Origin of the sequence: Streptomyces sp. (assembly GCF_019510245.1) — a bacterium.
Lineage (GTDB): Bacteria > Actinomycetota > Actinomycetes > Streptomycetales > Streptomycetaceae > Streptomyces.
The window spans coordinates 1-48,440 of the sequence record NZ_JAEKKT010000243.1 but is presented as its reverse complement, the minus strand read 5'-3'; the positions used below and the strand labels follow the sequence as shown (position 1 = coordinate 48,440).

The 48,440-nt window shown below is 70.9% G+C and carries 36 protein-coding genes, 2 tRNA genes and 4 pseudogenes; 12 read left to right on the top strand and 30 right to left on the bottom strand.

Features of this window, described 5'->3' with window-relative positions; translation table 11 throughout:
* Positions 1-248: 248 nt before the first annotated feature.
* A tRNA-Lys gene (locus JF597_RS47180) sits at positions 249-322 on the top strand.
* Here the strand turns inward: JF597_RS47180 and JF597_RS47175 are convergent.
* The 5 genes and pseudogenes from JF597_RS47175 to JF597_RS47155 form a co-directional block, all read right to left on the bottom strand.
* On the bottom strand, positions 288-1,943 hold the full coding sequence (locus tag JF597_RS47175; protein WP_294011525.1) for a long-chain-fatty-acid--CoA ligase: 1,656 nt from the start codon (positions 1,941-1,943) through the stop codon (positions 288-290). The genes JF597_RS47180 and JF597_RS47175 overlap by 35 nt on opposite strands.
* Positions 1,944-2,063: 120 nt before the next feature.
* Positions 2,064-2,531, bottom strand: a complete 468-nt coding sequence (locus JF597_RS47170) for a DUF3592 domain-containing protein (RefSeq protein WP_294011523.1) — start codon at positions 2,529-2,531, stop codon at positions 2,064-2,066.
* A 138-nt stretch (positions 2,532-2,669) separates the two neighbouring features.
* A pseudogene (locus JF597_RS47165) lies at positions 2,670-3,273 on the bottom strand (lytic polysaccharide monooxygenase).
* 114 nt (positions 3,274-3,387) lie between these two features.
* A complete protein-coding gene (locus JF597_RS47160; RefSeq protein WP_294011521.1) occupies positions 3,388-4,518 on the bottom strand; it encodes an SPFH domain-containing protein in 1,131 nt (376 codons plus the stop codon).
* Positions 4,519-4,581: 63 nt separating this feature from the next.
* Complete coding sequence (locus JF597_RS47155) at positions 4,582-5,883, bottom strand: peptidoglycan-binding protein (protein ID WP_294011519.1); 1,302 nt, start codon at positions 5,881-5,883, stop codon at positions 4,582-4,584.
* 186 nt (positions 5,884-6,069) lie between these two features.
* Between JF597_RS47155 and JF597_RS47150 the strand changes: the two genes are divergently transcribed.
* The 3 genes from JF597_RS47150 (at position 6,070) to JF597_RS47140 (ending at position 10,528) form a co-directional block, all read left to right on the top strand.
* A tRNA-Lys gene (locus JF597_RS47150) sits at positions 6,070-6,143 on the top strand.
* Positions 6,144-6,614: 471 nt separating this feature from the next.
* Complete coding sequence (locus JF597_RS47145; protein WP_294011517.1) at positions 6,615-8,597, top strand: cellulose synthase catalytic subunit; 1,983 nt, start codon at positions 6,615-6,617, stop codon at positions 8,595-8,597.
* Positions 8,594-10,528, top strand: coding sequence for a kelch motif-containing protein (locus tag JF597_RS47140; RefSeq protein WP_294011515.1), 1,935 nt, complete (start codon positions 8,594-8,596; stop codon positions 10,526-10,528). Before JF597_RS47145 ends, JF597_RS47140 begins: the two co-directional genes overlap by 4 nt.
* 252 nt (positions 10,529-10,780) lie before the next feature.
* On the opposite strand, the gene JF597_RS47135 is transcribed toward JF597_RS47140, so the two are convergent.
* The 9 genes and pseudogenes from JF597_RS47135 to JF597_RS47095 form a co-directional block, all read right to left on the bottom strand.
* Positions 10,781-11,809, bottom strand: a complete 1,029-nt coding sequence (locus tag JF597_RS47135) for a glycoside hydrolase family 6 protein (protein WP_294011513.1) — start codon at positions 11,807-11,809, stop codon at positions 10,781-10,783.
* 329 nt (positions 11,810-12,138) lie between these two features.
* On the bottom strand, positions 12,139-13,704 hold the full coding sequence (locus tag JF597_RS47130; RefSeq protein ID WP_294011511.1) for an LPXTG cell wall anchor domain-containing protein: 1,566 nt from the start codon (positions 13,702-13,704) through the stop codon (positions 12,139-12,141).
* A gap of 84 nt (positions 13,705-13,788) precedes the next feature.
* Positions 13,789-14,475 carry a class F sortase gene (locus JF597_RS47125; RefSeq protein ID WP_294011509.1) on the bottom strand — a complete coding sequence of 229 codons (687 nt, stop codon included), beginning with the start codon at positions 14,473-14,475 and terminating at the stop codon, positions 13,789-13,791.
* An 11-nt stretch (positions 14,476-14,486) separates the two neighbouring features.
* Positions 14,487-15,029 (bottom strand): hypothetical protein, encoded by a 543-nt coding sequence (locus JF597_RS47120; protein WP_294011507.1) that lies wholly within the window; start codon positions 15,027-15,029, stop codon positions 14,487-14,489.
* A gap of 148 nt (positions 15,030-15,177) precedes the next feature.
* The gene (locus JF597_RS47115) at positions 15,178-15,957 is read right to left on the bottom strand and encodes an HAD-IIA family hydrolase (protein WP_294011505.1); all 780 of its coding nucleotides are present in this window, start codon (positions 15,955-15,957) and stop codon (positions 15,178-15,180) included.
* A gap of 87 nt (positions 15,958-16,044) precedes the next feature.
* Complete coding sequence (locus JF597_RS47110; protein WP_294011503.1) at positions 16,045-16,230, bottom strand: hypothetical protein; 186 nt, start codon at positions 16,228-16,230, stop codon at positions 16,045-16,047.
* A pseudogene (locus tag JF597_RS47105) lies at positions 16,229-16,324 on the bottom strand (GntR family transcriptional regulator); the annotation flags it as partial. The pseudogene JF597_RS47105 and the gene JF597_RS47110, both read right to left, overlap by 2 nt.
* 90 nt (positions 16,325-16,414) lie before the next feature.
* Positions 16,415-17,485: a hypothetical protein gene (locus JF597_RS55865; protein WP_366916553.1), complete on the bottom strand. Its 1,071-nt coding sequence runs from the start codon at positions 17,483-17,485 to the stop codon at positions 16,415-16,417.
* A gap of 253 nt (positions 17,486-17,738) precedes the next feature.
* Positions 17,739-18,839 carry an ROK family transcriptional regulator gene (locus JF597_RS47095; protein ID WP_294011529.1) on the bottom strand — a complete coding sequence of 367 codons (1,101 nt, stop codon included), beginning with the start codon at positions 18,837-18,839 and terminating at the stop codon, positions 17,739-17,741.
* A 126-nt stretch (positions 18,840-18,965) separates the two neighbouring features.
* On the opposite strand from JF597_RS47095, the gene JF597_RS47090 reads away from it, so the two are divergent.
* Positions 18,966-20,045, top strand: coding sequence for a Gfo/Idh/MocA family oxidoreductase (locus JF597_RS47090; RefSeq protein WP_294011501.1), 1,080 nt, complete (start codon positions 18,966-18,968; stop codon positions 20,043-20,045).
* Positions 20,045-20,545, top strand: coding sequence for a heme-degrading domain-containing protein (locus tag JF597_RS47085; protein ID WP_294011499.1), 501 nt, complete (start codon positions 20,045-20,047; stop codon positions 20,543-20,545). The genes JF597_RS47090 and JF597_RS47085 overlap by 1 nt, the downstream gene beginning before the upstream one ends.
* A 7-nt stretch (positions 20,546-20,552) precedes the next feature.
* Here JF597_RS47085 and JF597_RS47080 read toward each other — a convergent pair whose 3' ends face one another.
* From JF597_RS47080 to JF597_RS47030, 11 genes and pseudogenes are all read right to left on the bottom strand, one after another.
* Positions 20,553-21,896, bottom strand: coding sequence for a phosphomannomutase/phosphoglucomutase (locus JF597_RS47080; protein ID WP_294011527.1), 1,344 nt, complete (start codon positions 21,894-21,896; stop codon positions 20,553-20,555).
* Between the two features lie 105 nt (positions 21,897-22,001).
* A pseudogene (locus tag JF597_RS47075) lies at positions 22,002-22,583 on the bottom strand (nucleotidyltransferase family protein); the annotation flags it as partial.
* 27 nt (positions 22,584-22,610) lie between these two features.
* Complete coding sequence (locus JF597_RS47070; RefSeq protein ID WP_294011497.1) at positions 22,611-23,489, bottom strand: polysaccharide lyase; 879 nt, start codon at positions 23,487-23,489, stop codon at positions 22,611-22,613.
* Between the two features lie 66 nt (positions 23,490-23,555).
* The gene (locus JF597_RS47065; protein ID WP_294011495.1) at positions 23,556-25,595 is read right to left on the bottom strand and encodes a right-handed parallel beta-helix repeat-containing protein; all 2,040 of its coding nucleotides are present in this window, start codon (positions 25,593-25,595) and stop codon (positions 23,556-23,558) included.
* A 298-nt stretch (positions 25,596-25,893) separates the two neighbouring features.
* Positions 25,894-27,702: a right-handed parallel beta-helix repeat-containing protein gene (locus JF597_RS47060; protein WP_294011493.1), complete on the bottom strand. Its 1,809-nt coding sequence runs from the start codon at positions 27,700-27,702 to the stop codon at positions 25,894-25,896.
* Complete coding sequence (locus JF597_RS47055) at positions 27,699-28,928, bottom strand: glycosyltransferase (protein ID WP_294011491.1); 1,230 nt, start codon at positions 28,926-28,928, stop codon at positions 27,699-27,701. Before JF597_RS47055 ends, JF597_RS47060 begins: the two co-directional genes overlap by 4 nt.
* A gap of 167 nt (positions 28,929-29,095) precedes the next feature.
* A complete protein-coding gene (locus JF597_RS47050; RefSeq protein WP_294011489.1) occupies positions 29,096-29,983 on the bottom strand; it encodes a 2-dehydropantoate 2-reductase N-terminal domain-containing protein in 888 nt (295 codons plus the stop codon).
* Positions 29,984-30,963: 980 nt separating this feature from the next.
* Positions 30,964-31,727 (bottom strand): annotated as a pseudogene (locus tag JF597_RS47045) (fumarylacetoacetate hydrolase family protein).
* A gap of 133 nt (positions 31,728-31,860) precedes the next feature.
* Complete coding sequence (yidC, locus tag JF597_RS47040) at positions 31,861-32,580, bottom strand: membrane protein insertase YidC (RefSeq protein WP_294011486.1); 720 nt, start codon at positions 32,578-32,580, stop codon at positions 31,861-31,863.
* 127 nt (positions 32,581-32,707) lie between these two features.
* A complete protein-coding gene (locus JF597_RS47035) occupies positions 32,708-33,025 on the bottom strand; it encodes a DUF6412 domain-containing protein (RefSeq protein WP_294011484.1) in 318 nt (105 codons plus the stop codon).
* Between the two features lie 41 nt (positions 33,026-33,066).
* A complete protein-coding gene (locus JF597_RS47030; protein WP_294011481.1) occupies positions 33,067-33,594 on the bottom strand; it encodes a helix-turn-helix domain-containing protein in 528 nt (175 codons plus the stop codon).
* A 92-nt stretch (positions 33,595-33,686) separates the two neighbouring features.
* On the opposite strand from JF597_RS47030, the gene JF597_RS47025 reads away from it, so the two are divergent.
* Positions 33,687-35,084 (top strand): MFS transporter, encoded by a 1,398-nt coding sequence (locus JF597_RS47025; protein ID WP_294011479.1) that lies wholly within the window; start codon positions 33,687-33,689, stop codon positions 35,082-35,084.
* 8 nt (positions 35,085-35,092) lie between these two features.
* Here the strand turns inward: JF597_RS47025 and JF597_RS47020 are convergent, their stop codons facing one another.
* Both JF597_RS47020 and JF597_RS47015 read right to left on the bottom strand, forming a co-directional pair.
* Positions 35,093-35,377, bottom strand: a complete 285-nt coding sequence (locus JF597_RS47020) for a hypothetical protein (RefSeq protein ID WP_294011477.1) — start codon at positions 35,375-35,377, stop codon at positions 35,093-35,095.
* Between the two features lie 187 nt (positions 35,378-35,564).
* Positions 35,565-36,338: a class E sortase gene (locus JF597_RS47015; protein WP_294011474.1), complete on the bottom strand. Its 774-nt coding sequence runs from the start codon at positions 36,336-36,338 to the stop codon at positions 35,565-35,567.
* A gap of 271 nt (positions 36,339-36,609) precedes the next feature.
* On the opposite strand from JF597_RS47015, the gene JF597_RS47010 reads away from it, so the two are divergent.
* Positions 36,610-38,082, top strand: coding sequence for a beta-1,6-galactanase (locus JF597_RS47010; RefSeq protein WP_294011472.1), 1,473 nt, complete (start codon positions 36,610-36,612; stop codon positions 38,080-38,082).
* A 127-nt stretch (positions 38,083-38,209) separates the two neighbouring features.
* Here JF597_RS47010 and JF597_RS47005 read toward each other — a convergent pair whose 3' ends face one another.
* Entirely contained in the window at positions 38,210-38,500 is a 291-nt protein-coding gene (locus JF597_RS47005) for a DUF1905 domain-containing protein (protein ID WP_294011471.1), read from the bottom strand.
* 86 nt (positions 38,501-38,586) lie between these two features.
* Between JF597_RS47005 and JF597_RS47000 the strand changes: the two genes are divergently transcribed.
* Positions 38,587-39,597 (top strand): hypothetical protein, encoded by a 1,011-nt coding sequence (locus JF597_RS47000; protein ID WP_294011469.1) that lies wholly within the window; start codon positions 38,587-38,589, stop codon positions 39,595-39,597.
* A 66-nt stretch (positions 39,598-39,663) separates the two neighbouring features.
* Here the strand turns inward: JF597_RS47000 and JF597_RS46995 are convergent, their stop codons facing one another.
* Complete coding sequence (locus JF597_RS46995; RefSeq protein ID WP_294011467.1) at positions 39,664-40,179, bottom strand: hypothetical protein; 516 nt, start codon at positions 40,177-40,179, stop codon at positions 39,664-39,666.
* The gene (locus JF597_RS46990) at positions 40,176-43,961 is read right to left on the bottom strand and encodes a polymorphic toxin-type HINT domain-containing protein (RefSeq protein WP_294011465.1); all 3,786 of its coding nucleotides are present in this window, start codon (positions 43,959-43,961) and stop codon (positions 40,176-40,178) included. Before JF597_RS46990 ends, JF597_RS46995 begins: the two co-directional genes overlap by 4 nt.
* 451 nt (positions 43,962-44,412) lie before the next feature.
* Here JF597_RS46990 and JF597_RS46985 point away from each other — a divergent pair, with 451 nt between their 5' ends.
* The 3 genes from JF597_RS46985 to JF597_RS46975 form a co-directional block, all read left to right on the top strand.
* Complete coding sequence (locus JF597_RS46985; RefSeq protein WP_294011463.1) at positions 44,413-44,931, top strand: hypothetical protein; 519 nt, start codon at positions 44,413-44,415, stop codon at positions 44,929-44,931.
* A gap of 150 nt (positions 44,932-45,081) precedes the next feature.
* Positions 45,082-46,737 (top strand): S1 family peptidase, encoded by a 1,656-nt coding sequence (locus JF597_RS46980; protein ID WP_294011461.1) that lies wholly within the window; start codon positions 45,082-45,084, stop codon positions 46,735-46,737.
* A gap of 477 nt (positions 46,738-47,214) precedes the next feature.
* Positions 47,215-48,440: DEAD/DEAH box helicase family protein (locus tag JF597_RS46975; RefSeq protein ID WP_294011459.1), on the top strand; the 1,226-nt coding region annotated here is incomplete at its 3' end.

Below are 48,440 nucleotides of genomic sequence, written 5' to 3'. Positions count from 1 at the left end.
CCAGCCGGTGCACGAGCCGTTCCTCGTTCTCGTCACGGCTCGGCCGTGCCCGTAACACCACCGTCCAGCACCCGCCCCGAACAACCGAACCGCCCCGTCACCAGGACATATACCCAGCGAAAGAGGAATTCAGCACTAGGTCACCCCCGGCGGCGGTCTGAAGCACCCCGCCGGACCAGGTACTATTTCGTTCGTCGCCAGCCGGACGAACCAGTCGAGAGACGGTTCGAACGGTCGGCGTGGGTCATGCGCCGCTAGCTCAGTTGGTTAGAGCAGCTGACTCTTAATCAGCGGGTCCGGGGTTCGAGTCCCTGGCGGCGCACAGATGAGGGGCCTCTCGTGGAGACGAGGGGCCCTTCGGCTTCCTCCGGGGTCAGCCTGCGGTACGTCCGCTCCCCCGGCGGCCGCCACCACACGGGGTCGGCACACCGCACCCCTGCCCTCCGCAGCGCGGCCCGCTGGATCTTGTTGGTCGCCGTCACCGGCATCCGCTCCACCACCCGCACGAACCGGGGCGCCATCTTCGTCCCCAGGTCGGGCTGGGCCAGCAGGAACTCGGCGAAGTCGAGGGGGTCGAACCGCCCGGCGACGGTCGCCATCACCTGGTCCCCGGTCACCGGGTCCGGCACCCCGTACACGGCGACGGCCTCCGCGCCCTCGTACCGGGCCAGGATGTTCTCGATCACCGCGGCGGCCAGGTTCTCCCCGTCGACCCGGATCCGGTCGTCGGTACGCCCCGCGAAGTACAGGTACCCCTCCGCGTCCCGGTAGAAGAGGTCCCCGGTCCAGTACCAGCCTCCTCTGCGCCGCTCCGCCTCCGCCGCCGCGTTCCGCCAGTACCCCTCGAACGGATTCGGTGCCCGGTTCACCAGCTCCCCTATCGCCGCCTCCCCGTTCAGCAGCCTTCCTCCGGAGTCGAAGACGGCGGGCGGACACTCCGCGCCCGACTCCTGGTCGAGTACGACGAGCCCCGGCGTCGCCCGCCCCACCGCCCCGGCCGGCGTCCCCGGCGACCACTGGATCGCCGCCCCGCCCTCCGAGGAGCCGTACCCCTCGACCAGCCGCACCCCGAACCGCTCCTCGAAGGCCGCCGCGTCCACGGCCCCGGCCTCCGTCCCGAACCCGATCCGCAGCGGGTTGTCCCGGTCGTCGGCGCGCGGCTCGGTGGCGAGGAGGTACTGCACCGCGCGGCCGACATAGGTGAAGTAGGTGGCCCGGTACCGCCGCACGTCGGCCAGGAAGCCCGACGCCGAGAACCGCCGCCGCAACGCCACCCCGGCGCCCGCCACCAGCGCGGGGGCCCAGTCGGCGATCACGGCGTTGCCGTGGAACATCGGCATGCAGACGTAGTGCACGTCGTCGGGCCGGACCCCGAACTGCCCCGCGAGCGACCGCCCGGCCGCCGCGAGCCGCCCCTGCGAACAGAGGGCGGCCTTCGGAGCGCCGGTGGAACCGGACGTGAAGTAGAGCAGGATCCGGTCCGCGGGGGCGGCCCGGGAGGCGTCGGGGAAGGCACCGAGGTAGGGGGCGAGGAGAGCCCCGTACTCCGGCTCGTCGGTGACGAGGACGCGGACACCGGGCAGGTCGAGCCCGGCGAGCAGCGGCAGCTGTGCCCGCTCGGTGACGAGCACCGGGCACTCGGTGTGCAGGATGTCCCGCGCCAGCTCGGGTCCCCGGCGGGTCGGATTGACCCCGGCGACGGCGGCCCCGGCGAGCGCGGCGGCCCCCAGCCAGAGCGGGAACTCGGGGGTGTTGTCGAGCAGGACCCCGACGTGGGGCACGGCACCCGCAGGCAGCAAATCCCCGAGCAGAGCCGCCCGGGCGGCAGCCCCGGCGGCCACTTCGTGGTTCGTCAGCACCGACTCCTCGAACCACAGCCCCGCCCGGTGATCCCCCCACCGAGCGGCAACGGCTTCAGCAACGGTGCGTCCATCGGACTCCATGGAGAGGCAGAGTAATTGACACACCGTCAGATGTGCAGCGCCCCGTCAGGGGCGCTGGGGGCAGGAACTGCGCGACCAGCCCCCGCCGGCCCGCAGAGCCCCACGGCCCTCAGCCGCCACTCACGGCGCAAAAGTCCCGTCCGCCGCCGAGAACATGAAATGCGCCACCCCCATGAAGACCAGCGCGAACCCGATGAACACCGCGAAGAACGCCACCGCGCACCCGGTCCCCACCGCCAGCTTCCCCTGCGCGGGCGGCCGCGACGTCGCCCCCTCCGGCCGCTCCGGCAGGTAGTACACGGTCACGAAGTCACCCTCGACCACGGTGGACCGCCCGCTCGCCTCGTCGAAGCGGACGACGCGCCCCTCGGCCGTCGTGAACTCGTAGACATGGTGCAGCGTGGTCGTCACGGACGTGTCCCCGCCACCGCCGCTGGTCCTCGTGTACGACCGCAGACAGCGCGCCTCGGCGGTACGCCCGTGACGCCACGTCCGGCTGATCTCGCTCGACCGCCGCAGCGTCTTGACCAACCCGAGTACCCCGACGACGACGAAGATGCCGGGAAGGATGTAGAAGAACGCTTCCATCAGGCCCATGAGAGTCCCCCGCCTCCGAACACCGGTCCGACCGACCGGTGTGGCGGGAACGTACCCCCGCGGCCCGCGGCGGGTCCTCAAGCGAAGCTCAGATCGGCCGGGTGTTACCCGGTTGTCGAACGACGCAGGTCAGAACGTGACGTCCGAGCAGGCGTAGAACGCGTTGCCCGTGTCGGCGATCGTCCAGACCGCCAGGATCATGGTGACCGCTCAACCCCGACGGCAGGGTGCCGCTGTGGCTGAGGGTGGCCGGCGGGCGCTGGCCGTTGTAGGGGACGGTGAGGAACGGGGTGGTGTTGAGGTCCGAACGGGCGAGGGCGTGGTTCTGGTTCCAGCCCTGCTTGGTCACGTAGTACTTGAAGTCGGTCGTGGCGTGCATCGCGGTGAACTGCCAGCGGAACGTGTAGGTCTGGCCGCCGGTCACCTTCGTCGTCGGCCAGGCACCGCCCGACGGCGTGGTCGGCGAGCTGAGCTGGGCGAACCTGCTCAGCCCGCCGTTGCAGAGCCGGCCGTCGGCGGGACCGGCCGCCGGGAAGCCCTTCGGGCCCTCGACGCTCTGCGGCTCGTACTGGATGTCGCCGCAGTTCGGCACCGTGCCGTTGGCACAGAGCTTCTGCCGGCTGATGGGGAGGTCGGTGTAGCCGTGCCCGCTGGCGCCGCCGGTGGAGAGCACGAACGCTCCGGCGGTCGCCACGCCGAGCACGACGGCCGACACCTTGGTCCGTTTACGCATGCTGCCGCTCCTGGAGAACGTGGGGGAGGTTCAGTGAGCCGTGCAGGTCTAGACCAAGTCCCAGATTATTGCCGACTATTGACCGTGTCCATATCAAAGACACGTCCATACCCGTCACGGCACCGGGTCGGTCCGCCCCGAGCAGAACGCCACCGTCAGGTCACGCACCAGCACCTTGCGCTCGTAGTCGTCGAGTTCGACGAGTCCGCGCATGGTCAGCCGGGTCACCGTGTCCTCGACCGAGTCCACGACCGAGGTGAGCATGGTGGCCCGCTGCCGGGCGTCGAGCGCGGCGATCCGGCGGCGCTGCATGGCCCCGGCGACCTCCGGGGCGTACTCCACCCGGACGGGCTGCACGGAGAACACCTCCAGGCCGATGCCCGCCGCGTCCGCCGTGACCAGCCGGGTCAGCGCGTCCGTGGCCATCTCCACCGAACCCCGGGCGGTGCCCGGCGGCTCCACCGGCACCCTGGCCAGCGCGGCCTCCACGCACTCGCGCAGATACGTCTCGTGGTCCTCGACGCCGAGCACCGCGCGCGCGGTGTCCCGCACCCGCCACACCACCAGGACGACGACCCGGAGCGCGACCCCGTTGCCGTCCGCCGCCGGCATCTCCTCGCTGCGCCAGTGCCGCAGCCGGACGTCGACCCGGCGGCGCAGCAGCAGCGGGTTGACCCAGAGCAGGCCGGTGCGCCGTACCGTCCCCCGGTAGCGGCCGAACAGGCCGAGCACCCAGGCCCGGCCGGTCGTCCCGCGCGAGAGCCCCGCGAAGCCGGCCAGCCCGAGCGCACCGGCCCCGGCGTACGCCGCCCACTGCACCGGGCCCAGCCCCGCGCCCTCGTACGCCGGCAGGCGCAGCGCGTGCGCCGCGAGCGGCGGCAGCGCCCCCGCCCACCAGGAGGTGGCGAGCCCCCCGGCCACTCCGCCGAGCCCGGCGCACACGCCGGCCGCGCCGGGCAGCACCCGGGCCGGACGCTCCACCAGGTCGGGGTCGACGGCGGCGACCGGCCGGGGCTTGGCCGGGAACGGGCGGCGCAGCCGGGGCTGTTCGCCGGTGCCCTGACGGCGGCCGACCACGGCCGGCCGCAGCGGCACCGACACCGGGTCGGGGTCGTCGCGGAACAGCAGGTGGACGGGGATCTCGGTGGTGATCTCGTTCTGGATCAGCCGGGGAGTCGGGCGGGTGGGCGGCCCGCCGTCCGGGGGGCCGTCCGAATCGGGGGTGTGTGCGGTGGTCGTACTCATGCCTGCCTCCAGCCTCCGCGCCAGATGCTTCGGGGGGTCCTCAAGGGGTCGCAGTCGGGGTCGTCACAGGAACAGGCGGCGCCAGGTCTCCGGCCCCGGGTAGCCGTCGGCCGCGCCGCCGCGCCAGCCCTGGGCGCGCTGGAACGCCTCGACGGCCCTGCGGTCCGCCTCGCCCCAGGCGGGATGCGGGCCGCCGGGGTAGAACCGCCCGTAGCCCTTCTCGACCAGCTGCCTGCCGAGCCGGGTGATGTAGTCGTTGGCGGCGCCCGGGCGGAAGAAGTTCTTGCCGGGGTAGCCCGGGACCCCGTGCGAGGCGGGGGCGGACGGGGTCGTGGTGGCGGACTTGATGTTCCTGCCCCTGCCGGTGGCGAGGAGTTCCCAGGTGCGCGGGCCGGGCAGGCCGTCGGCGGCGGCGCCGGTCCAGCCCTGGGCCCGCTGGAAGGCCTGGGTGGCCCGCTGGTCCGACGGCCCCCAGGCGGCCCCCGGGCCCTTGGCGTAGTAGCCGCCGGCGCCCCGGGCGACCAGCAGCTGTCCGAGGAGGGTGACGTACTTGTTGTGGGCACCGGGCCCGAAGTAGGCCGCCCCCGGGTACGCCACCGACGTCCTCGCGGCCTGGGCACCGGGCGTGGCCGGGTCCGCGATCAGGCCCTTGTAGCGGTAGGGGACGTACTTGGCGGAGTTGCTCCAGTAGGCGTAGGGCGTGGCCTGGCTGCGGGCGTGCGGGGGTGTCTGCTCGTACACCGTGTAGTAGGTGTGCGTGTAGTCCGTCCAGCCGCCGAAGAGCACGACGTGGGAGCCCTTCTCGGGGTCGTCCGGGTTGTGGAAGAGCAGCATGTCGCCGGGCTGGAGCTCGTCCTTGGTGATCTTCGTGCCGAACTGGTCGAGGCTCCCGGTCCACTCGTTGCCGGTCAGCCCCCAGGCCATGGAGACGTAGCCGGAGCAGTCCTGCCGGTACCCGTCCGTCCAGTAGAGGGACATGCTGTACGGCACCTTGGCGGTGACCCAGGTCTTGGCCCGGTTGATGATCTGCGTACGGGTGATGGGGGGTGTCGTGACCGGGCCCTGGACGGGCTTGCCGTTCGGACCGTGCAGGGGGGACTTCACGCCCTGTGGGGTCTCGGGCTCGGGGTCCACCGGGGCGGCGGACCGGTGCGGGGCGGGCGGGGTGCCGTGGGCGGCGGCGGTCGGGGCGCCCGCGGCGAGGGCGGCGGACGTGGCGGCGGCCACGACCAGGAGGCCGCGGGCTGCCGGGTGCCCGCCGAAGCGGCCGGGCAGCGGGGAGGGGCTCACCCGCCGCCAGTGGACGCAGCCGGGGCATTCGCAGGTGGTCGCGGGGTCGAATTCCTCGAAGACCGGGGCCGCCATGCGATTCCCCTCACACTTCATGTTGATATGTCCGGGACTGTGCACGTTGATCAGTTTCCCAACTGAGGTCCCGGTGCGCATGCTGACGGACCGAATGATGTACGGCAGAGGGCGGACGGGGGTCGCCCCGGTGGCCGATGGTCGGGAGCACGGCTGCCCGTCGGGTAGAGTTCTCGATGTCAGCAGGCGCCGCTAGCTCAGTTGGTTAGAGCAGCTGACTCTTAATCAGCGGGTCCGGGGTTCGAGTCCCTGGCGGCGCACCGACACCCAGAAGGCCCTCCGCAGCAGCGGGGGGCCTTCTGGCGTACACCCCATCGGTCACGCAGGGCCACGTCGCCGACCATTGCTACCCCTTGCCCCTTTATGTCAACAACCGACACGACCGATCCGCACAATCCCCACACGCTCCACAATGGACGCGTATGCCCGGTAAACACGGTGTTTCGCCCTTGCGATCATGCTGAGCACCGTAGAACCCTGGTTGTCCAAAGTGCCGGTGTTTCGCGGCACTTGGGGGGTAGATAGCCGGTTGCCAGATCTGCGGGGTTGAGGGGCCCCGTCATGAATCGGTGCCGAGGGGGGCACCCTGCAACCGGACGGTCACGGTCCGTGTCCATTGTCTGTGGGACGACTGTGCCCCGTCATTGACGCGCCCGGCAGGGTCGAGGGGGATCCGAGCGGGCTCCGGGATCGATGAAACACGCGCTGATCTGCGTGTGGGGGGATGACTCATGACGTCGACGCCGATGGGCGCCCGGCAGGAACAGGAACACGACCCGTCACAGACCGCGCAGCTCCGGGTGCCCGCGCACCGCACCGCCGCCGCCCTGGGCCGCATAAAGAAGACCCTGCCCAGATACGACTACGAGCACTACAGCCGGCTCGCGGGCCCCCTCACCCAGCCCGACCCGGCCCGGCCGTACACCGTGCAGTACCGCTCGCTGCTCTCCCAGGAACCGCACCGCGTCCGCGCCGCGCTGATGCTGGGCGCGGCCCCGCTGCTCTCGCTGGTCCTGCTGGCCTGGCTGCTGCAGCCCGAGCACTGGACCCAGCGGGACTACCCGGCGTACGACTTCCTGCCGGACCTCGACATCGTGATGCTGGTGTCGATCGGCCTGATCGAGTTCTTCCGCTGCATGAACGTGCTGTCCAACGCGCACGCCACCCTGGTCGCCCGCGACCCGGTCCCGGTGGTCCCGGAGACCGGCACCCGCGTCGCCTTCATCACCACGTTCGTGCCCGGCAAGGAACCCCTCGACATGGTCACCCGGACCCTGGAGGCGGCCGTCCGGCTGCGCCACCGGGGCCTGCTGCACGTCTGGCTGCTCGACGAGGGCGACGACCCGGAGGTGAAGGAGGTCTGCGCGCGCCTGGGCGTGCACCACTTCACCCGCAAGGGCGTCGAGCGGTGGAACCGCCCGCAGGGCCCGCACCGCGCCAAGACCAAGCACGGCAACTACAACGCCTGGCTGGAGGCGCACGGCGACGAGTACGACTTCTTCGCCTCCGTCGACACCGACCACGTCCCGCTCCCCAACTACCTGGAGCGGATGCTGGGCTACTTCCGCGACCCGGACGTCGGCTTCGTCATCGGCCCGCAGGTCTACGGCAACTACGACACGTTCGTCACCAAGGCCGCCGAGTCCCAGCAGTTCCTCTTCCACGCCCTGATCCAGCGCGCCGGCAACCGCTACGGCGCCCCCATGTTCGTCGGCACCTCCAACGCCGTACGGATCACGGCGCTCCGGCAGATCGGCGGGCTGTACGACTCCATCACCGAGGACATGGCCACCGGCTTCGAGATGCACTGCGCGAAGAACCCGGCGACCGGCCGCAAGTGGCGCTCGGTCTACACCCCGGACGTGCTCGCGGTCGGCGAGGGCCCGAACGCCTGGACCGACTTCTTCACCCAGCAGCTCCGCTGGTCCCGGGGCACGTACGAGACGATCCTCAAGCAGTACTGGAAGGGCCTGTTCAGCCTGGGTCCCGGCAAGCTCTTCAACTACACCATGATGATCATCTTCTACCCGATGTCGGCCCTCAACTGGATCCTGGCGGCGCTGAGCTGCGCGCTGTTCCTGGGCCTGGGCGCCTCGGGCGTGAACATCGACCCCGCCGTGTGGCTGATGCTCTACGGCAACGCCTCCGCGCTCCAGATCGGCCTCTACGTCTGGAACCGCCGGCACAACGTCTCCCCGCACGAGCCGGAGGGCTCCGGCGGCGTCGCCGGCATGGTGATGTCGGCTCTCTCCGCACCCGTCTACGCCCGTTCGCTCATGGACGCCGTGCTGCGCCGCAAGAGCCGGTTCGTGGTCACCCCGAAGGGCGAGTCGGCGAGCCCCGACACCCTCTTCGGGACCTTCCGCATCCACTGGTTCTTCATCCTGGTCTTCGGCGGCTCGCTCGCCGCCGGCTTCGTCGAGGGCCACGCACAGCCCGCGATGCTCACCTGGGCCACGCTGGCGCTGCTGATCACGGCCGCGCCGATCTTCGCCTGGCGGTACACCCTGCGCAAGGAACGCAGGGCACCCGGGGCGGTGGCCGAACCGGAGGACGCGGTGCCGGCCGGATACCTGCCCGCGGGACACGCGCCGCAGCAGCGGCCGACCTGGACGCCGCCCACCGGCACCCCCGTGGAACAGACCCTGCGGATCGCGCTCGGCGGACCGGGCGCGCTGGGAGGCCGCGGCGGACTCGGAGGTCGTGAGGAATGAACGAGAGCGCCGGCCGTCGCCGGGCCCGCCGGCTCGCGATCAGTACCGTGGTCGTTCTCGCCCTGGCCGGGATGAACGGGCCGTGGCTGTACCGCTTCGGGACCGAGCGGTACCACCAGTACAAGATCAACAGACCGGAGTACAAGGCCGTGAACGGCCACTGGGACATCATCGAGTTCCCGAAGGAGTACCGCCAGGACACCATCCACGCGGTGCTCCTGCACACCGGGAAGGTGCTGCTCGTCGCGGGCTCGGGCAACAACCAGGACAACTTCGACGCGAAGATCTACGACAGCCGGGTCTGGGACCCGGTCAAGGGCACGATCAAGAAGGTGCCCACCCCGGCCGACCTGTTCTGCACCGGCCACACCCAGCTCGCCGACGGCAACATCCTGATCGCCGGCGGCACCAAGCGGTACGAGAAGCTCAAGGGCGACGTCAAGAAGGCCGGCGGCGTCATGATCCTCTACAACGAGAACCCGGACAAACCGATGACCCTGCCCAAGGGCACCCGGTTCACCGGCAAGCAGAACGGCAGGACGTTCGTCTCCGACGACTCGGCGCTGATCCCGCGCGCGACGAAGATCTTCGACAAGGCCGGCAGGTACCTGCGCAACAACCCCGGTTACGCCCGCGTCGTCGTGGAGGCGTCCGAGCAGGGCACCAGGTACGAGACCGGCACCCAGGACAACTACCGCATCCAGGGACTGACCGGCGCCGACGCCCGCAACACCTACGGCATCGCCAACAAACTCGGAATGGACAAACGGGACTTCGAGGGCATCAAGAACGCCTACGAATTCGATCCGGTCGCCGAGAAGTACATCAAGGTCGACCCGATGAACGAGGCACGCTGGTACCCGACGCTCACGACGCTGTCGGACGGCAAGGTGCTGAGCGTCTCGGGGCTCGACGACATCGGGCAGCTGGTGCCCGGCAAGAACGAGGTCTTCGACCCGGCGACGAGGACCTGGACGTACACGAAGTACAAGCGCCAGTTCCCGACCTATCCCGCGCTGTTCCTGCTGCAGAACGGCAAGCTCTTCTACTCGGGCTCCAACGCGGGATACGGGCCGGACGACGTCGGGCGTGACCCCGGGATCTGGGACGTCGGCACCAACCGGTTCACGAAACTGTCCGGGCTCAGCGACCCGAACATGCTGGAGACCTCCGGGACGGTGCTGCTGCCTCCGGCGCAGGACGAGAAGTACATGGTGGTCGGGGGCGGCGGGGTCGGCGAGTCCGCGCTGTCCACGAGGAAGACGCGGCTGATCGACCTGAAGGACCCGAACCCGAAGTTCGTCGACGGCCCCGCGCTGGAGAAGGGGACGCGGTACCCGCAGGTCTCGGTCCTGCCGGACGACAGCGTGCTGGTCTCGGGCGGCTCCGAGGACTACCGGGGGCGCGGCGCCTCCGACATCAAACAGGCGCGGATCTACGACACCGCCACGAACTCCTTCCGGAGGGTGGCCGACCCGCTCGTGGGCCGTGACTACCACTCCGGGTCGATCCTGCTGCCCGACGGCCGGGTCATGTTCTTCGGCTCCAACCCGTTGTTCGCGGACAAGGCGAACACCAAGCCGGGGGTCTTCGAGCAGCGGATCGAGATCTACACGCCGCCGTACCTGTACCGGGACTCACGGCCGTCGCTGAGCGGGGGGCCGCAGACGATCGCGCGGGGTGGGTCGGGGACGTTCACGTCGCGGCAGGCGTCGGCCATCAGGAAGGTGCGGCTTGTCCGGCCGAGTGCGACCACCCATGTGACGGATGTGGACCAGCGGTCGGTCGCCCTGGACTTCACGACGTCGGGGAATCGGATCACTGTGACGGTGCCGGGGAACCGGAACCTGGTTCCTTCGGGGTGGTACATGCTTTTCGTGGACGACGATCAGGGGACGCCGAGCAAGGCGCAGTGGGTGAAGGTGCCGTAGCGCTCCCGCGGGACGGGACTTCGGGCGCGGGAGCGCTGCGGCTGGTCGCGCCCGCGCGGCGGAGCCGCACATCGGCTCCGCCCCGCGCCCGTGGGTCGGCTGCTCGCCCCCGTATTCCTCCCGCCGCGACGGCGCTCAGCCGCAGCGGCGGCATCCGGCGGTGCCGAACCGGGCAGTGGTCACCCGCGGGCCGGTTCGGGCTCGTCGCGCGGTTCCTCCCCCAGCCTTCGGCCGGGGGTACCCCCAGCGCCCCTAGGTCTGTGATCCCTGTGCCAGTTTCAAGGCGTAGGCCGGCCACCAATTACCCGCCTGCGGGCCCCCCTTGCACGTGCCGTCCGACTCCCCCGGGCGTTTGACCCACAGGTAGGCGTCGACCAGCGGGTCGGCCGTCTTCGTCGTCGGGGTCTCCCCAAGGGCCCGGCCCGGCGGGTTGCACCACCGCTCCTCCGGATCGCCGCCCGCGTACGGGCCGTTGCCGTTTCTGCTGGTGTCGATGACGAAGTGTTTGTTGCCGACCTTCGCCGACAGCTGCTTGCCGTAGGTGATGGAGTCCTGGGTGGAGTAGAAGTTGGAGACGTTGACGGCGAAGCCGTCCGCCTGGGCGACGCCCGCCTGCTGGAGGGGCTGGTAGATCTGGTCGGGGCGGCCCCAGCCGGCGTTGCCCGCGTCCAGGTAGACCTTGGTGTTCTTCAGGGACTTGAGTTTCGTGATCGCGCCGCGCAGTAGGTCGTAGCGTTCCTCGGCGAATCGGGCCGGGGTGCAGCCGTCCACGAGGTGCAGTACCGCGTCCGGTTCCAGGACGATCGTGGCGGGACGGTCCTGGATCCCCCGGGCGACCCCGTCGATCCACGCCCGGTACGCGTCGCCGTCGGCCGCGCCGCCCTGGCTGTACTGGCCGCAGTCGCGGTGCGGGATGTCGTAGAGGACCAGGAGGGCCGTGCGGTCGGACTTCTGGGCGGCCTCGGTGAAGCCGCGCGCCTCCTGCTCCGGGTTCTCCGGGCCGATCCACTCGCCGGTCGGCTGTGCCGCTATCTTGCGGATCTGCTCGGCGTCGCCGTCCTTGCCGGCCCGCGCGTAGGCCTTCACCTGGCGGGCCGCGTTGGAGTCGGGGTTCACCCAGAACGGGTCGGCCTCCTTGGGCTGTTGGGTGATCACCGCCTGCGGACTCGCGGCCGGCCCGTCCCCGCCCGAGCCGCCGCCCGAGGAGCAGCCGGCGAGCAGCAGCGCCGCCCCCACCGCCCCGGCCCGGGCCGCCGAGCGGGCCCCCCTGCTGTCGTACATCCAATTCCCCCCTGGGTGCACCTGGCCAGAGCCCAATCGTGACATACCCACCGCACTCGCCACGAGATCGCCCAACCTTGTCGGTGAGCTGTTACAGCCGCTGTCAACGGACTTGGCGAGCGCGAACCTGGGCCGGGGCGCCCGTTGCCCTCTAGAGTCGCTTGCGGGCGGCCCGGACACCGGCCCGCCCTTCCCAGCCTCCCGCGCCAGCCGCCGGGTCACTTCCGCAGCCCGAGCGCGCGCGGTCGAGGACCGGCCCGGTCGGCGGTCTCAGGGGAGCGGGCCGTCGACCGGGCGACAGGTGGGGCGAGTTGCGGCCGAGCCGGCGGTCAGGCCTTGCGGCGCCTGACGACGAACACCAGACCGCCACCGAGCAGCAGCGCGCCCGCGCCCACCGCGGCGGCGACGGGCAGCACGCTGCTGCTGCCCGTGTTGGCGAGGGAGCCGTCCCCGGCCGTGTCGGCGACCGTCTGGGGGGTGACGTCGTTGCCGCCGGCCTTGCCGCCGGTGCCCGGGGTGGTGGCGGACGCGGAGGGCGAGGTGGTGGCACCGTTGTCGTCGCCCTCGACCTTGACGGTGACGGGCGCGGTGTTGTTGGCGGGGTTGTGGTCGAACTCCAGGGGGGTGTCGTACGTCGTCGTCGCCCGGACCTCGCCGGTGGTGGTCTTCGCGTCCTTGCGGATCTCCAGGCCGAAGTGGAAGGTACGGGTGTCCCCGACCTCGAAATAGTTCGGCTGCGGGAAGCAGACGTACTGCGGGGCGCCAGGCGTCCGCTCCCCCGTGCTGGACTGGGCCTCGGGGTCCCACACCCGGCACCGGTCGGGGATCTCCACGGCCTTGGCGCCGGTGGGGACGGTGAACACCAGCGCGGGCTGGTCGTCGCCGACGTCGTTGGCCATCCGGGCGGGGCCCTCGTTGCTCAGCGTGAGGTCCACGTGCACCAGGTCGCCCGGCGCGCCCGAGGCGGTGTCGCCGCCCGCGGCCATGTCCGCCGTGTTGTCGACCATGACGTACTGCCTGCCGAGCTCCACGCCACCGGTGTCCGCGGCTCCGGCGGCCACCAGGGAGAGCTTCGGGCCGCTTCCGGACGGCGCCTTGGCGTCCTTCACGGGCAGGGCCTCACGGCGGATGTACTCGTACAGCGCCTGCTTGCTCACGTCCAGCTTGAGCGGCTGGTCCAGCCGGTAGCTCTTGCCCGGCTCGACGGTCGTGTCGAAGGTGCACAACGCCTGCTGGGTGGTGCCGTACAAGTCACCGGAGGCCGTGGAGTAGGAGCAGTTGGAGAACCTGTCCGCGTAGGAGAGGCCGGGGGTGGTGAGCACCTGCAGCTGGACGCCGTGGGCGGGCAGGGAGCCGGTGTTGCTGATGGTGAGCGGGGACTCGATGGTGGAACCGGGCTTGTCTCCCTTGCGGTCGGCGAGCTTGTTGACCTTCAGCTCCACGTCGCCCGCGGTCACTTCGACGGTCTTGGAGACCACGGTGCCGTTCGACGAGGTGCCGCTGAGGGTCACCGTGCCCTTGGTGCCCAGCGGGGTGCCGTCCTTCGCCCGCAGGTCCACGAAGCCGCCTCCGTTGTCGCCCTCGTGGAGGTCGCCGAGCGCGGGCGCCGTGTAGGTGTCGACCGTCTTCCCGTTGACGGTGACCCAGTCCTTGACCTGGCTGAAGTCGAGCTTGATCGTGACGCCCTTCGCGGCGCCCGGCCCGTCGTTGTCCAGGCCCCAGCTGATCTGCGGCGGATCCTGGGTCGGTACCGGCACCCCGATGTCGTCGTTCACCACGAAGATGTGCACCACCGGCCCGTCCGCGGCCTGTGCGGACGTGGTGGGCAGCCATGCGGCGACGGCGGCCGCGAAGGCGGCCAGCACCGCCCCCACCTTGCGCTGACGGTTGGTCATTCCGTGCCCCTCCCCACGGGACGCCTCTCGCCCCGCCACCCTTCAGACACCCCGGGGACGCCAAGGGTTGTCCGGGAGTTCGCGTCACCGCCGCGCGTTCTGCGGACCGGTGCCCGTCAGGTACGCCGAGACCACCACGTTCGCCGTGTAGCTGTGCGTCGTCCGGTCGAAGGTGCCGCCGCAGGTGATCAGGCGGAGTTCGGCGCGTCCCGACTCGCGCGGGCCGTAGGCCTGTTGGGCGTCGAAGTGGTCGCGGGGCAGGACCCGGACGTCGTCGACGGTGAACTCGGCGACCGTGTTGTCGGCGCGGACCACGCGGATCGTCTCGCCGGGGCGCATCGCGCTGATCTTGTAGAAGACGGCGGGCCGGGTCTCGGTGTCGACGTGCCCGACCAGGACCGCGGTGCCGGCCGCGCCGGGGTCGGTCCCGGAGCCGTACCAGCCGACCACGTCGGGCTGGTCGAAGGGGGGCGGGTCGACCCCGCCGTCCCCGTCGAGGCCGCGGGCGACCACGGGGGCCTGCACGCCCAGGTCCGGTATGTCGACGCGCTCGGGCGCGGACGAGGTCAACGGTTTGGCTGCGGGCGGGAGTTCGGGGTCCGAAGGAGGACGGCCGACGGCGGCCACGTCACCCGTGGTGGGCCCTGCCATGCCGTCGGGTATCTCGGTCACCCCCCGGCCCCACAGCCAGAGCCCGAGCAGCAGGACCGCCCAGGCCACCCCGGTCAGCAGCCGTCCGGTGCCGGGGGAACGTTCGGTGTCGTCGGACATCGCTCCCGTCCTCAGTGCGAGCCGTGCCGGCGGCGGGCGCTCAGCAGTCCGACGGCGACCGCGGCGACCGCGGCGAGGAGCAGGCCGGTGACCGCCTGCGCGGCGTCCGGACCGGCCGAGCGGGCATCCACCGAGGCGAGCGGGGCGGTGCCGCCGCCGCCCGCGTGCACGGGCGCGAACGGCGAGGCGGGCACCACGCCGGGCGCGTCCGGCTGGGACTGCCGTACGACGGTGACGCTGCCGGTGACGGCGGAGCCGCCGCAGGTGACCTGCACGGTGTAGTCACCGGCGCCGGCCGTGGAGCGGACCTCGGCCTGGCCGGTCAGGTCGCCGCCGGTGCCGGCCAGGTGGACGTCCGTGACGAACGCCGTCGAGGCGGCGGTGCCGGTCGTACCGGAGCAGCCGCTCGCCCGCAGCGCCACCACGGCTCCGGCGGGCGGGGAAGCAGGGATCACGGTGACGCCCTGGCCGTCCGCCGCGAGGGCCGCCGCCGGGGCGAGCCCTGCGGCGCAGACCACGAGTCCGGTACAGAGAGTGAGGGGAATTGAGCCCATCGTGAACCTCCAGATATCTGGAGGCTCCCCCGCACGGGGCGCCCCCGCATCCTCTGGGGGCGCCTTGTTGCTCCGTACGGGTGGTCTCAGGTTTGGTGCCCGCCGGTCGCAGCCGGTCCGGAGCCGATCCGGAGGGATCCGGAGGCGGTCAGATCCGGTCGACGAGGTCCGCGATCGAGTCCACGACCTCGGAGGGCCGGAAGGGGTAGCGGTCGACGTCGTCCGGCTGGGTGACGCCGGACAGCACCAGGAAGGTGCGCATCCCGGCCTCCAGGCCGGCGAGGACGTCGGTGTCCATGCGGTCGCCGATCATCGCGGAGGTCTCCGAGTGGGCGCCGATCGCGTTGAGGCCGGCCCGCATCATCAGCGGGTTGGGCTTGCCGACGAAGTACGGCTTCTTGCCGGTCGCGGCGGTGATCAGCGCGGCGACCGAGCCGGTGGCGGGCAGGTCGCCCTCCACGGACGGGCCGACGTTGTCGGGGTTGGTGGCGATGAACCGGGCGCCGTCGTTGATCAGCCGCACGGCCTTGGTCAGCGCCTCGAAGGAGTAGGTGCGGGTCTCGCCGAGGATCACGAAGTCGGGCTCGTGGTCGGTGAGGATGTACCCGATGTCGTGCAGGGCGGTGGTCAGGCCGGCCTCGCCGATGACGTAGGCGCTGCCGCCGGGCCGCTGGTCGTCGAGGAACTGGGCGGTGGCCAGCGCCGAGGTCCAGATGTTCTCCACCGGCACGTCCAGCCCCATCCGGCGCAGCCGTGCGTGCAGGTCGCGAGCGGTGTAGATGGAGTTGTTGGTGAGCACCAGGAAGGGCCGTCCGGACTCCCGCAGCTTCTTCAGGAAGGCGTCCGCTCCGGGGATCGGAACCCCCTCGTGGATGAGGACCCCGTCCATGTCGGTGAGCCACGACTCGATGGGCTTGCGCTCTGCCATGCTGTGCGTCTCCTGGCGTGCGGATGGCGTACGTGCGGACTGCGTTGAGCAGGGGCGCCGGAACCACGGCGTACCGACGCCCCCAGCCTAGACACACACCGGATCACCCGGGAATGCCCTGCTCACCTGCCGGTCGGCCTGCGGGTTGCTCTTCTCCTGCAGCGCGCGCTGCACCACCTCGCCGGAACCGCTGTCGCCCTGCTCGGCCCTGATGCCGGTCTGCTGGGTGAAGTCGGCGAAGACCTTGTCGTACCGGCCGTCGTCTGATCCCACTGGGGATGACGCCGCCCTCCCCCAGCCCGCCGACGAGCTGATCGATCCGCGCCTTCACCGCGTAGTACTTCGGGATGCGGCCGTGCTCCGGGATGCCGGAGCGGACGGGGGCGCCGGGGCCTGGTCGGTGGCCGGGGCCGGGGCCGTCACCATGACCGTGGCCGTGGCCGTCGCCCGCCGGGGGTCACCGCCGTCGGCGTGCCAGCAGGAAGGCGCTCGCTCCCACGGCGAGCAGGGCGACGCACGCGGTGAACAGCCCGTGGGCCAGGCCGAGGCCGGTGCGGGCCAGTTCGCGGGCGCGTTCCCCGGCCTCCCAGGGTCCATCGGCGCCGTCCCAGGCGCCTCGGTTGTCCCAGGCTTCCCGGCGGCGGTCCCAGACCTCCCTGCGGCGGTCCCAGGTTTCCCGGCCGTCCCGGCCGTCACGGCGGCCGTCCCGCTCTCCGCCGGCCTCGTCGGTGAAGGGCGGGGCGCTGTCGCCCGGGGTGGCTCCGGGGGTGGCCCCCGGGGTGGCGCCAGGGCTGGCCCCCGGGCTGGTGTCGGGACTGGCGGAGCCGGTCCCCTCAGGTGTCCCTTCGGGTGTCCCCTCAGGTGTCTGCGCGGGCGTCTCCGGGCCGACCTGCGAGGAGCCGCTGGAAGGGACGGCGGGGACGGCGGGGGCGACGCTCGCGGGCGGCAGCGGCGGCGCCTCGCCGCCGATGCCGAAGCGGTAGGCGTTCGACTCCCCCACCCACTCGCCGTCCGACCCCTGCCGCTGTACGACGGCCGCGTTGACCGTGACCCCGTTCCGTACGGCGTCGGAGGTGACGGCCAGCCGCACCTTGACCGAGACGGTCGCCCCGGGCGCCACGGTGAGCCCCGGGAAACCGGTCCCGTCGAAGACGCCGACCAGTTCGGACTCGTCGGTCTCCGTCAGCGGGACCGGGCGGGTGCGCGGGCCGTCGTAGAACTCCAGCTCGGCCTGGGACGGCTTGAGGGCCTTCTTGTCGTCGACGAGGACGACGACCGGGTGGATGGCGGCGCAGGTGTGGCCGGTGGTGTTGGTGAGGTCGAGGTACCAGGTGCCGAAGCCGCCGCCGGGCTCGTAGGACGAGGGGCCGTCGTGGAGGCGGGTGGTGAGGGGGAAGCCCTGCTGTTCGGCGCCCGCGCAGGACGCGTCGGCGACGGCGGGGGCGGCCGTCGCCTGGGACGCGGGGGCGAGTACGGCGGTCGCGGCGGCCAGGCAGAGGGACAGGAAGGTGCTCAGTCGCATGCGCATGGACAGGTGACTCTGCCGGGCGGGAGCCGGGGACGCCGGACGCCACTCCGCGGACGGACCGGTAGTCCCCCCGATCAGCCGTCCCCCGTACCCCGTTCACCGCCGCCTCTTCGCCGACCCCGTCACCCTTCCTCACCCCGTCGCCCTTCCTCACCCCGCCGCGACGGCGATCAACCACAACGGCGGATTTCGGCGGTGCCGAACGGCCGGTGGGCACCTGCGGGCCAGTGGGGGCCGTCCGCCCGAGCGGTGATCAGCCGTCCGCGCGGCCGAACAGCGGGGCGAGGAGCAGCTGAGCCGCCCCCTCCGCGACGCCCCGGTCCCCGCCGGGGGCGAGGCGGACGGGGACGGTCGTACCGAGGCCGCCCTCGCGCCGAGCGTGTTCGTCGAGGACGGCGGCGACCCCCCGGACGAACGGCTCCGGCGCGGCGGCGATCGTCCGGCCGCCGAGCAACACGACGTCGATGTCGAGCAGGCCGGCCAGGTTCGCGGCGCCGACGCCGAGGACCCGCGCCGCCTCGGCCACGTCGCCGCGGGCCACCGCCGCCAGGCACAGCGCCTCGATGCAGCCGCGGTTGCCGCAGGGGCAGGGCGGTCCGTCGAGCTGGACGACCTGGTGCCCGAACTCCCCGGCCGCGGTCCGCGCCCCCCGGTGCACGGTGTCGCCGATCACGAGGCCGGCGCCCAGCCCCGTACCGAGGAGCAGGCAGGCGAAGGAGCCGCCCTCGCCGCCGACGGCGAGTCCGAGGGCCGCCGCGTTGCTGTCCTTGTCGACGACGACCGGCACCCCGAGCCGCGCGGCGAGCTCGTCCCGCAGCGGGAAGCCGTCCCACTCGGGGAACCCGGTGACGCGGTGCAGCACCCCGTGGCTGTGGTCGAGCGGGCCGGGCGCCCCCACCCCGACCCCGAGCAGGGTGTCGCCGCCGCGCTCGACCAGTTCCCCGGCCAGCTCCACGACCGCGCCGAGGACGGCCTCCGCCCCGGCCCCCAGGTCCACCTCCGCCTGCCGCTCCGCGACCACCGTGCCGTCGAGGTCGACGAGCACCGCGCGCAGCTCGTCCCGGTCCAGCTGGATCCCCACCGCGTGCCCTGCGTCCGGCACCAGCCGCAGCACGGTGGCGGGCTTGCCGCCCGTCGACGCGCGCCGCCCGGCCTCCGCGGCGAGGCCGTCCTCCCGCAGCCGCGCGGTGATCTTGCTGACCGCCTGCGGGGTGAGCCCGGTCCGCTCGGCCAGTTCGAGCCGGCTGATGCCGCCCTCCCCGGCCGTGCGCAGCAGGTCCAGCACCAGCGCGGTGTTGTGACTGCGCAGAGCCGGCAGATTGACCCCGGCCGCACCCGGCCGCCCGCCGCCCACGCCGGCTCGCCCGCCCGCACCCGCTCGCCCGCCGCCCACACCCGGCCGCCCGCTCCTCGTCCTGTCCACGCCACTCATTCTCCCTCCCACTTGCACTTTGGCAACAGCGTTGCGAAAGTAGGACGCATGACAGCTGCTGCCACCCCCCTTCGCGTCGGCCTCATCGGCTACGGCCTCGCCGGGTCCGTCTTCCACGCCCCCCTGATCGCCGCCGCCGAGGGCCTCGCCCTGGACACGGTGGTCACCTCGAACCCCGAGCGGCAGGCGCAGGCGAAGGCCGAGTTCCCCGACGTCCGGACGGTCGCCGCCCCCGACGAGCTGTTCGACCGGGCCGCCGAACTCGACCTGGTCGTCATCGCGTCCCCGAACAGGACGCACGTCCCGCTGGCGACGACCGCCCTCGAGGCGGGCCTCCCGGTCGTGGTCGACAAGCCGGTCGCCGGCACCGCCGCGGAGGCGCGCGGGCTGGCCGCCCTCGCCGAGGAGCGCGGTCTGCTGCTCTCGGTCTTCCAGAACCGCCGCTGGGACAACGACTTCCTGACGCTCCGCAGGCTGCTGGCGGACGGCGAACTCGGCGACGCCTGGCGCTTCGAGTCCCGCTTCGAACGCTGGCGCCCGCAGCCCAAGGGCGGCTGGCGCGAGTCCGGCGATCCGGCAGAGATCGGAGGTCTCCTCTACGACCTCGGCAGCCACGTCGTCGACCAGGCCCTGGTCCTCTTCGGCCCCGCCACCGAGGTGTACGCCGAGTCGGTGATCCGCCGGGCCGGCGCCGAGACGGACGACGACACCTTCATCGCCGTCACGCACGCGAACGGCGTCCGCTCGCACCTCTACGCCTCGGCGACGGCGGCCCAGCTCGGCCCGCGCTTCCGGGTGCTGGGCTCGAAGGCCGGTTACGTCAAGTACGGCCTGGACCCCCAGGAAGACGCCCTGCGCAAGGGCGAGCGCCCGCACACCTCGGCCGCCTGGGGCCAGGAACCGGAGTCGCTGTACGGCCGTCTCGGCGCCGGAGAGTCCCCGGTCACCGGCGGCGGCCGCGCCGTCCCCACCCTCCCCGGCGACTACCCCGCGTACTACGCGGCCGTGGCCCGGGCCCTGCGGGGCGAGGGCCCCAACCCGGTGACCGCGCTGGAGGCGGCGGCCGCCCTGGACGTACTGGAAGCAGCCCGCCGCTCGGCACGAGACAAGGTGACGGTGACCCTCTGATGCACCGCCCGCAGCTCACCCCGAAGACCGCTCCCGAACTCACCCCGTCCGTGGAGGAGCTGGAGAGGCAGGAACGCCGCCTGGTGTTCCGCCAGTTCACGTACGACGACGCGTGGGCCCTCGGCTCCCTGCTGGTGGAGATGGCCCGGGAGCGCCAGGCCCCGGTCGCCGTCGACATCCACCGCGGGGGCCAGCAGCTCTTCCACGCGGCCCTGCCCGGCTCCACCCCCGACAACGACGCGTGGATCATCCGCAAGCGCCGCGTGGTCGAGCGCTACGGCTCGGCCTCCTACCTGGTCGGCGCCCGCTTCCGCGCCAAGGGCACGACCTTCGAGGAGTCCTCCCGCCTGAACCCGGACGAGTACGCGGCCCACGGCGGCTCCTTCCCGATCACCGTCGAGAACGCGGGCGTGATCGGCTCCGTGACGGTCTCGGGCCTCCCCCAACTCCAGGACCACCGCTTCGTGGTGGAGGCCCTGGAGAAGTTCCTGAAGCCGTAACGCCCCTTCAGGAGCGCCGTACGAGGGCGAGCACCTCGTCGCGCAGGGCGTCGACAGCCGCCGGGACGGGTGCCTCGACGTTCAGCCGCAGCAGGGGCTCGGTGTTCGACGGCCGCAGGTTGAACCAGCGGCCGTCGCTCAGGTCCACTGTCAGCCCGTCCAGCCGGTCGGTGGTGACCCCTTCCCCGCGGCAGGCGGCTTCGACCCGGTCGAGGGTGCCGGGCACGTCGGCGACCACGGAGTTGATCTCACCGGAGGCCGCGTAGCGGGAGTAGCCGGCGGCGAGCTCGGACAGCGGACGGTCCTGCTCGCCGAGGGCGGCCAGCACGTGCAGGGCGGTGAGCATCCCGGTGTCGGCACGCCAGAAGTCCCGGAAGTAGTAGTGGCCGGAGTGCTCGCCGCCGAAGACCGCGTCGTGCTCGGCCATCGCGGCCTTCATGAACGAGTGGCCGACCCGGGAGCGGACCGGCGTGCCGCCGAGCTCACGGATGATCTCGACGGCGGCCGCGGAGGTGATCACGTTGTGCACGACGGCCGAGCCGGGGTGACGGGCCAGCTCGCGGGCGGCGACCAGGCCGACGACGGCCGAGGGGGACACCGCCTCGCCGCGCTCGTCGACGAAGAAGCACCGGTCGGCGTCGCCGTCGAAGGCGAGGCCGATGTCGGCGCCGACGGCGCGGACCCGGGCCTGCAGGTCGACGAGGTTCTTCGGGTCCAGGGGATTGGCCTCGTGGTGGGGGAAGCTGCCGTCGAGTTCGAAGTACAGGGCGTCGACATCGACGGGCAGGCCGTCGAGGACGGCCGGGACGGTGTGGCCGGCCATGCCGTTGCCGGCGTCCACGACCGCGGTCAGGCGGCGGTTGCCCTTGAGGGGGACGAGGGCGTTGAGGTGGGCGGCGTAGTCGCCGAGCAGGTTCCGGGAGGTGGTGGTGCCGGGGCGGGCCGCAGGCGCCGGAATGTCGCCGGACTCCAGCCAGGACCGGATCCGCCCCAGCCCGGAGCTCTCGCCGATGGGCGCCGCTCCGGCACGGCACAGCTTGATGCCGTTGTCCTTGGCCGGGTTGTGGCTGGCGGTGATCATCGCACCGGGCAGGTCGAGGCTGCCGGAGGCGTAGTACAGGTAGTCGGTCGAGCCGAGCCCGGCGTCGACGACGTCCGCCCCCGCCGTGTTCGCGCCCGCGGCGAACGCGGCGGCCAGCTCCGGGCTGCTGTCGCGCATGTCGCGGGCGACCACGATCCGCGGTGCGCCGGTGAGCCGGACGAAGAGGGCGCCGGTCCTGCAGGCGAGGTCGGAGTTCAGCTGTGCGGGGACCTCGCCACGGATGTCGTAGGCCTTGACCGCGTTGTCCACGCCGCGCCAGTACCCGTTGATCCGGTACGCCGACAGCCGGTCCTCCCGCGCCAGCTCGGGGAACGTGGTGTCCTCGTGGTCGCCCAGGTCCGGCAGGAGCGCGGTGACCTCAGGCTCGAACAGATACACCCCCGCGTTGATCCAGTGCGGCAGCACCGGTGCCTCGGTGAAGCTCGTCACCCGGTCGGAGTGGCTCATCTCCACGATCCCGTACGGCGACTTGAGCGGCGTCACCGCCAGCGTGGCGAGCGCGTTCCGCTCGACGTGGGCCCGCGCCAGGTCGCGCAGCGAGAAGCGGGTGAGGATGTCGCCGTTGAGGCCGGCCCACCGCTCCGCGGGGAACGGGAGGTGGGTGGCGGCGTACTTCAGGCCGCCGCCACGGCCGAGCGGCTCGTCCTCGACGACGACCCGTACGTTCAGCGGAAGTCGGTTGGCGGCCACGTAGTCGCGCAGCACGTCGGCCTTGTAGCCGCAGGAGATGACCACCTCCTCGATGCCCTCGGCCGCCAGCCAGTGCGCCTGGTGCTCGAAAATGGGCCGTCCGGCCACCTCCACCAGGGCCTTGGGGATGTGGTCGGTGTAGGGGCGCAGCCTGCTGGCCTGCCCTCCGGCGAGGATGACGGCCTGTCGGACGTGCGCTCCGCCCCAGCCGGTGATGGCGAGAGCCGTGTCATGGGTGATGGTCATGGGTGGGTCCCTCCTAGGACGGGATGTTCAGACGCCTGGCAGCGGGTCGACCGGCCGGTCGGACACGGCGAACGCCGCGAAGTCGGCGTACTGGGAACGCGGCGTCGCCCATGTCGGGTCGCTGCCGCCGAAAAAGGTTGAGAAGAGCACTCCGTCGATGCCGAGCCGATCGGTGGTACGGAATTCCAGCCCGCCCCGGCTCAGCACCTGCCGCCCGTCGACGTGGACGGTCACGTTTCCGTCGAAGTGGCCCGGCTTGTTGAGGCGTATGGCCTGTTCGACGCAGACCCAGCGGCCGAGCGGCCAGTCCCAGGAGCCACGACCGAGCGAGGTGCCGTGGGCGACCGACGTCGGCAGATACGCGTAGACCTCGGCGGCGCCGTGTGTGCGCCACATGTAGCGGGTGGACAGCCCGTTCGCCCCGTCGGGGATACGACGGCCGCTCGTCACCGTCCCGCCGTACAGGCCGGGCAGCTTGCCGCCCTTGACGAAGTCGAAGTACTTCGGGAACCGCACGTAGTAACGAAGGTGGAGGAGGTCCACGGGGCCGCCCGCCAGTTCCAGGTAGATCTGGGCTCCGCCCTCGGGCAGGCCGTACTGTCGCGCCACGGTCGGGCTGGCCGAGCGTGCCGGGTAGTGGACCCGCAGCAACCGGCCCAGCACGGGGTGGTGTCCCGGCAGCAGCCCGGCGCGGGAGAGGCCGAACGAGCCGGCCTGGCGTGCCGTGAGCCGGGGGCCGAAGAACCCGGCCACGGCGGACGGGTCCGCGCTCAGCGGGGTGGCCGAGCCGGTGGAGCGGCCCGGGGATCCGGACGTGCCGCCCCCCTGGCCGCCGAAGGAGCAGGCGGCGACCCCCGTACCGATCACGGTGGCCCCCAAGGCCGTGATGAACTGCCGTCTGCGCACTGCCGCCGCTCCCGTCTGCCGGTGTGCCGAACCGTCGATCCGTGCGTCGGGCCGTCTCAAGGCCCGCTAACTCGTGCTGACGAACCGGTAGTCCACCTCCTGTGCCGTGCTCGGCACCGTGTGCAGGGTGAGGGTGCCGTCGGCGGCGGCCGTGCCGCTCGCGAGTGTGGTGCCGCCCACGGTCAGCGCGTACCTGGCGCCCGGCGTCAGGCCGACGGCGGTGAAGGCGAGGTCGGTGCCGGCGGTGCCGGGTGCGACCAGCACCTCGTACGCCCCCGCGCCGGTGGGCACGCGGCCCGTGGCGGTGCCGCTCGCGGGGATCACCGCGACGGACTGCGGGGTGACGGTCACCTGGGAGGTGCCGACCGTCGCCGCGGTCAGTGTCGCCGTGCCGCCGGCTCCGGCGGAGCCGAGCGCGGTGGTGACGGCCGGGAAGCCGCTCGCCTTGTGGACGGTGCCGGCCGAGCCGGTGAACGACGCAGAACTCACGGAGTCCACCGCCACCTTCGTGGCCTGCTTGATGTCCTTGAAGGTGATGCTGCCCGGTGTGGTCGAGTCGCCCTTCACCGAGTACGTCAGCGAGGTGGGGACGGTGTTGCCGGAGAACACGGTCCCCGTGCTCCACTGCGTGAGCACACCGGAGGAGAACGTGCCGCTGAAGGTGTTGCCGGAGAAGACCGTCCCGTCGGTCTGGTTCAGCTTCACCGCGTTGCTGGCGGTCGTGTCGAAGGTGTTGCCTGTGAAGACCAGGTCGTTCGGCCGCCCGGTGCTGTTGGTGTAGGCCGGGATGTCGGAGCCCTGGTAGGTGAAGACGGCGTACTGGCTGCTGTTGCTCACCGTGTTGCCGGTGGTGGTGATGTTCGACGAGCCGACGCTGTAGCGCAGGCCGTACTCGGCGCCGGTGACCGTGTTGTCGCGGATGGTGTCGCCGCTGCTGTCGAAGACCGCGATGCCGGCGCCGTTGGGCTGGTCGTGGACGTAGTTGTGCTCGATGACGCTGTCGGTGACCCCGCGGTGGATCATGATGCCGTGGACCTGGTTGTCCGACGGGTCGTCGTCACCGACCGGGACGTACGGCGGAATGCCGTTGTGGTCGACCTCGTTGTACGCGATCTCCAGGTGGTCGCACCGCTGCGAGCAGATGATCCCGTGGTCGCCGTTGTCGTGCGAATGGTTGTGCGTGATGGTCAGGTAGTCGGAGTCGTCGTGCGGGTCGAGCCCGTACATGACGTTGTGGTCGTACTCGTTGCCGGTGAAGGTCATGCCGTACGCGTCGAACGTGTACGTGCCCATGAAGTTGTTGTGGAACCGGCTGCCCGTCTCCGAGCCGTAGACGTTCAGCGCCGCGCACACGGCGAGGTGGGTGGAGTCGCAGCCGCGGCCCTTGTACGACACGCCGTAGCTCTCGGCGTCGTGGGAGCCGAGGTAGCCGATGTCGCTGTCCTTGATGTCCATCCGCGACTCGCGTGGCGTGCCGTCGGTGTCCAGGTAGGAGATGGCCCTGATGAAGGCGCGCGCCCGGGAACCGGACGGGGCGTTCGCGGGCAGGTACGGGTCCGTGTCCGGGGCGCCGGTGGCGTCGTCCCACGAGGTGATGTGGACGGTGTCGATGTCGATGTCGCCGTACTGCGCGGTGATGGCGCTGACGTGGGTGGCGACGTTGTCGGACAGGCTGCGCAGCCGCAGGGTGTCGACGTCGCCGCCGGCCGATGTGCCGTGCAGTTCGAGGGTGGCGCCGTTCTGGACGACGAGGTCCGCGCTCAGTTCCCAGGTGTTGGTGGACGGGTCCGTCTCCACCAGGGGTGCGGACGGGCAGAGCGCGTCGATGTCGGACAGGCTCGCGGTGCCGGAGGTCAGGTAGATCGTGTTGGTGCTGCCGGCATAGCGGACCTGACCCGAGCACGAGACGGCCTCGGCCGGTGCTGCGAACAGCACCACGGGGCCGGTCAGCAGTCCGAGGACGGTGAGGGCGACGCCGAGGCGGCGGGCGGAGCGGCCCGCGGGGGCGACGCTCCTGGCCGACCGGGAGAGAGGGGCGGGCGCAAGGCCCGTGCGAGGCGGGTCGGCCGGGGCGGTCGCGCCCGGTCTGAGTGGTTGGTCGTTCATACGAGACTCCTGACATGTCCTCCGCCGTTCGGCACTGAACCGCGGAGGCGCTGTTTGCGATGAGGACGGGCGGGGCGGGGCTCGTTCCGGGGAGTCCTCCGGCCGTCCGGTGGTGCGCGCCGTATCCGATTGGGTGGTGCGATTGCCGGCCGGGAGCGGGCCGGTACCTCAGCTGCCCGCCGAGGAAGAGCCGGGCGGGTCTGCGTCGGCGGGCACGGCAGGAGCTTCGGCGGTCCGGGGGCGGGCGGACGGCCCGGTGACCGGTGCCTCCCCGTCCCCGGGGCCGCCCGCCCCCGGGTCACGCGGTGTTGCGCACGTGGGCCGCGACCCGGGGCCGCGGTGTCCTGCGGTGGCGGACCTGGTGGACGGTCTGGAGCAGAACGGCGAGGGTGAGGGCGACCAGCGCCGCGAACCCGAGCCAGGGGAACGGCGGCAGGGTCACCTCCGTGTGCCCGAGCCGCTTGATCGTGCCCTTCCCGGACAGGGCGGTGGGGGCCCTCACCCGCGAGTCCGTGATGCTGATCCACGCACCCGCGTCCGCCTCGATTCCCTTGCGCTCGGCGAGAATGTCCAGGCCGTCGGCGGCGGCGTGCACGCCGGAGGCCAGGTGCATCCCCCGCCGGGCATCGCTGACGGTCAGCTTCTCCAGCCGGGCGGAGGCGCCGAGGTCGACGGCCGTGAGGGCGCCGCTGACCGACCCCCCGCTGACCGTCAGCCCCGTGGACGCCGAGGCCAGGCCCTTGCCGGAAACGCCGCTGATCCGGACGCCGGTCAGGACGACGCCTCTGGTGGCGTCGGAGGCGGTGACTCCGGCCCGGCCGCCGTGGACGACGACGGAGTTCAGCGCGGCATCGCTCGCGTGCCCGTAGATCTTGACGCCGGTACCGGCGCCGCTGACGGTGGTGCCGTCGACCCGGACGTCGGGACCGCCGATCGCTATGCCCCGGTCGAAGCCGCTGATCGTGCCACCGGTGACGGTGGCACCGGCGATGTCCGCGGCGAGCGTCACCCCGGCGCCGTCCGCGCCGCCGGTGAGCCGGGCATCGCGTACGGTCACCCGGGCGCCCTGGCCGGAGACGCTGATCGCGGAGGACGCGCCGTCCACCACGGTTTTGTCGAGGGCGCAGGAGACGCAGGAGATCAGCCGGACACCGCCGCCGGCGTCGTGGTGCGATGCGGTTGCCGTGAGCGTCAGGCCGTGCTGGGCGGTGGCTTTGATGCCGGTGCCGTGGCTGTCACTGGTGGTGACGCCGGACAGACTGCGGCGGTCGGTGCCGCCGACCGTCACACCGTTGCCGCCGCTGCCCTCGACGGTCAGCCCGCGCACGGTGGTGCCCCGGTCGCCGTCCAGTACGACGCCGTCCTGGACGGCATCCTTGACGGTGACCTTGTCGAGTTCCACGCCGGTCGACCCGGTCAGTCGCAGGCCGGTGCGGTCGCCCTGGAACGTGGAGCCGGTGGCGGATCCGGTGGCGGCCCGCCCCCAGGTGATCCCGGACTCCCGGGCCGGGGCGTCGGCGCCGCGGCCGAGGCCGGTCACTTGCGCGTCGTCGATCGTCATGCGGCCCCCCGCACCCATGGCGAGGTAGGGGCGTCCGGCCAGGTCCGCGGGGGCCGGGGTGGAGCCGTCCGCGGCCGCGGAGGCCAGGGTGACCCCGTCGATGTCGAGGGTGGCCCGGCTGCCGCGGATCCAGGTGCCGGACGCGGGGGTCTTCCCGGCGGTCATCAGCACGGTGGGCGTGCGGCGGCCCATCTGCAGGGTGGTGCCGGGAGTGAGCAGCACGGCCGTGTTGATCCGCACGGTCTTGGACCGGCCCGTCTTCGCCGGTGCGTGACCGATCCACTCCCCGCCCGCGTTGGCGGCCAGCCAGCTCAGCGGGAGCGGTCCGTACTGCGGGTACAGGCGTTTCACCACAGAGCCGTGACTGACCAGGGCGACGGTGCCGGGCCTGATCACCATGAGCCGGTCCGGGCGTCCGCTGCGCTGCCAGGCGGCGACGTCCGGGTCGCCCCCGGTGCCGCCTGCGGCGTGGGCGGCGGGTGCGACGGCGGCCAGCAGGGCGGCCGCGACGAGGGCGGCGCGTGCGACGCGGGTGGCGTGTCTCATGCCGTGGCCTCCGCTCCGGCGGGCTGGGCGGTCCTGACGACGACGCCGTTCTCCACCGAGACCTGCCTGGTCAGCCAGCGCTGCTTGCGGATGGTGGCGAGCGCGCAGAGCTTGACGACCGCCATCATGAACGAGATCAGGACGAAGCCGGGCACCAGGAAGAACGACGAGGGCTTGCGCACCAGGTGCGGCAGGATCTTCATCGACCGGCTCACCCACCACCAGCCGGCCAGGCAGGCGACAAAGAACCAGTCGTGCCGGATGATCGCCCAGGTCATGAAGAAGGGCGAGAACAGCAGGGTGAAGCTGCTGACCCCCTTGTCGATCATGGTGTAGGCGAGGAAGGGGTGCCGCCAGACCCAGCGGCGTGACAGCGCCCTCAGGTCGGAGCGCCAGGTGTTGCGGGCCCAGCGGAGCCGCTGCTTGAGGAAGATCCGCAGCGTGCCGGGGAAGGTCGACCAGACACGGGCGGAGCGCTGCATGTAGGTGAGGTGGCCGCGCTCCAGGATCAGAGTGGTCAGCCGCTTGTCGTCGCCCGACATGCAGGGGACGCCCAGGAACGTCTCCGCCATGAAGTCGTCGGATATCTCCAGCAGCAGTTCGCGCCGGTAGACGGCGGTGCGTCCGGACAGGCACGAGACGGCGCGGCCCATGACGGTCTGCGCCGCGTTCTCGTCGAAGTACCGGTAGTCCAGGTACATGTCGTTGACCCGCTGCAGGAACCCCTTGGGGTTGTACACGTTCTGCCGGGTCCCCACCCCGCCGATCCTGGGGTCGGCGAAGGGCTTGCAGACCTCCCGGGCGACGTTGTCCGCCCAGATGGTGTCCGAGTCGACCAGCGCCACCAGGTCGGCGGAGCATGCCTCCCACCCCTTGCGCAGGGCGTCGCGTTTGCCGGGCACGTCGGTGACGACGACGGTCACGGGATAGCGCGCCGCGATGTCCTGACAGGCCTTGTCGGTGACGTCGATGACCAGGACGACCTCGGCCACCTCGTTCGCCAGCCACGACTCGATCGCGTGGGCGAAGATCTCCGGATCCTCCTGGTACACCGGCACGACGATGCCGAGCGGGAGGAAGTGGTCGTTCTTCACGGGCTGGTAGAGAGCCGCGGGGGCCCGCCGCACGAGCCAGCAGGCCCAGCGGACCAGGCCGAGTATGCCCAACGGCAGGTAGACGAGGTAGTACCGGAAGTCCAGCAGGGTGGTGTCGAAGAGTCCGCTCATGGGCCTGTTCTCGTTGGGTCCACAGGTGTCTGACAGCCTCCGCCGTCACGCCGGCCGTGCGGCGCGGCAGCGGAGAGAGATGCCCGGCGGCCGGGATCCGGCCCGGACCGGCCGGCCGACGGGCTGGGCCGGCGCGGAACCGTGTCGGGCTGCGCCGGCCGCCGGGCCTAGGCGGTCAGGGCCTCGGTCTCCAGTTCGGCCACCTCGGCGAGCTTGTCGTTCACGGTGACGACCGCTTTGAGCAGCGGCATGTCGACGCCGATCGACGCGGCGAGGCCGAGGAACCCCTGGGTGTCCTTCGGCAGGCAGACACCGCCGTACGGGGCGCCGCCCCGGATGCCGTAGTACGGGTTGTACGAGGCCTCCGCCGAGCGGGCCACGGTCTGGGCGATCGGGTCGAGGTCCAGACCGAGGTGCTGACCCACCAGCCACATCTCGTTCCAGAAGCTGATCTTCGTGGCGTTGTAGATGTTGTGGGCGCACTTGACGAACTCGGCCTCGGCGGGGTTCGAGAAGACGCGTGTCTCACCGCCGAAGGGCGCCAGCAACTCGGCCAGTCGCTCCCGGGTGCGTACGCTGCGCGAGGCGATGACGGTCATCCACGGGTGGCGGAAGTCCTCGACCGCGGTGGCCGCGCGGAGGAACTCCGGGTTGCTGGCGAGCGAGAAGCCCTCGCCGGCGGTTTTCCCCGAGTGCTTCTCCAGCAGCGGCTGCACGAGGCCCTCGGCCGTACCCGGCGGGACCGTGGAGCGGACCACGACGATGTGCGTACCCGCGGCGTCGGCCAGCGCGGCGCCCACGGAGGCGGTGCCCGCCTCGAACGCGGACAGGTCGTAGCGGTGGCCGACGTTGGGCGTAGGCAGCGTGAGGAAGACGAACGCGTCCGGCTCGGCGCTGAGGTCGAGTTCGGCGCGCGCGTCCAGCCCCTGGGAGCGCAGGTAGTCCAGGCGCTGCGGCGCCACGTCGATGAAGGTCACCTGATGGCCGGCGTGGAGAAACCCCATGCCAGTGGCTGTTCCGACGACTCCGGAACCGACGATGAAGATCCTGGCCATTTGAATCACTCTCCTGTTCGGATTCGGGTGCCTGCGGGCACGCCGAACACGGAAGCGGAATGCAGAGATTCGGCGACAGGGAATGGAAAACGCCATCCCGCGCGAAATACGGTGAAGAACAGCGCCGGCCGCACGGCGAGCGCGATTGACGGTTAATTCACCGAAACGTTTCGGCATCGACACGCCTCCCCAGGCGTGCGGCCGGTGATGCGACGCCGCGAGACGGCGCCGCCGATGCCCCCCAAACCCCCTGTCAGTACTACTCGGTACTACATCAAGCGACGAGACGCCCCCCTTGGTGCCCGTCGCTCAAATCAGACAGTACGAAGTTATACACGGGATCTACACATCCGCGGACGCGCGGCTGTTAATTACCTATGTCGGAAATGTAAAGGACATCTCTGGTGCGAGCGCTCCGCCCCATGCCGGATTCCACCTGACCGCCCGCATCCCGACGACGACGGAAACGCTTCCATAGCGAACAGAAACACCGTCAGGACAGCGCGCGATCACATGGCCTATATACGTCGAGGCACGGCCTTCGCATCCGAGACCGCCCACGAGCGGCCCTCCGCCGACTTAAGACCGGCTGGTCAACCGAGGCGAGGACGCCGACAGGGGGGCGCTTCGGCAGCGTCGGGCAGCCCGCGCGAGTGCGTTCAGCCGTGCCGGGGCGGGGCGGCGCCTCTTTGCAGACGAGGAACACCGCATGGCCGGGATGTCGTCGGCGACCACATGCCGCCGTGGACGTGTCCTCGGTGGGCCACGCCGCCCGAGAGCGGTCCGTGGCGCACGTTCATGGACGAGACATGGCCGGTGGTCCACCGCCGTGTGCCCTCGACGGACCGCACGGACGAGGTGAACGGCGGTGAGGTGAACAGCGCCTTGGACGGCTTCGACGCCGCCGGCTGTGCCGGTTCACCGGCGCTGGACTCTCCTGGCGTGAACCGGCCACCCCTGTGTCGGGCGAGGGTGAGCTTTCAGGCGTCCTTGAACTCCTGCCGCTGACGACCGAGCCCACCGATCTCCAGCTCCACCACATCCCCGGACTGACATACCGCACCACTTCGGCCACCGAGAAGATCTGCTCGGCCGTGGTCCCGTCCTGCTTCAGCTCGCCGTTCACCCAGAGCTTCAGCGACAGGTCCTGCGGGTCGCCGACCTCGTCGGCCGTCACCAGCCACGGCCCGAGCGGGTTGAACGTCTCGCAGTTCTTCCCCTTGTCCCAGGTCCCGCCCCGCTCGATCTGGAACTCCCGCTCGGACACGTCGTGCGCGACCGCGTACCCGGCGACGTACGCCAGCGGATCCTCGTCGTCGGCCACATAACGCGCCGTACGCCCGATGACCACCGCCAGCTCCACCTCCCAGTCGGTCTTCACCGACCCGCGCGGCACCAGCACGGTGTCGTTCGGCCCCACGACCGTGTCCGCGGCCTTGAAGAAGACGACCGGCTCGGCCGGCGGCTCGGCCCCCGTCTCGCGGGCGTGGTCGTGATAGTTGAGCCCGATGCACACGACCTTCCCGATCCGCCCCAGCGGCGGCCCGATCCGCAGCCCGGTCGCGTCGAGCGCGGGCAGCTCACCCGCCTCGGCGGCGGCCCGGACCCGGCCGAGCGCCGCGTCGTCGGCGAGCAGAGCCCCGTCGATGTCGTCGACGATCCCCGTCAGGTCCCGCAGGACACCCTCGGCGTCGAGCAGCGCGGGCCGCTCCGCCCCCGCCGTACCGACTCGCAGCAGCTTCATGGTCGTCACCATCTCCTTCGACAGCAGTCGCCCGACCGATGGGTGCAGCCATCGGAGGACTGGTCGATCCTCCAAGATGACCGTACAACGGGCAAGAGCCTGTTCACGTACTGGACCGTAGGCGCCATGGCCCTCACCTGTAGAGCACGGCGCGCTCCACCGCGCTCCACGTCGTACTGGTCACCACGTACAGCGCGGCGGCCAGCGGCACCACGGCCACGGTGACCAGCGTGAAGTACGACAGGTAGGGCATCACCTTGGTGACCGCGCCGACGCCGGGCACCTGCTGGTCCCCCTCGCCCGTCACCGCCACCGCCATCGCCGCCGCCGTCGTCCGCCGGGCGCGGCGGAGGTTGAAGGTGGCGACGGCGGCGACCACCGCGAACAGCGCCAGATAGACCAGCCCGCCACCGCTGCCGAACCCGCCGTCGGCGAGGACGTCGCTCCACCGCCCGCCGAGCGGAGCGCCCAGGAGCGCATGGGACAGCAGAGCGTTGCCGTGGCCGCCGATCGTCGCGCTGGAGAAGAGGTGGTAGAGGACGAAGAACGCGGGCAGTTGCAGCAGTCCCGGCAGGCAGCCGGACAGCGGCGAGACCTTCTCCGCCGCGTGGAGTTCCAGTACCGCCTTCTGCAGGGCCTCCTGGTTCTTCCCGTGCTTCTCGCGCAGTTCGGCGATTCTCTGCTGGAGTGCCGCCCGGGCGCGCTGCCCGCGGGCGGCGGCCCGGGACAGGGGGTGCACGAGCAGTCGTACGAGCGCGGTGAACAGGACGATCGCGGCGGCGGCCGCGGAGGCGTGGAAGAGCGGCTGGAGCAGGTCGGCGAGATGCTCGACCAGGCCGGCGAAAGCGGACATGAGGACGGACATGGGTGGGAGCCCTCCGGGGGTCTCGTCGTGCCGTGGGTGAAGAGGCGGGACGGCATGACGACGCGCGCGAGGTCACCCGGGGCCGAGAAGCCCGAGGCCAGGGACCGGGGGTGGTCTACGCGGGGGTCGCCGGGAGGGCGTGCCCGGGTGCTCGCGGGCGGCTGCGGCCCTGCGCGTCCGGGTCGCGTTGCGGCAGGAAGGCCGTACGCCGGGCCCGGTCGCGTATCGCCGTACGGACCCGGGTGGGCGGCACGGCGGGCGCGGAGCGGGCGGCGAGGACCGAGCAGAGGGCGAGAGCCGAGCCGGCGGCGGCGGTCGCGGCGAGCGCGACGGTGGTGAAGAGGCTGCCCGAGTCGAGCAGCAGGAGATCGAACAGCAGGAGCAGCAGCAGGGCGACGGGACGGGACGACGGCACGACCCAGCGGCGGTTCACGTGCGTCCCTCCCCCCTCACCCTGACTCTCACTCTCACCGGTTATACATGATCCGGCTCCAGCGGCTCCAGGAGCCTCTTTGGCTTCAGGAGCGCCCGGCTGACCGGGTCCGCCGGGTCGGGGTCGAGGCCCGGGCCCGGCGTGACGAGGACGTCCGCGACGGGGACGACGGTTCCGCAGGCGGGGCATTCGCCGTACGAGCCGAGTTCGGTCCCGCAGTTCGCGTGCTGGAAGTAGCGCAGCCGGACGTCCATGAGGTGCTCGCGTCCCCAGACGGCGAGGGTGCGCAGGACGGGCCAGAGCTCGATGCCGCGCTCGGTGATGACGTACTCGTCCCGGGGCGGCGACTCCTGGTACCGGCGCTTCTCCAGGATCCCCTCCTCGGTGAGGGCCTTCAGGCGGGCCGACAGGACGGCGCGCGGGATGCCGAGGTGGACGAGGAAGTCGTTGTAGCGCCGGACGCCGTAGAGCGCGTCGCGGATGACGAGCAGGGTCCAGCGCTCGCCGACGACCTCCAGTGCGCTGGCGATCGAGCACTCCTGAGTCGCGTAGTCCTTGCCCAGTGCCATGGAGACCACCTTAGCCAGCTTCCGGATAGTGAGTTCAATGAACGAACCAACGGTGCTACGGTACCCCCATGACTAGGTTCAGTGAAAGAACCATGAAGCGTGCGAGCCCGTCGCCCACCGCCGCGGAGGGCTCAGCGGACGCAGCGGCCGCCCCCGCCCAAAACGGCCGCCCCACCCTCGCCCTCACCAGCGCCGCGACCGCCGTGGCCCTGATGACGTACACCGCCCCGGTGGTCACGCTCCCGGACACGGTCGCCGCCCTGCACACCCCCCTCTCCGCGCAGGCCTGGCTGCTGAACGGCACCCCGCTCGGCCTCGCCGCCCTCCTCCTGGTGGCGGGCAGCCTGGCCGACGACTACGGCCGCCGCCGCATCTTCACGGCCGGCACCCTCGCCCTCGGCCTGACCACCGCTCTCGGCGGCCTGACCACCTCCACCTGGGCGTTCACCCTGGCCCGGGTGGCGCAGGGCGCGGCCAGCGCGGCGATCCTGGCGAGCAGCCTGGGCCTGCTGGTGGCCGCCTTCCCGAGCCCGCGCGGCCGGCTGCACGCGACGGGCGTGTGGGGCGCGTTCGTGAGCGGCGGCATCGCCCTCGGCCCGCTGGTCGCCGGTGCGATGCCCGGCTGGCGGACGGCGTACGCCGTACTGGGCGCGGCCGCCCTCCTGGTGGCCGGCCTCTCCTTCCGCACCCTGACCGAGTCCCGCTCACCACGCGGCGGCCGCCCGGACATCGCCGGGGCCCTGGCCTTCGGCCTCGCGCTGGTCTCCCTGGTGGCCGCCCTCACCCTGGGCCGCGACGGCTGGCTGCGCGCACCGGTGGCCCTGCTGCTGGCGGCGACGGTCGTCCTGCTGGGCGCCTTCACCCTGATCGAGCGCCGCTTCGCCCCCACCCCGATGATCGACCTGGCCCTCTTCCGCACCCCCCGCTTCCTGGTCTCCTCCCTCAGCGGCCTGGTCACGGGCCTGACGGTGATAGGCCTGTTCAGCTACCTCCCGGCACTCCTCCAGCAGACGCTGAGGATGTCCGCGATGGACACGGCGTGGCTGTTCCTGCTCTGGTCCGGCCTGTCCTTCACGGTGGCGCTCCAAGCCAAGCGCCTGGCGGGCCGGGTGTCCCCCCGCTGGCAACTGGCCGCCGGTTTCCTGCTGCACGCGGCCGGCGCGCTGACCATGCTGGGCGCCCTGGACGCGGGCTCCTGGCCCCGCCTGCTGCCCGGCCTGCTCCTCGGCGGCGCCGGCAGCGGCCTCCTCAACGCCGCGCTCCCCCTCCAGGCGGTGGAGTCGGTCCCCGCCGCCCGAGCGGCGATGGGCTCGGGCGCCCAGCAGACCTTCCGCTACATCGGCTCCTGCGCGGGCGTGGCCCTGACCATCGCCCTCGCCACCTCGTCCGGCGGCGGCCTGGCGCACGGCGCGGACGTCGCGATGGCGGTCTCGGCAGGGGTGGCGGTGCTGGGAGCGGCCGGGGTGGTGGCGCTGCGGGACCGGGCCTGAACCGCCCGCTACCCGGCGGCCACGACCTGACCGGCCGTGACCTGGGGAGGGTTGGGCAGCAGCGACGCGAGCTGGTCCCGTACGAAGGCCGCCGCCCTCCTGACCGACTCCTCGGCCCCGGCCTGGTCGTCGTACACACTCGTGGAGAGCATCACCCCGTCCCCGGCGTCGACCCAGTAGTAGGCCACGAAGCCGGGGACCTGGCGCAGGAGGGGGACGAACCCCTCGTCCACCCGGCGTCCCGCCTCGGCGGGGTCCGTCACCCCTTCGTACCGCCGCACCACTGCGTACATAGCCGATCTCCTCACGGATTCCGAGGCCTTCCGTGGCCTTCAGAGGCCTTCGTGGCCTCCCGGACCACCTTTCCCGAAACGGACATACCCCCCGGAGCGCGTCTCCCGCCCGCGGCATGTCCGGAAGCCCCTCGAATAGGCGCACGGCCCACCGGAACCGCGCTCCCCGCACCACACCCACCCCGCGCTACGCCCGCGGCCGCGTCGACACCAGCTTCCCCCACACCACCATCCGGTACCGGGACGTGAACTCCGGCGTGCAGGTGGTGAGCGTGATGTAGTACCCCGGCTCCTTGTACCCGTACGACGGCTTCACGATCGAACGCGGTACGGGCCGTACGACCCCGGAGTCGCGCGCCGACGTCTGCGGCAGGATCTGGTCCACGACGTACGTGTACGTCGCCGACGCCGTCTCGACCTCGATCGGGTCCCTGAGCCGGAGCCGCGGCAGGTAGCGGAACGGCTCGCCGTGCGTGTTCCGGTGCCCGGCGAGCGCGAAGTTCCCTGCCTGGCCCGGCTGCTGGGTGCCCGGGTAGTGGCCGACGTACCCGTGGTTGAGCACCTTCGGCTTGCTGACGCCCTCGGCGACCGGGACGCGCAGCCCGAGCCGCGGGATGACGAGGACGGCGTACGCCTGGGAGGCGACGACACGCGTGGTCGACGTCTGCCGCCGCCCGCCGCCGGAGGGACCGCCGGACGCCGCGGAGTCCGCCGTACCGGAACTCCCCTTCCCCCCGCCGCCGCCCGGCCCCCCGGAGCCGTTCGCCGCCGCTGCGCCGCCCCACTCCCGCTCCAGGGACTCCACCTTCCGGGCGGCCCCCTGCTTCGCCTCCCGGTTGGTCCACCACAACTGGTGCACGACCAGGAGCATCAGCACCACGCCCACCGTGACGAGGAGTTCACCCCCGGTCCACAGCACCCGCCGACGCCGGGCCCGCCACCGCCGTTCACCGTGCCCCACGACCCGCACCGCGCACCTCCCACCGCCCCGGTCGGTCCCGCACGATAAGGCGCCCGCCGCCAACTCGCCAGAGCCGCACGGCCTTCCGTCACCGCACCTCCCCAGAGGCTCTTCCTTCACGGGTTTTAGAAACCACTGTCAAAAACCGGTGTCACACCTCTCGACAACCTCACGCACCACACCTGATGCTTCCTGTTGGCATGCGGGGGGACGAGTCGACGCCGGTCCGGGAACCGGTGTTTGAGCCGCACGGAGAGGTCGAGAAGCAGCCATGATCCGACGCAGAACACTCCTGGCCGCCGCGGGAGGCGGCCTCCTGGGCAGCGCCCTGGCCACCGGCACGGCCCACGCCGACGCCACCATCGCCGTCAGCCCGTCCACCTCCTGGGGCACCTGGGAGGGCTGGGGCACCTCCCTGGCCTGGTGGGGCAACGTCTTCGGCACCCGGGACGACTTCGCCGACATCTTCTTCACCACCAAGTCGACGACGTACAACAGCACTTCGCTGCCCGGCCTCGGCCTGAACATCGCCCGCTACAACCTGGGCGCGTCCAGCTGGAACAGCGTGAACGGCACCACCATGGTGGCCTCCCCCAACATCCCCGCGTTCAAGCAGATCGAGGGCTACTGGCAGGACTGGAACAACGAGGACCCCACCTCCTCGGCCTGGGACTGGACGGCGGACGCCACCCAGCGCGCCATGCTCGTCAAGGCCGTCAACCGCGGCGCGACGGCCGAGCTCTTCGCCAACTCCCCCATGTGGTGGATGTGCCTCAACCACAACCCGTCCGGCGCCTCCGACGGCGGCAACAACCTCCAGTCCTGGAACTACCGCCAGCACGCCTCCCACCTGGCGTCCGTGGCCCTCTACGCCAAGAACAACTGGGGCGTGAACTTCGCGACGGTGGAGGCCTTCAACGAACCGTCCTCCTCCTGGTGGACGGCGACGGGCACCCAGGAGGGCTGCCACATCGACTCGACCGTCCAGGCGGCCGTGCTCCCCTATCTCCGAAGCGAGTTGAACAGCCGAGGCCTGACGACGACCAAGATCTCAGCCTCGGACGAGACCAGCTACGACCTGGCCCGCACCACCTGGAGCGCCTTCTCCTCCACCACGAAGGGCTACGTGGACCGCGTCAACGTCCACGGCTACCAGGGCTCGGGCGGCCGCCGCGACCTCCTCTACACCGACGTCGTGACGACGGCCGGCAAAGCCCTGTGGAACTCCGAGACCGGCGACAACGACGGCACCGGCTACACCATGGCCTTCAACCTGCTCTACGACTTCCGCTGGCTGCATCCCACCGCCTGGGTCTACTGGCAGGTCATGGACCCCTCCACGAACTGGGCGATGATCGCCTACGACGCGAGCACCCTGGCCGCCGGCGCGGTCACCACCAAGTACTACGTGATGGCCCAGTTCAGCCGCCACATCCGCCCCGGCATGAAGATCCTCGACACGGGCGTCAGCAACGCCGTGGCCGCCTACGACTCCTCGGCCAAGCGCCTGGTGATCGTGGCGCTGAACACCGCCACCTCCGCCCAGACCTTGACCTTCAACCTCTCCGGCTTCACGACGGTGACGGGCGGCACGAACGGCCTGGTCCCCCGCTGGAACACGGTGACGACGGGCGGCGACGCGTACAAGTCGTACTCGGACACCTACCTGTCCGGAAAGACGGTGGCGGTGTCGGTGGCGGCGAAGGCGGTCCAGACGCTCCAGATCGACGGCGTGACGATCTGACCCGAACGAACCGGCCGAACGAACCGGCCGTACCAAGCCGCCCGAACCGGCCCGCCTGAACCGGCCCGGACCGGGCCCGTCCGGCGGCGGGGCCACGCAGCTCACCGTGGACCCGCCGCCGGCCCCGCTACCCCACCCGGACCCGCATCTCCACGCGCACCTCGTCTCCCGCCTCCACCCCCTGCGACTTCCGCACCGCACTCTTCAACGGCAGCAGATACCCGCCGTCCTTGGGAAACAAGGACGTCTCGAACACGACCTCACCCAAGGTCACTTCAACAGGAATGACCCCCCACCCGTACGAGGCCATGCCCGCCACGGCCCGCACCTCCTCGCACTCCTCCTCCGGCACCGGCAGGAAGTAGTACGGAGCAGGCCCTCGCCACTCCACGACACACCCACCGAACTCGAACCGCATCGAACGTCTCCCCTCGCCATCGACTGCACCGACTGCCCCCCATCCCTATCTCTTCTTTGTCACCGCCGGGCAGTACGGTGTCGTTCATGCGCCCCGACACGCCTGCCGAGAACGTCGACCACACCGCCGAAGCGGCACGCCTGGAGCGGACCGCCGGCCGCTACCCCGAAGACGCCGAAGCCCTTCTCCTCCAGGCCGCGGCCCACCTGGAACTGGCCGACGACCGCCCCGCCGCCACCGCGCTCTACGACCGCCTCCTCGCCACCCCGGACACCCTGGAGAACGCGCCCCTCGTCCGGGCCCTCAAGGCGTCGAACCTGTGGGAGTACGACCACGAGGCGGAGGCCAGGGCGATCATCGACGGCATCCGTGCCACGGCCCCCCGCGACCCGGCGCCCTGGGTCATCGTCGCCGAATCCCTCGAATCCCACGACGAACTCGAGGCGGCCCACGACACGTTCACGCAGGCGGCCACCCTCCTCCTCACGGACGTGGCGGAACCCCCCTACGCCACGCACCCGGTGTTGTTCGGCCGTCACAGGGTCCGCCGCATGCTCGGCCTCCCCCACGACGACTGGGACGCGCGCGCCGACACCCTCCACTCCTCCCCCGTCTCTCTGGACGAACTCCACGACCCCAAGCGCGTCTGGTCCCTGGGCTCGGACAACCCGCAGGAGCTGGAGGCCGAGATCTCCCGCCTCCGCGCCGAACTCGGCACCTACCGCGAGGCCCTCTCCCGCCCCTTCCCGGTGGCGGTCCTCCACTGGCCGGCGGAAGAACTGGCGGAACTCCTGTCGGCGTACCCCACCCTGACCACCGAATACCCCTCCCACCCCGAGCACCTCGCGACCATAGAATCCTCCCTCCGCGAACTCTCCGTCTCCGGCACCGGCAACCTCGGCATCGTCACCGGCACCGTCCCCTCCTACGAGGCCTTCGCGGCCTCGGAGGGCTCGTCCCCGTCCGACACGACCCTGCTCCCGCAGTACGCGACGACGCTGGCGGCGCGGGGCCGCGCCGTAGCCTGGCCCCCTCAGCGCACCTCGGACTGCTGGTGCGGCCGGCCCCAGCCGTACGACGCCTGCCACGGCGCATAAAAGCGGTTCAGCGAAGCGGCCCGCCGCGGCAAGGCCTCGACGGGCCGCTTCGGCCGTACCGTCATGTCATGTGCTGCTCGTGGTGGACGACTGCAGCACCGTGCATGGGGAGTCCCACCACGGCAGACCGTCTCGAACCTGGCCGAGACTGCGCTGGCTGTAGTTCGGTGGCGCTTGGGGGATGCCGGGGACTTCCAGGAGGTAGAAGTCTGCGCGATCCCCTGCGACAGAGAGATCGCCATCCGGGAAGAACCCGAGATTCAGCCGAACTCCACTGTCAGTGTTCACGGAAGGCTTGTACTCCTGCACGGAAAAAGCCATCAATGGACGATGTGTCGGTGCCCCGTCCCAGTGAAACGACTGCAGGCCATGGACGATGAGGATGGCGCCATTTCCGCTGAGGAACTGCTCTGCGGTACGCATCTCGAAGAGCAGTGCTGCGCGATTCGACGTCGGGCACACCCTGCAATCGAGGAGTTGCGCATCGAACAGAGCGTCATCTTCTCTGAACGGGTCGCTGTCGATGGGCCCCGCGGGCTGATAGCGGTCTTGCCGCGTGAAGATGTCTTCGATGAGAGTCATGGAATCGGTATGTGCCAATACTGGTCGAATTTATCGATGGTCTTTCCGGTCACCGGGTTGATGAACTGACCGTCCGCGTTCGCGTAGGTAATATACCCGTTCGGGTACGGGTACTTACCGGTGGTGACGGGATCCATCACGCGCACAAATCTGACGCTCTTGTGCAATCCGTTGGCCGTAGCTTCGGATTCCTTGATGTCGAAGAACCAGCCCTTCCCGTTGTTGGCCTTCGCAAGGGCCTTGCGTCCCTTGGGCAGCCAGAGCTTCTCGCCCTTGGGGCCGACGACGTCAGCGATGAGGCATCGGCTGTTGTGGACCAGGACGGGGATGTTCCCTGCGAGTACGTAGTACGAGTGCAGGCCTTCGACGGTGAAGTTGTAGGTGCGTGCGTGCTGGTAGAAGAACCGTGTGGCACGGACGGTGACGGTGTCGCCGTCGTCCGTGCGCAGCGTCATGCCGACCTTGAGGTCGGCCGCCTCGATCCACTCGCTCGCGGACTCGGACCAGAAGGGGTGTTCTTCGGTGGCCGTCAGTCTCTCTTCGCCGTGGGGCGTCGCGAGCAGGAGCTCGGTGAAGTACTTGTCGTCCTCGGTGACGATCAGGTCGGTGACCTTGCGCGGTCCTGATTGCCGTGTGACGGGGTCTGTGGCCAGTACTTCGTCGCCGACCTGGATGGACTCGATGTTCTTGGTCGAACCGTCGGCCAAGAGGACCTTGGTGCCGGCAAGGAAGCACTCTGCGCACTTCTGGGCCATGCGTGCGGCCCGGCTGCTGTCGATCGCGCCCTCGACACCCTCGGCGGTCTTCTTGAGGAGCTTGAGCTTGCCGACGGGAAGGAAGCTCATCGCCGCCAGGGTGCACTGCCCCAGCTTCGGGTTCTCGACGCACTTCTTGGCGTCGTTGAGACCCAGGATCTCCCAGGCGATCTCCTTCATCGTCGGGTCGATCGTGGGGAACACAAGTTCCTGGCCCGCCAGAGCGCACGGCGGGAGGTTGTCGCGGTTGACCGGGATGTAGCACTTGGGTTTGCTTTCCCGCTCCTTCTTGCGCCGTTCCGCAGCGAGGCGGCGCGCCTCGGCCTCCTCCGCCTCGCGCTTGGTCACCACGTCCTGCCATGCGGCGGAAGCGTCCTTGGCCGCCTCCGCCGCGCTCTTGCCCGCAGCGATCGCATCGGTGTGTGCCCGGTCGCTCGCCTCCTTCGCCTCGTATGCCGAGGTCTGCGCGTAGTCGGCGGAGAACTCCGCCTGGGCGGCGGATTCCTCGGCGGCGGTGGCGTCCTGGTCGGCGCGGGTGGCGGCGGCGCGTGCGGTGGTGGCGGAGGCCTTGGCCTTGGTGGCGCTGGTCTCGGCCCGGTCGGCGGCCTTGTCGGCGTCGGCCGCGTAGCCCGCGGCCTCCGTGGCGCTCTGTGCCGCGTCGCTCTTCGCCTTCTCGGCGTCTGCTGCGGCGCCCTTGGCCTCGAAAGCGGCCTGTGCGGCGAGGTGGCTGTTCCTGCGGGCCTCGGCCGCGATCTGCCGGCCTTCGGCGATGAGCCGTTCGACCTGGGCGATGTGGTTGTCGGCGAGCTGGTCCTTGCGGTCGGCCATGTACTGCCCGGCTGCGACGAACGCGTGGGCCTCGTCCGCGGGCCCGGCCAGAGCGACCTTCGCGGCGGACTTCACCTCGGGACCGCCGTCGTTGTACAGCTTGCTCGCCGTCACCCTTTCGTCGGTCTGGCGGGCCGCGTACTGGCCGTTGTCGAGGAAGCCGAGCAGCGCCTGGGTGCTGCCGTCCTCCAGCGCCTTCTTGGCTGCTTCCTTGACGCCCGGGCCACCGTCGTTGAAGAGCTTGGAGACCGCGACGCGGTAGTCGGCGTTGGCGACTTGGTGCTGACCGCTCGTGTAGAAGTCGAGAATCTGCTGGGCGCCGCCGTTGAGTGCCTCGGTCGCGGCGGCGCGCACCGCCGCGTAGGGACTGTCCGAGGCGAGGTCGGAGACCTGCTGGCGTGTCTCGTCCGCGACAGCCTTGTCCCAGCCCGTCTTCAGGTACGCGATCACGTCGGCGTCGGTGCCGGACAGGGCCTGGGCGGCCGCGTCCCTGCGCCAGGAGCCGAAGTACTGCAACGCCCGCAGCGCTACGGCACGCCCCCTGACGGCGATCGCCGCCTCATCGGCGTCGGGCTTGCCGGCATCGGCGGCCAGGGCCTTGGTGTCGTCGACGATCGACTGGCCCTCCACCACCGTCTTGGAGACCCCCACGGTGAAGGTGTCTGCCGTGGCCTTCCGCGTCATTGCGGCCTCGACGCCCGCATCGGTGCGTGTCCTGAGGTCTTCGGCCTCGGTCTCCCGGGCGATGTCGAAAGTCTTCTGCGCGGTGGCGACCGCCGCGGTGGCGGTGTCCGCCGCGACCTTGGCCGCTGCGGCCTGCTTGGCGGCCACCGCCGCCTGATCCGCTGCCTCTCCGGCATGCTGGGCGGCGTCGTCGGCGGCGTCCGCGGCATTCTCGGCGTGCGTGGCGGCCGAATTGGCAGCATCCCGTGCCTCGTTGGCAGCGGCGGCCGACTTGCGGGCCAGCGCCTCGGCGGCACCGGCGGCGCGGTCGGCCTCGGCTGCGTGGCGGCGGGTCTCCGCGGCTGCGGCGCGCGCCTCGGCCGAGGAACCCCCGGCGGCCTCCGCGTAGTCAGCCGCCTGATCGGCCGCGGCCGCGGCCTTGTTGGCGTTGCCGGTCGCACTGCGTGAAGCGGCTGCCGCGTCCGCGGCGGCCAGCGACGCCTTGCCGGCCTGCTCGGCGGCGCGGGCCGACTTCTTCGCCAGTTCGCCCGCCTTACGAGCGTCGGCCGCCCGGTCCCGGGCCGCCTGCGCCTTGTCCCTGTCCTTGCTCGCGGCATACGCCGCGTTCGAGGCCCGGCCCGCCGCCTCGGCCGCCGCTGCAGCCGCGCTCGCGGTCTGCGCCGCAGCCAACGAGGCCCGACGCGCTGAGGCGTTGGCCGCGTTCGCCGCACCGATCGCCTGCTGCGAGGCCTCGGCCGCCGCGCGGGCCGCATCCGCAGCCTGCATTGCGTTCACCGACGCACGATTCGCGTCGTCCTTCGCCGCCTCGGTCTCCTTGGCCGCCTTCTGCGCGGCCTCCAGCGCGAGCGCAGCGGCCGCGATGGCCTTGCCGGACGCCTCCTCGGCCTTTTCGGTCGCTTCCTCGGCCTGCTTGCCGGCCTTCTCCGCCTGCTCGGTCAACTGCGCGACCGTGGCGTATTCCTGGTCACGGTTGCGCGCGACGAACTGCCCGACCTCAAGGAACTCGACGATGTCGTCCGGGGTACCCCGCAGTGCGAGCTTGGCGGCCGCCTTCACATTGGGTCCGCCGAAGTTGTACAGCTTGCTGACCTCGACCCGGTCGTCGGTCTCCTGCGCCTTGAACTGACCGACCTGCAGGAACTGCTTGACGTCCGCGGCTGTGCCCAGCAGCGCCTTCTTGCCCGCGTCCTGTACACCGGGGCCGCCGAAGTTCACGACCCGGCTGGCCTCCACCCGCTGGTCCTGCTCCTGCGGGGCCTTCCAGCCGCTGTCCAAGAAGGCCTCGACGTCGGCGGGGGTTCCCGCAAGCGCCCGCTTCGCGGCCTCCCGTACCGCCGGGCCGCCGGCATTCACCACACGGGAGACATCTACCCGGTCGTCGATCTGCTGGATGGCGGGCGCGTCCGAAAGGAACTGGCGGATGTCGTCGTCCGAGCCCAGGAGCGCCTTCTCGGCTGCCTCCTTGATGCCCGTGCCTCCCCCGAGCCAGTAGCCCACGGCCAAGCCGCGGTTCACACCTGGTTGGGCTTCGTCCGCCGCGGTGGCCGGGGCCGCACCCAGGAGCGTTGCTGTCAGCGTGACAGACAGCACACCGGCACAGGCGGCGCGAGGAACGAGCCCCTTCGGGGAAACTCTTCGCCGCAATGAATGTATTCGCCCCGTACGACTGGAAGGCAGGGGTTTTTCCAATTGACTATCCTTCAGTGATCAATCACCGCCAGTCTGGACTCATCCGAAAACGGGGCATTGAGCTACGGTATGTCCATTTTCGCGAGCGGCCCGTATGCGGCGGTGAAGTCCCGGTGTACCTACGAGGGCTGACATGTCGTCGGCGCGCTGAAGGCCGCGCAGTCAGCGGCATCGCGAAGCGCGCGGCCTGAACATTACATCAACTTTACTTAAGCGATGCGACATGATTACCTTGCGGTCGCATTTGATCCACATGTCAGTCACCTGTGAGGAATCCATGTCGACGCCCCGTGCCCGCAAGTACCTTCTGGGTGGTCTGACAGCCGCCCTCGTGCTGGGCCTTGGCGCCACCGCGCTCGCCCTCCCGCAGACCGCGCCTGCGACCGAGCAGGTCGCAACGGCCGGCGACGGCATGCCGGTCGCAGTCGAGGACTTCAACTACCCCGGCGCCGCCAAGCTGCAGCAGGAGCGCGGTATCACCCTCAAGCGCGGTGACGGGCACATCTGGCTCACCGATGTGACCGCCCTCAACGACTGCGTCGACGCCTCGAACATCGCGATCGAGTCGCGCACGGGCGTCTACTGCTTCAAGGCAAACGCCAAGTCCGGTTATCTGACCCTTGAGTTGCCCGACACCTTCAATATCTGGACCCAGGACCACCCGGTGAGGGCCACGCTGACCGCGCAGGGCAAGGACACCGTCGTCAACGCCCCGGCGGACGAACTGACCCCGGTCGGTGAATCCGGCGACACCGGCCTGCGCTCGGCCCTGGTCGAGATCCGCGTCACCGGCTGACCACCCGCGACGTCAGCCCGGAGGCCCCCTCCCCCTCCCAGCGCCTCCCCACCCGGAGGGCCGACGGCAGGTACCACCCGCCGGCCTACGGCACCAATCCACCTGACGCACGTCAGTTCGCCGACCACCGAAGACTCATGAGGAACAGATATGTCTGGCAAGCGTTCGCGCACCGCGTGGGCTGCAGCACTGCTCACCGCAGCGACCTCGGCCACCGGAGGCCTCATCGGGACCACCGCGCAGGCCCTGGACGGTGACGCTGCCGCAAGCGGAGCCTCCAACTTCACTGCCAAGATCGACGTCGGTGACGGTGCACGAGCCTGTTCGGGCACTCTCATCAACAACCAGTGGATGATCACCGCCTCGAGCTGCTTTGCCGACGACCCGGACCAGGCCACCTCCCTGCCGGCCGGAGCGCCGAAGCTGAAGTCGACTGCGACGATCGGCCGCACCGACCTCACCACCGCCACCGGTGAGGTCCGCGACATCACCCAGCTCATCCCGCGGACGGACCGCGACCTGGTCCTGGCCAAACTCTCCGCCCCGGTCTACGGCCTGTCGTTCCTGCACCCGGCCACCAGCGCACCGGAAACGGGCGAGGCGTTCAAGGGGGCAGGGTACGGGCGGACCAAGGACACCTGGGTGCCCGACACCCTGCACTCCGCCGCCTTCACCGGCAGGACCGTCGAAGCGACGACCCTGGACATCGACGGAACCCCTGTCTGCAAGGGCGACACCGGTGCCCCCGTCTTCCGGGAGGAGAACGGCCGCCCCGAGCTGGCCGCGATCGTCACCAACTCCTGGCAGGGCGGTTGCCTGGGCACCGACCCCGCAGAGACCCGGACGGGGGCGCGGGCCAGCCGGGTCGACGACATCCGGTCCTGGATCACCGAGAACACCGCCTCCACGCTGAGCGTCTGGAACACCCAGATGCTCGCCAAGACCAGCACCGGCCTGTACCACAGCATGCGGAACAGCAACGGCGACTGGACGGGCTTCGGCGATGTGCAGAAGGTCGCCGGGACCATCACCGACATCGCGTACGCGGCCGACGCGGCGATCAAGGGGAAGAACTACGTCTTCGCTGTCGGCGGCGACGGCCACGTCTATGAGGCCAACCGACGCCCGACCGGCGGCTGGGCCGCCTTCCGCGACCTGACCGGCGAACTCGGCGCCAAGCCCGCGTTCACCAAGATCGCCGTCACCTCCACCGGTCCGGGACTGGCGCTGATCGGGCTCGCGGGCGGCAAGGTCTACCACGCCACCCAGGACGCGGACGAGAAGTGGTCCAAGTGGGGGGACGTCACCAACCTGCTCGGCGCACTCGACGACATCACCCAGGTCACCACCGGTCAGACCACGGGCGGAGACACCCAGATCGGTGTCGTCTCCGGCACAGAGGCCTACCACGCCATCCGGCACTCCGACGGCACCTGGTCCAAGTGGGGCCAGATCAACAAGGCAGCCACCAACGTCGGCCCGGTCAGCGGAATGGCCTTCGCCGGCACCGGCGGCGATCTCCAGGTCGTCCTCACCAACACCACCGGCGGCGTCAAACACGGTATCCGCGCGGCGGACGGCAGCTGGAGCGCCTTCGGGAGTCTCAGCAGCAGGCTCGGCGCGGACACCATGATCAGCGTCGGCGCGGCCGCGGTGTCCGGAGAATTCCAGACCGCCGTCGTCACCCCCGACGGGAAGATCAAGCACACCCTGCGCCACTCCAACGGCAAGTGGGACGCCACCGAACAGGTCGTCGGCTACCCCGGCACCCCCCAGAGCGTCGCCCTCACCGGCAGCACCGCCTGACACCCCGATACGGCCGGCGCCGCCCAGGCAACCACCATGACCTGGGCGCGCCGTAGCCCGTCCGCGCCGCCGCCCTCAAGGTACTCCGGCACCGGGTGCCACCCCACCGGTGAGTCCCCTCTCCAAACAACCCACAGCCGCCACCCCGCCCGGCGTGCCCCCACCCACCAGACGCGCCCCAAACCCCGGCCACAATCGCAGCCCACCCGAGGCACACCCCGGCAAGCCGCCCACTTTCCCAGGGCCGCCCGCTCGCTTCTCCCCCGTGCTGGAGCGGCCCGGGTCAAGGGTGGCCCGCAGGGCCATCGGCGCAGCCGACGCGGACGCGGAGCGCAGCGGAGCGGGGGCGCCCTTGAGGCGGGGCGCGGAGGCACGACACTGGCGGGGAGGCGGGCGGCCCTACGGCAACTTCAGAGAAGCCGAAGTCTTCCCTCGGGACTGTCAGCGGCACCTGCTACAACAGAGCCATTGCTGTGCATGAGGGATTGGGGAATCAGCGTGGCTCAGCCGGGGGACCTGTCTCAGCCTGTCGCGGGTGTTTACGAGGAACTCGTCACCCGGCGCATGCAAGAGCAGATGGAGCAGCTGAGTGCTGCTGGTTGGAGGGCCATCGACGACGAGGTCAGCGAGGAATCGTCACCCCATGTACTCGCCCGACACCTCAGCAGGGCAATAGGACGACGACTCAGCCAGTTGCCGCATGACAAACGCGTTGCCGTAGCCAACCAGATCATCGAATCCCTTGCCTCCAACTCTGCCGAGCTCGAAGCCAGTGATGCCGTCGAGCTAGTCGCTGATGGCCCCCGTCAGCTCCTGGCTCTCGCCGAGAGGGAAGCCCCAGGCGTCTACGCGCTACGACCGCTTACGCCACTGTCCGAAACCGCGCTCATCACCAACTCCCCCGAGGACCCGAGCCTCGGCAGCGAACTGCGCGCCGAGTTGGCCACGGCAGACCGCATTGACCTGCTGTGCGCGTTCGTGAAGTGGTACGGAATTCGTGTTCTGGAGAGCTCCCTCCGCGAGGCTGCCCAGCGTGGCGTGCCTATCCGCGTCATCACCACGACGTACATGGGCGCGACCGACCGGCACGCCCTCGATCGTCTCGTCCGTGACTTCGGCGCGGAAGTGAAGGTCAACTATGAGACTCGCTCGACGCGCCTGCACGCTAAAGCTTGGCTGTTCCGCCGCAACAGCGGCTTCGACACCGCGTACGTAGGCAGTTCCAACCTCTCCAAGGCCGCACTTCTTGACGGCTTGGAGTGGAACGTCCGTCTGTCGTCCGTCGCCACACCCGCCGTGTTGACCAAGTTCGAGGCCAGCTTCGATTCGTACTGGAATGACATCGCCTTTGAGGCTTATGACCCGGATCGCGACGCCCGCAAATTGGACGAAGCTCTGGGGGTCGCGGGTGGTTCGATGTCCAACCAGGACTCCAAGATCAGCCTCTCGGGCCTTGAGGTTCGGCCGTACCCGCACCAGGCCGACATGTTGGAACGGCTCCGCGTCGAGCGTGAGGTCCGCGGTCACCACCACAATCTGCTGGTCGCAGCGACCGGCACGGGCAAGACGGTCATGGCCGCCCTTGACTACCGCTCTCTACATAAGCAGTGGGGCAACAAGCAGTACCCGCGGCTGCTCTTTGTGGCACACCGCAAAGAGATCCTCAAGCAGTCGCTGCGGAAGTACCGCGAAGTGCTCGATGA

What these genes read in the sequence shown, in the direction of transcription:
- JF597_RS47175 (WP_294011525.1), bottom strand. Translation starts at nt 1,943, where the DNA reads ATGGAGTCCGATGGACGCACCGTTGCTGAAGCCGTTGCCGCTCGGTGG.
- JF597_RS47170 (WP_294011523.1), bottom strand. Translation starts at nt 2,531, where the DNA reads ATGGAAGCGTTCTTCTACATCCTTCCCGGCATCTTCGTCGTCGTCGGG.
- JF597_RS47160 (WP_294011521.1), bottom strand. Translation starts at nt 4,518, where the DNA reads ATGAGTACGACCACCGCACACACCCCCGATTCGGACGGCCCCCCGGAC.
- JF597_RS47155 (WP_294011519.1), bottom strand. Translation starts at nt 5,883, where the DNA reads ATGGCGGCCCCGGTCTTCGAGGAATTCGACCCCGCGACCACCTGCGAA.
- JF597_RS47145 (WP_294011517.1), top strand. Translation starts at nt 6,615, where the DNA reads ATGACGTCGACGCCGATGGGCGCCCGGCAGGAACAGGAACACGACCCG.
- JF597_RS47140 (WP_294011515.1), top strand. Translation starts at nt 8,594, where the DNA reads ATGAACGAGAGCGCCGGCCGTCGCCGGGCCCGCCGGCTCGCGATCAGT.
- JF597_RS47135 (WP_294011513.1), bottom strand. Translation starts at nt 11,809, where the DNA reads ATGTACGACAGCAGGGGGGCCCGCTCGGCGGCCCGGGCCGGGGCGGTG.
- JF597_RS47130 (WP_294011511.1), bottom strand. Translation starts at nt 13,704, where the DNA reads ATGACCAACCGTCAGCGCAAGGTGGGGGCGGTGCTGGCCGCCTTCGCG.
- JF597_RS47125 (WP_294011509.1), bottom strand. Translation starts at nt 14,475, where the DNA reads ATGTCCGACGACACCGAACGTTCCCCCGGCACCGGACGGCTGCTGACC.
- JF597_RS47120 (WP_294011507.1), bottom strand. Translation starts at nt 15,029, where the DNA reads ATGGGCTCAATTCCCCTCACTCTCTGTACCGGACTCGTGGTCTGCGCC.
- JF597_RS47115 (WP_294011505.1), bottom strand. Translation starts at nt 15,957, where the DNA reads ATGGCAGAGCGCAAGCCCATCGAGTCGTGGCTCACCGACATGGACGGG.
- JF597_RS55865 (WP_366916553.1), bottom strand. Translation starts at nt 17,485, where the DNA reads ATGCGCATGCGACTGAGCACCTTCCTGTCCCTCTGCCTGGCCGCCGCG.
- JF597_RS47090 (WP_294011501.1), top strand. Translation starts at nt 18,966, where the DNA reads ATGACAGCTGCTGCCACCCCCCTTCGCGTCGGCCTCATCGGCTACGGC.
- JF597_RS47085 (WP_294011499.1), top strand. Translation starts at nt 20,045, where the DNA reads ATGCACCGCCCGCAGCTCACCCCGAAGACCGCTCCCGAACTCACCCCG.
- JF597_RS47065 (WP_294011495.1), bottom strand. Translation starts at nt 25,595, where the DNA reads ATGAACGACCAACCACTCAGACCGGGCGCGACCGCCCCGGCCGACCCG.
- JF597_RS47060 (WP_294011493.1), bottom strand. Translation starts at nt 27,702, where the DNA reads ATGAGACACGCCACCCGCGTCGCACGCGCCGCCCTCGTCGCGGCCGCC.
- JF597_RS47055 (WP_294011491.1), bottom strand. Translation starts at nt 28,928, where the DNA reads ATGAGCGGACTCTTCGACACCACCCTGCTGGACTTCCGGTACTACCTC.
- JF597_RS47050 (WP_294011489.1), bottom strand. Translation starts at nt 29,983, where the DNA reads ATGGCCAGGATCTTCATCGTCGGTTCCGGAGTCGTCGGAACAGCCACT.
- yidC (WP_294011486.1), bottom strand. Translation starts at nt 32,580, where the DNA reads ATGTCCGCTTTCGCCGGCCTGGTCGAGCATCTCGCCGACCTGCTCCAG.
- JF597_RS47030 (WP_294011481.1), bottom strand. Translation starts at nt 33,594, where the DNA reads ATGGCACTGGGCAAGGACTACGCGACTCAGGAGTGCTCGATCGCCAGC.
- JF597_RS47025 (WP_294011479.1), top strand. Translation starts at nt 33,687, where the DNA reads ATGAAGCGTGCGAGCCCGTCGCCCACCGCCGCGGAGGGCTCAGCGGAC.
- JF597_RS47020 (WP_294011477.1), bottom strand. Translation starts at nt 35,377, where the DNA reads ATGTACGCAGTGGTGCGGCGGTACGAAGGGGTGACGGACCCCGCCGAG.
- JF597_RS47010 (WP_294011472.1), top strand. Translation starts at nt 36,610, where the DNA reads ATGATCCGACGCAGAACACTCCTGGCCGCCGCGGGAGGCGGCCTCCTG.
- JF597_RS47005 (WP_294011471.1), bottom strand. Translation starts at nt 38,500, where the DNA reads ATGCGGTTCGAGTTCGGTGGGTGTGTCGTGGAGTGGCGAGGGCCTGCT.
- JF597_RS47000 (WP_294011469.1), top strand. Translation starts at nt 38,587, where the DNA reads ATGCGCCCCGACACGCCTGCCGAGAACGTCGACCACACCGCCGAAGCG.
- JF597_RS46995 (WP_294011467.1), bottom strand. Translation starts at nt 40,179, where the DNA reads ATGACTCTCATCGAAGACATCTTCACGCGGCAAGACCGCTATCAGCCC.
- JF597_RS46985 (WP_294011463.1), top strand. Translation starts at nt 44,413, where the DNA reads ATGTCGACGCCCCGTGCCCGCAAGTACCTTCTGGGTGGTCTGACAGCC.
- JF597_RS46980 (WP_294011461.1), top strand. Translation starts at nt 45,082, where the DNA reads ATGTCTGGCAAGCGTTCGCGCACCGCGTGGGCTGCAGCACTGCTCACC.